A 54955-nucleotide genomic window follows, 5' to 3' on the forward strand; every position below is an offset into this window, starting at 1 on the left:
TGCAGGTGGCGGCCACCGACCTGGGCACGGGCACCTACACCGTCATTACGCAGGTGGCGGCCGACTGCCTGGGTATCGCGCCCGACAAGGTGCGCTTCGAGCTGGGCGACTCGGCGCTGCCGACCACCAACATTTCGGGCGGCTCGATGGGGGCCGGCACCTTCGCCTCGTCAGTGTACACCGCCGCGCAGGACTTGTGGCAGAAGCTCACCAAAATGGCCGTGACGGACGCCAAGTCGCCGCTGTTCCGCGCTAAGCCGGCGGAGGTGGAAGTGGTGAAAGGCCGTCTGCAGCTGAAAGCCAATCCGGCCAAAGGCGAGGAGTTTGCGGGCGTGATGAAGCGCGCCAGCCTGACCGACCTCGAAGGCTTCGGCCAGGGCAAGTACGGCGCGGGCTACGAAGCGGCCCAGGCCGGCGCTGCCAAGCCGGACGAGGCCGGCAAGGAAAGCGGCCACGCCATGTACTCGTTCGGGGCGCACTTCTGCGAGGTGCGCGTCGACCCGGAGCTGGGCACCGTGCGCATCACCAAGTGGGTGAGTGTGGTGGCCGGCGGCCGCATTCTGAACCCCAAAACCGCCCGCTCGCAGGTGCTGGGCGGGGCCACGATGGGCATTGGGGCGGCCCTGATGGAGCAGACTGTGCGTGACCCCAACCTGGCCCGCTACACCAACGCTACCCTGGCCGACTACCACGTGCCCGTCAACGCCGACATTCCGGACATGACCGTGGAGTTCATTGACGAGCACGACCCCTACATCAACGCCATGGGCGTAAAGGGCATCGGCGAAATTGCCATCGTGGGCACTGCTGCGGCCGTGGGCAACGCCATTTTCCACGCCACCGGCCGCCGCCTCCGCTCCCTACCCATGACGCCCGACAAGGTGCTGGAAGCCATGCGCCAGCCGGTGTAAGCAGGTTTTTTCCGCTGGTGCGTGGCTTACGAGTCCGCCGCATCACTGATTTCCTGGAAGTCATGAAACGTCCATGCCTGCTGGTGCTATTCTTGATTCTGGTTGGGGCCAGCGTGTGCAAAAGCGACGCGCCCGGCCCCAACCCGGCCACCCTACTCACTATGAGCACGAAACTCCATATCCGCATCGGCGCCGATACGTTCACGGCTACGTTGCTGGACAACCCGACGACCACCGCCTTCGTGGCCCTGCTGCCCCTCACCATCTCGATGACTGAGTTGAACAGCAACGAGAAATACCACGACCTGCCGGCCAGCCTGCCCACCAACGCCGTCAGTCCCGGCTCCATTCAGGCGGGTGATTTGCTGCTTTACGGGGCCAATACGCTGGTTTTGTTTTACCAGCCGCTGTCTACGTCCTATCGCTACACCCGTATGGGCCGGGTCGATAGCCCGGCCGGGCTGTCCGCGGCGCTGGGCCGGGGCAGCGCCACGGTCAAGTTTGAGGTGCAGTAAGCCGCGCACAAACGTCTGTTTGATAGGCAAAAAGCCTCCTGCAATAAAGGGTGTTGTTAAACAGATAGGATAAAACCTCCGACTCGGCCCAATGCCGGTTTGCCTAGAGGTTGCCAGGCGGCAATCAGGGCCATGTCAAACGGAGCCTCGGCCGGCAGGGGTTGGTCGGAGAAGTCAGATTTGCCATGCAGGTTCAGGTGGCGGTAAGAAGGCACTGCGAAGGACGTGCACGTGGCCAACGGCAAGCCGGGGGGGGCAGCCGTTGATGTACAATGCCGATTACGTGCGCATTCTGCCCCTGCACGCGCTGAACATGCCGTTGGCCACCATCTTCGATGGGTATAGCTGAAGTACGGCAAGTGCCATTCCTAAAGAACTGTCTGGTCAAGCTATAGCGCCACCCGAGCCGGAACGCTGCCCACTAACCAGATAAGTCGGAGATTTTACCCTATCTGTTTAATAACACCCTACATTGGCCAACCCGTTCACTCGTTTCCCATGCGCCTGCCCCCTTCCGGTTCCTACGTCTACTTTGCCTTGAAAGGGGAGCACTTTGACCCCGCCACGTTACGGCCCAACTGGGTGTTGCCCCCACCCAGACGTGGCAGAAAGGCGACCCCACCCCCAACGGCTACCGTCGGCGGCAATACAGCGCCTGGGAGCTGTCCACGGCCACAGGCACCGAACCGCTAGACATCGACCGCCTAGTGACCGAAATCGTCGACCAACTCCACGACCACGCTGGGGCTATTGCGGCGGTCAAGGAGCGCTTCGACTTGGAATCGGTGCTGGAGATTGTGCTCTACGTCGACGTGAACGAGGAAGCCCCCACCCCGGCACTGGAGCACGACCTGCGGACTATCGACTTTCTGTACCACACCCGCACGATTACCGATGTTGACATCTACCGCTACAATTCGGGCAACCAGGGCTACCTGGGCGATTCTTCGTTTACCCCAGCAGATGATGACTAAGTCGCTATCGTTTTGCTGAACGTTCGCATATTCCTTGCGGGTTCTCACCCAGAACGGGGCGCGCCTCACGTGTTCGCTCCGGCAGGCGCCATGGGATGTGAGCCAACCGCTAGTAGCCCGTGCCCTTGCCGTGTTCCGCGGCGCGTTTGCCCCGCCGCATGCCTGCCCGCAAAAGGGCTAACAGGGCGACGTTGGCCAGAGTCATCACGACCAAGCCACGGTTGGTGGCCGCGGGGATGTTGTGTCCGCTCCCGTAGTAGCTGAGCCAGAGAAACCCTACCCCCAGCAGCTAGAGCCACAGCAACCCTATCAACACATACCTGACCGCTCGCATACTGTTTTGCTGTAAGCTCGTTTTATTGTCTAAATAACGCTCGTTTAACCATTCAGTCTCGTCTTGCTGAATCCACTTGGCAGTTTAGCAACGGCCCTAATCGTAACGGAGGGATATACCACTACTGCCACCTTTTGCGTCATATACAACCTCCACGGTGCCCCATGGGAAATGCCCTTCTTGTCCTAGCTCGTCGCGTACCCATTGCTCATACTCCCCTAGTCGCTGCCGCTCGGCGCTTTCCGACCACGTATCCCAACTGCTGGATAATTCGAGCCGAGTGGGCGAAAACCCCAAAATGACTTGCCTTAAGCGGTTGTTATAAAAAGCAAACCCGATAGAGAAGTACTGACTTCCCCTGCGCACGTTCTGAGTCCTCAACCATGTCCACCCGGTGCCCATCTCCTGCACCTGATGGCCCTCGCCTAGCGCAAGAGAGGCAACCGTTTCTAGCTGATCGCCGACGCAGACACGCACCGACGGGGCAAAAATCAAGTCTCCGGTTGAGCGGTCAATCATGCCAGTAAAGAAACACTCCTCCAACTTAACAGCGCGCGTTCAAGCTAGGACCGTTTTGGTGAACATCCTTGTCCCAGCGTTGCTAGCTTTGAAGCATGGCTATCCGACTGTGCTTGCTTGTCCTGTGCTGCTGCTGGCTTCTACGCCCTAGTTTGGTCGGTGCGCAACCTAGTATAGAGTGGCCACGGCACCCTATCTCGGGTAACATCGTCTTTGACGGCCTACTCCCCTGGCCCGTAGCCGGGGCCACGCCCGCGCAACAACGCGCCTGGGCCCGACGCTGGTACGCCGCGAATCTGACATCAGAAAAGTCTGCGAGCCCGGCCACGTCCGATACCACCTTTGCGAGCCTGTCCGAGTGGGCATACATGGATTCCGTGTCATATCCCTCCGCTGTGCCTAGGGGCGAGGACTCTGTTTACTACCGGGTAATATGGCGACTATTGTACAAAGTCAACCTAACGCCCACCTCGGCCGGATTGACGTACCACCTCTCCGAATTTGAATGTGCGGAAGTTGTGTTTGATGCAAGCGTCAGTGAACCGTTGGAAGTGCTGCTTGGCCGTTACGCCTCACAGATGGCCGTGTTTCACCGGCGCTTGCGCAGGGGCTTAGCCCATTGGTAGGCCAACAGCCACGTGAACATGAATTCACTGATTTTTAAAGAACTTGTGCGGCTTTGCATTACCCACAGTAATCGCCTCAAAAAAATTAAAAGTTCTGGAAAGATTCTGTGTTGCTTGAGTTATGCTCCTATCCGTTTTTTTGCATGAGTTGCTAACTACCGGTTGTACCGTGCTGACCGGCCAGCCGGATTCGTTCGAGCCGGCCGACCTGCACGCCGCCGAGAACCTATTACGCGACTACCATGCCGAAGACGCCACTGAGTTGCCCCATACGGCTCCCTCTTTCAATGTTGAGGCAGCACTGTGGGCTGCGACTTACCTCTACCAAGCCGTGAAACTGGCGCTGGTGCGTGAACTAGACGAAACTGTTGTGCACAAAAAGCTGCGCGACTTCTCCGGCGATAAAACCCCGGCTGCCATCTATTCAGCGGACCTTACTTTTCGCTACCTGCCCGATTTGCTGCTAATAGCAAAAGGGCTAGCCCCCGGCGATGCGCTAGTGGTTCGCTTACAGGCGACGGCCCGGCAATGGCCGTTTTCGTCTGTGGGCACAGATTGCGTTGGAGCCGAAGCTGATACCGCTATGCTGGCGCACTCGGCCCTGCGACAGGCCTACGTCGACCGCATCATCCGGGCGCAGGACAGGGTGCGGGCTAGCCAGAAGCACTGGGCTCCGCTGGTACACGCGGCACTGGGTGGCCACGCCGCCACTTTATGGCCCGATTTTGCGGCCTTTATGCTACCTGTTTAAATGGAAAAATTACTAACCGAAGAATGGCTTCTGGTTGAGCAGCTCAACCGCGTGGCAGGTCACCTCAAGGCTACGTTTGTGGGCAAGGACGATATCATCGATTTGATGTGCCTTTGCCTGGTAGGCCGCGAAAACCTGTTTTTGCTGGGCCCGCCCGGCACGGCTAAAAGCGCGTTGGTGCGTGCCCTGGCCCAGCGGCTGCAAGGCAAAACCTTCGAGTACCTGCTTACCCGCTTCACGGAGCCGAACGAACTGTTCGGGCCCTTCGACATTCGTCAGCTGCGGGAGGGCAACCTAGTGACCAATACCGATGGCATGCTACCCGAAGCCCACCTCGTGTTCCTCGACGAGCTGCTGAACGCCAACAGCGCCATCCTCAATAGCTTGCTGATGGTGCTGAACGAGCGAGTGTTCCGGCGTGGCCGTGAAACCCGTGCCCTGCCCGCCCTGCTCATGGTGGGAGCCAGCAACCACCTGCCTGAGGACGACGCCCTGCAAGCCTTATTCGACCGGTTCCTGGTGCGCGTGCATTGCGACTACGTGGCCCCCGATGCCTTGGCCGAGGTACTGGAAGCCGGCTGGAACCTGGAACGCCCTGGTGCGGAGGAAGCCCCCACGATTGCTGCCGAAGACATTCTGCGCCTGCAGGCTGCCCTGCCGCTGGTCGACTTGCGCCCCGTGCGTGCGCTCTACACCGACCTTATTCGCAAGCTGCGGCTGGCTGGCGTGGCCGTGTCCGACCGTCGCGCCGTGAAATTGCAGCGGCTGCTGGCCGCCAGTGCCCTGCTCTGCCGCCGCACCACAGTCATTGCCTCCGACATGTGGGTGCTGCGTTACATCTGGGATACCGACGAGCAGCGCGAAGTGGTGGGCAGCATCGTTGATGCCGTGGTGCATGCCGACGACCAGCCCGCCCAGCATCCCCGCGCTGCCGGCCACGACGCCCCGGATGCCGATGCCCTCCTGCGTGAAATCGGCACCCTCACTGCCCAGTGGGACCTGCCCGAAACCTCACCCGCCGAGCGCACCGCCATCAAGGACCAGTTGCGCTACCTGCACGGCCGCGCCCAGTGGCTGGGCAACGACGAGCAGCGTGCCTTCGTGCAGGAGCCGTTGGACGCGCTCTGGCAAAAAGTGTTACAGGCGTGATAACCGGGCGCGTCTTCATGCTGGCCGCTACTGACCGCGAAACCCTCGGCAGCGTGCGTCATCTGCCCGGCTTGCAAGCGGCCGAAATCGCCGGCCAGCTTTGGCTGGGTGGACTGCCCGCCGTCGGCGAGTTGCCGCTGCCCGTGCGCGGCCTGCCGGCCGAGGCCATCTACGGGCTCGATGCCGAGGGCCGGCTGTTTCCAAACGGGCAGCGCACGCCTACTGCCCGGCTGCCCGTTGGGTTGGCTTGGCAGCCCCTCCGTGTTTTCGTGCCGCTGGAGTTGCCCACGGCGGCGCTGCCCGCCCAGGGTATCCCGTCTTACCGCGTGCGTTTGCGTCCTTCGGCCAGTGCCGTGGCCGCTGCCGGATTACTCACCACCCTGGCTGCCTGGCATGCCTACGCTGAAACGGCTCCGGAAGTCCGCCTCCATTGTCTGCGTTTCGCCGTGGCGGCCGACGCGCGGGTGCTACTGCTGGGCACGCCCCTGCCGCCCCTGCCCGGCCAGGAACTGTGGCTGCGTGAGGGCCTGCTGCTGCCCGCCGGCTTCGATTTCGAAGCGCCGCTGCTGGCGCCCTTACTGCGGCAGAAACTGCAGTCGTCCCCCGATGATGTGCTGCTCTTCGCCGCCGATGGCAGTTGGGAGCGGATGCCGAATGCGGCTATTCTACCCGTTACGCGCAGTGCGGTGCGGCTCACGGTTGAGGACTTTGGGCGATGAGTGAACAGGACATCAAGGTGAAACCGGCACGGGAGTTGGCACCAGGCTATTTCCGTAATCCCAGGGACTCATTCTGGCGGTGGGTAGAAAAAGGCAAAATAGTGGAATGGCGCAGTGGGGATACCCTGTGCTACCGCGAGGAATTGGCCCGAGTGCTGCGGGGCTTGACCGAATCCGGCCTGCCCCCGCTTGCTTCGGTGCTCCTGTTGCTGGCGGCCTGTGCGGATAGCTGGTCAGAGCCTAATGACAATATCTCGGTCATAAAACACTCTTGGCAACAATTGCCGGTTGAGTCCGACGACCCGAGCGAAGCGGCATTGGAATGGCAAACCCAGCATGTGCTGCAGTTCTTGGGGGTGGTCAGCGCGCTGCCTGCAAACTTGCGAACGGGGGAGCCCAAGCTGCATCTGTTCCGCGAAGTTTTTAGCGCGCAAGCGCCGCAGATTAGCGCGGAAATGGCATCAGCCCTGCTGGACGAATGGAATAGCGGCCTTTCAGATTCGGTGCTGCATTTCAGCCGTAGCGCGGTTACCCGTCGGGTGTTCTCGAACGAGCTGACTTGTCTGGCCCAATCGCTCAACCGCTTTCCTACCACCGAAGCCCTGGCGCTGCACCTGCGCACCGGCCTCGACAAGCTGCCCGAGCCGCTGCCCGCGCCCGTCCTGCCCGAGCCCACGTCGGTTGCGCCGGAATCTGCCGACCTGCTCGACCAGTTGGCCCGGGACCCGCGCACGGCCGGCTTGGCCCGCCTCACTCAGCAGCTGGTAGCGGCGCTGCGCATTCCGCTGCACGCCCGGGGCGCCAGCGACCAGCCCATCGGTGGCGTTTCTGACGTGACTAACCGCGGTAACCTGGACCGCTTGCTGCTCAGCGAGCTGGCCCACGACGACGACGTCCTGTTAGCCCGCCTCGTGAACAACGAGGCCCTGTATATGCGCCGCGAAGCCCCACCCCGGCCCGACGTGAAGCCCCGCACCGTGTTGCTCGATACGACCCTGCGCATGTGGGGCGTGCCGCGGGTGTTTGGCCTGGCTGCCGCGCTGGCCTGGGCCCGCAACTCGCGGCAGTCGCAGCAGCCGGTCCCGGTGGCAGCTTTTGCCCTCGGTGGCCAGTTCGCCACGCCCCTCAACTTGGATACCTTCGATGGCGTGGTGGCGGCCCTGGGTCAGCTCGACCCGGCCCCGCACGCGGGCCCGGCCCTGCTGGAATTCGGGCGTACCCTGCCGGCTGCCGGCGACTGCCTGCTCATCACCGATGCGCAGTTGCTGCATCAAGCGGCATTTGCCCGGCAATTGGCCGAAGCGGCCCCGGCGCTGCGCTTTCTGCTCACGGTGGAGCGCAGCGGCGAATTGCAGCTCTACGAGTACCAGAACGGCCACCGCACGCTGGCCAGTACCGCCCGCTACGATTTGGAGGCACTGCTATTCACAGCCGCGCCGCGCCAACCACTGCTGTTTCGGACGCCCACCGATGGGCCCGCCTTCCTGCAGCAGGTGCCGGCTCCACTATACTACCCCGTGACGGGTCTGCGAGTCTCCATTAATAATACGTTCTACGCGGCAAAAGTCGGCGTGCTGAGCATCACGGATCGGCAGCGCGTATTGTTCTGGCCCAGCAAGGACACCGGGGCGCGGGAATTGCTGCCGGAGATTGAATCCGGCGCTTATCATTTCGGGAGCGATGGATTCGGCACCGTGTACGTCCTCGTCAGCGCGCGCCAGCTGCTGCGGATTTATGCCTTTATAACGGCTACGGGTGAGGTTGAAATGGTGGATTTGACGGCGGAGGTCGCGCCGCTTAAAGATGCCCTGCCAGTGGTGTTTAAAGACGGGTGTTACCATGTGCAGTGCGCCGAGGGTACGTTGGTGTTTGATTGCCGGCGCTGGGAAATCCGGGACCGCCGCAGTTCTATTTTTCCTGCGCAGACTGCTTCTGCTTTTCGCCCCAATTTCAGCCACGTCAAACGCCACATTAACTCAGGTTTCAACGTGCTGCACCGGGTGAACTATCTGGGGGTGCTCAACCGAAATGCGCTGGTAATTGAGGGGCACGCACTGTTGCTGGTCAGCAATCCGAGCACGCTGACGCACGAGCTACAGCTGATGAGCAAGAATATCAGCACCGTCAGCGACGAGGTGTTGCGCCATGTAATTCAGGTTGACCCGAAGGGCTTCCCGCTCCTGGCGAACGAGCAGTTGCTTTTCCGGCGCTTCGCCTGGCCCGACGGGAGCGGGGGATTGTTGGACCCCCGCGGCCTGTTGCACCTGCGCAGTGCCGACGCCACCGTGCCGGAAATCACGCTGGTGCTCGTGCTGGGCCAGCCCACCGCCGCCTGGGCCGCCGATGGCGCCGTGTGCGGTTCCCCGTACTTCACCGGTCCGAATCCGGCGCGGCACCTTTCCGTGCTGGAATTTGACCGGCAGTATCTTCAACGCTTCATCGCTCACCTTGGCTAGTTTATGCTCCTCACGCTCAGTTATCACGAAACGGCGCAGCGCCCAGCCAGCGCGGCCTTCCTGCGGGGCTCCGACCCAGCGGCGTGGCTGCGCGAGCTAAGCCGCTGGAACCTGCCCATCCACCAATTGGCCTGCTACCTCGTGCCCGAGTCCATCCGCTCGGTGCAGGTGGCCGGCTTGTTCGTGGTAGCCGCGGCCCCACTGCCCGCCGATGTGCTGGAACCCTACGGCGCCGAAGCAGACGGGCGGCTTTTCGTGCCCGTGCAAGCTACTCTCTGGCCCGCCACCGCCCCCGACGAATTGGCTGCCGCCCTACTCTGGCCCCGGCAGCTGCTACACCCGAGCATCGGCCTGGTTGGCTTCGACACGGAGGACGAGCTGAGCCTGGTTACGCTGCTCGATTGTACCGCGCCGCGCGCCACCGACTGGAGCCGCGCCCGGCCGGGTATTGTGCCCAAGCCCCGGTTGCAGCAGGTGCGGGTACTGGCTCCCACTGTGGCCGAAGTGCTGGAATCGTTTCAGTCAGACGTGGGCACCGTGCCGCTGGCGCAGCTGCCAGGACTAGCCAAGAACCAGCCCGGTTCCGTGCGGAAAGCCTTTAACAGTCTGCGTCACCGCCTGCTGACAGCGGTACTGGCCATGATCCGGTGGCTACCGGGCTTGCCGGCAGCGCCCGTCGTGGGAGTGCTGGGCATGGTGCTGCTGGTGGTCATGGCGTTTGCCCTTCTGGCTAGCGTAGTCTCGCAACTTGGTCAGGGTAGTCTTGGTGGTCTGATTGTGCCACTGACACTGCTAATCGTACGGATTTGGCGCAGCTTTTCAAATAAAGACGCGAACCAAACTATCCCCACCCGGCCCGTCACGTCGGCCCGGCCGGGCATATTTCAACGCCTGGAGAACTGGTTGGGAGGCCGCATTGACAACCTGGAGCAAAAGCGACAGAACGAGATTGAGCGGCTGCTGCGCCTGTTCAGCGAGAATACGGAGGAAGCCCTGAAATATGCCATTCCACTGGGTGGCCCCTACCAGGACCGTGGCACCGCGCCGCAATCGGCCCGGCTGGGCCTCCGGTCTACCAATTTCAACCTCGGCGGCCTGGGCGGGGGCGGCCGGGTGGATACCTGGAACCTCGATGCCTACCGCCACAACCTGGGACTGCAGTATGGCGCCGCCGCCACCCGGGAAATCGCGGCCGGCCGGTTCAAAAAAGCAGCCTACATCTATGCCCACCTGCTCGGCGACTACCAGAACGCGGCCAATGCCTTGGAACAGGGCGGGTTCTATCGCGAAGCCGCCGCCCTCCACAAAGACCACCTTCGAAACCTTCCGGCTGCCGCTAAGTGCCTGGAGCACGGCGGCCTGCTGCTCGAAGCCGCCGAAATCTACACTGAGCTCAGGGAGCACGAAAAAGCCGGCGACCTGTACCAGCTACTCGGCCAAACCGAACTGGCCGCCCGCCATTACGAGCGTGGGGTGAGCCTGTTTCTCGGTAACCAGGACCACCCCGCGGCTGCTCGCCTGCTGGCCGATAAGCTGGCCGATGCCTGCCGGGCGCAGACTGTTTTGCTTGATGGCTGGGCCAGTTCTAAGCAGCCCGAAGTGTGCCTGCGGCAGTATTTCGACGTGCTGGCCGCCCAGTCAGCAGCGAACCTGAGTGCGCACGTTCAACAGGTTTTTCAGCAGCATACTTCCGCTGCTCAGCGGATACCGCTATTGCAGGTGCTGGCCACCGTCAACGAAAAGCATCCGGCCCCGGAGCTGCTCACCGCCTCCCGCGACATTGCCTATGAGGTGGTGGGCACTGAAGCCACTGCTGGCAACATGGCGTATCTGCCCCTGCTGCGCCATTTCCTGCCCGATGACCGGCTGATTTCGGCCGATTGCAGCCGCTTCGCCAGCCGCCAGCCGCCACGCCCACTGGCTACTTCTAAGCTGTTATCCTCCTCATCGGCTCCGCAGTTGGATGCCACCATTGAGTGGATAAGTGCGGTGACGCACGGCCACCAGTGGGTCGCTATAGGCACGCGCGACAACCGGCTGCACTTAGCGCGCGGCAACTGGTACGGCCATGTGGAATACCATTCCTGGCTGGCGGACATGAGCGGGGTATACGTGTTGCTCATAGCCGATGAACAGCACGGCAACACCATTCTGCTGCGCACATCGGAGGCGGTTGTTTTGGAAACCAAGCGGTTACCTAGAAATAAGTATTTCTCCGTTGCTCTCACCGTGGAGTGCCCGAGTTGGCTTCCCCCCTGGCCTGCTCGGGTTTGTTTGCTGCCCGGTGGCATGACAGCCACGGCGCACCTGCAGGCAGCTACCATTACCGTGCAACGGTACCTGGCAGGGGGCCAAGGACTGCCTCCCTTTTATGCCCAACTAGCAGTTTCCATTGATGCTGGTGAGCAGGAATGGCCCGACGAGTTGCTCTATCGGGACGGATACTACTACAGTTGCTGGGGTAACTACGCAGTGCGGTGGGCTGAAAAAGGCATCAGCCAAGTGCATGAAGTAGCCGAGGATTCCCAGGCTTTTCAGATGGCGTGGTCTTCTTACACGCCGAAGCTGCAACTAGCGGTGTTTACACCATTCAACCTGCTGCTTTGGGAACCTCACCAACGAATTAGCAAGGAACCGCTACCCGTTTACTCCCCCAACTTCATGGTCACTGGTGACATGCAGTTCGTGAGCGCAGAACACTTGGTTATGCTTGATGATTCGACCGCCGTGCTGCTTCGGATGCAGGAACAGCGATACGAGCAGATCCGGCTTATTGAATTGGAACACATACCCGTCGCCGTGCTGCGCACCATCAACCGCCAGCAGTTTGCGCTGCTGGAAACCACGGGCCGCATCACACTGCATCAGATAGGAGATGAATAGGCTGTTTATTCCACCACCGCTTCTCTGCTGGTCGAGTGCAGCCTTTGGAGGGATTCATTTGTAAACTTTAGCTTGAACTACTTCTCTCATTTAGTTTGCGTGTAGATGAGTGTGTTGGCTAGGTCAAGTCTGACTACTTAGTCGACGAGTGAGCCGGTTTGATCAGCGCCGAATGAGCAGAAGATGATGAAACGTGCCGGATGAGACGACAATGCGGACGGTGTACGTAGCAGATGCCCATGTAGCCACCGGTACAGTGAGTTGGCTAGCCGAAGATGCACCTTGCCATACATTCCGGCTCACTGCGTCAAAAACAGTCACGATAAGCCCGGATGTGGCTGCACTACCGGCTCGTACCGTCACCACGCCGGTGGCTGGCACCGGGAAAATGCTCGGCTCTATCGTAGCTGGTATTCCTGGGTTTAGGAGCGTGCCAGGCAAACCTGCCGGGGCTGCTCCCGTCAGGCCGGGCACCAGTAGGCAAGACACGCCCTCGGTAAGCGGGACGCCGGTTAGCGGATCCAGGGCGGCGGAGCCGACTAGCAAGCGCCCGGTAGGGTGAATAGAGATGAACGACACTTCCGGGTGAACCCGCACAGCGTCAGTAAATGTGTTGCCTAGGGCCCGTGCCCCCTTAGCGTCCAGCCACACTTTCAGAACCACGACCGCGCCACGCTTAGCATCGAGCTACCCCATATGGTTTCCCTCGACGTGTGGAAAGACTTTGCCAGCCAGGGACTTTATATATTCGATTTGCAGCCCCACGCGGGACCTTATCGAAAGATGAAACAGTCAGAAGGCGAAATACCATCAGCCCTGCAACACGACATTTTAGAGATTGAGCGCCTGCCTTTTTTTAATGGGATTTTCCGGCAAGTAGAAAGCATTGCCGTGGAGGACAGTAGCGAATTGACAACGACCTTGCGTCCATATATGGGCTCGTTTTGGAGATCCCGACCCTTTGGTTGAACTTCTGTGGCGTAGGTTATTCTTCCCGCACCGTGATGTAGCCTTCCGTCCACTCGCGCCTATCTAGCTCATAAGTAGAAATCTCTAACCCTGCTGGCTGGTCTCTGAAGCCTGGCTGTGTTAAGCTGGCGTCTAAGGCTTCTTCAGCCTTTAGGTAGCTGGAGTAGACTCCCAAGAGTTTGACATCCTCGCCGCTTGGTAAATCCTCGTCTTCGTGAGTATGCCATAAGAAGAACACATGTGTCATGACAGAGCGCTGTTTGTTTTAGGGTAATGTAAGGCTCTTTACGCTAAAGCACTTTCTAAAGAAATAAGGCCTGGAAATTTGCGACGTTAGTAGGTTTGCGCATGGCGCGGGCAATAGAACACACCACCCTGAATGAACAGACTGCTGAGTTATTAGCAAGGGAAGCCATTCCCCAGTTAGTGTTCATGTTTGGAAACGCGAGGGCATCAGACTCAACGCTGTTGCAAGTGCTCGCCGGTGGCCTCGATACTCTTCTCTACCATCAACCTGTGAAGGCAGCATATTCTTTCCGCATCTGGCTCGATAACCCTGTCTGGAGTAGCACCGACACAACACACTTGGCAACCTTTATGGAGCAAATTGCCGACCGACTAAACACAGACAAGGGGCTACAGCAGCAGTTCATTGCGGAGATACTACGTGCTCCTGCTTATCAATCTGATTCTCTGCGGCCGCGGGGTGATGAAGAAGGCCGATTGTTTCCTCTTTTCAATCTTGCCATAGAGCTTTGGTAATCGCCCGTTTTTGTAAACTAGCTCCAAAGAATGGAGGTTGCAGCTAATTCCCCTTATTCAAACTTGTCCGATGCGGCCTCTCCTGTTTTTCCTGTACTTGTTGCGCATGTGCTGCCCAGCATTCGTACAAACTGGCCGTCCCATACCAACTGTCTCCGTGCGCGGAGGAGTATACAGCCAGCAGGATAGCATCATAGGCATGCGCGGGGCGGAGGTAATCTGCCGCCCCGCAAACGACTCAGTCGCCGCTCCGTACCGCGTCTGTACAGAACAGGATGGCTCCTATCTACTGCTTGTCTCTGGCTGTCGCTCCTACCGGATGGGCGTGCAGTATAGCGGGCAGCGGGTGGCACACCGGGACGTGTCAGTGCCCGTCGCAGGTGTGGTGCGGGCGAGCTTTTTCATGGACTACACCCAAGACCCCAGTGGGTTCGGTGCCATCATAGAGCCAGCTACGGTTCCGCCATTATTTTTTTCAGTTCGCCAGCGCACCTTGCGGTCAGAGGGGCGGGCCTTGCTCATGAAACTGGGCCGTATGCTGCGGGACCAGCCGGCGCTGCGGGTTCGGGTGGAAGGTCACGCCGACGCCAGAGAAGCGCCTGTCCACCACCCTGCCCCGGCCAGGTACTTGCAGCAGTTAAGCGCGCAGCGGACAGCTACCGTGGCCAGTTACCTGCGTGACCTGGGTGTGTCAGCGGCAAGAGTGATGGAAGTGGCTTATGGCACCAGCCAACCAGCAGCCTCCAGCGACGACTCGGAGAATCGGCAATTGAACCGACGCGTGGAGTTGGAGTTGGAAGGTTTGCGCCCATAGGAGCGCAAAGGAAACAGCAGCAGTTTTCATCAGGGCAAACATATTCTCGTTTTGCCTTTCGGGCCCTTTTCGCTGGGCTTCCGCAACCTCACACCTCTGCCCATCAGCCAACGAGCTGCACTGCTCATCATCGCAGCGTGGTCATCCGTGCGAAAGGAAACGCATAAAGAGCAGGTCTGACTTTGATCTATCCTTTAAAAGCACCCCGTTTCATTCTACAACCCCTACTTACAAAAACGGGGCGTTGGGGTTCGGAAAACCGGCATCTGGTAAACTTTCGGGCAGTTGGGCGGGCGGCGGCTTAGTTTCCGTCCATGTCTACGCCGCCGCTCGTTTCCATCGTCTCCATCAGCTACAACAACGCCCGCGTGACCTGCGAGATGCTGGCCTCGCTGCGCCGCCTTACCTACCCGCGGGTGGAGGTGATTGTGGTGGACAACGCCTCGCCCACGGAAGACCCCGCCCCGATTGCCGAGCAGTATCCGGAGGTACGGCTGCTGCGCTCAGCGCAGAATCTGGGCTTTGCGGGCGGCAACAACCTGGGTTTGCGCGCCGCCCGCGGGGCCTACGTGCTCTTCCTCAACAACGACACCGAGGTGGAGCCCGGCCTGCTGGAGCCGCTGCTGGCCGCGTTCCGGGCCCACCCGCGCGCCGGCATCGTCTCGCCCAAAATCGTGTTCCACCACTCGCCCGGCCGCCTCATCCAGTACGCCGGCTGCGCGGGCATCAGCCCCTGGACCGGGCGCGGGCGCACCATCGGCAGCCAGGAGCCCGACCGGGGCCAGCACAACGGCAGCTACCGCACGGGCTTGGCGCACGGGGCCTGCATGCTGCTGCCCATGGCCGTTATCCGGCAGGTGGGCCTGATGCCGGAGCAGTACTTTCTCTACTACGAGGAGCACGACTGGTGCCAGATGGTGCAGCGCGCCGGCTACGAGTGCCACTACGTGGGCAGCACCACGGTGTATCACAAGGAATCGGTATCGGTGGGGCGGGCCTCGGCGCTCAAAACCCACTACCAGTACCGCAACCGGCTGCTGTACATGCGCCGCAACCTGCGCGGGCTGCAGTTCTGGGTGGGGGCGCTGTACTTCCTGCTGCTGGCCGTGCCCCGGCACGCGCTGCGCTTCGGGCTGAGCCGGCAGACCGACCACCTGCGGGCCCTCTGGCGCGGCCTGCGCTGGCACCTGCGGCCCCGCAACGTGCACCACAACCAGTTTCTGGCGGCCTGATGCCGCCGCCGCGTTTTCTTACCCCTAACCTCTCGCGACCATGATTTCCGCTTCCCTCACCGGCTTTACGCCCCTGCTGCAGCGCCGTCTCGCCCGACTGCAGCAGCAGCAGCCCACGCTGGCCGGCCCCGGCCTGTGGCTGGGCCTGCTGCAGGATCTGTGCGCGGGCCTGGGCCGCCTGGTGGCCGCCCGCTACTACCTGCGCGGGGTGGAGCGGGGCCGGCTGGTATCGGTGAAGGGGCGGCCCCGGCTGCGCAACGCCGGGCGCATCGTGCTCGGCCACGAGGTGCGGGTGTGGTCGGAGGTGAGCCCGGTGAAGCTGTTCGTGGGCCGTGGTGCGACGCTACGTGTGGGTGACAACACCCGCCTGAACGGCGTGCACATCTCGGTGAGCGTGGGCGTGGACATCGGCCGCAACGTGCGCATCGGGCCCAACGTGGTGATTCTGGACGACGACTTTCACGATGCCGCCGACCACAATGCCCCCGGCCGCGCCGCCGCCATCCGCATCGACGACGACGTGTGGCTGGCCACGGGGGCCACGGTGCTCAAGGGCGTGCACATCGGCCGGGGCGCGGCGGTGGCCGCCGGGGCGGTGGTCACCAAGGATGTACCGCCCTACACGCTGGTTGCCGGCGTGCCCGCCAAATCCATTCGCATCCTCCGCCATGACTAACACCCTGCTGCTGCTGGCCAGCCTGCCGCTGTACGTGGCCGCCGCCTACGCCGTGTTCAACGTGCTCTACCTGCTGATTTTCGCCCTGGCCGGCCACCTGCCTGCCCGCCGCAGGGCAGTGGCCGCCCCGGCCCCGGAGCCCGCTTCCCCGCGCCGGTTCTGCGTGCTGATGCCGGCCTACCGCGCCGATGCCGTGATTCGGGAAACGGCCCCGGCGGCCCTGGCCTGCGCCCGCGCCTACGCCGGGCTGGCCGAGGTGTGCGTGGTGGCCGACGGCCTGCGCCCCGGCACCGTGGCCGCCCTGCGCGCCGAAGGCGTCATGGTGGTGGAAGTGGCCTTTGCCCGCAGCACCAAGGGCAAGGCCCTGCGCGCCGCCCTGGCCGCGTTGCCCCCCACGGCCTTCGACGCGGCCGTGGTACTGGACGTGGACAACGAAATGGCCCCCGATTTCCTGCCGCAGATTGATGCCGCGCTGGCCGTCGGCTACCGGGTGGTGCAGGGCCACCGCATGGCAAAAAACCTGGATTCGCCCTTTGCCGTGCTCGACGCCTGCAACGAGGAAATCAACAACCATATCTTCCGGCTGGGCCACGCCCGGCTCGGGCTGTCGGCCTCGCTCATCGGCTCGGGCATGGCCTTCGACTACGGCTACCTGCGCCACCTGCTCCACGACATCGGCGAAACCACCGGCGAGGACAAGGAAATCGACTTCCGCATCCTACGCGCCGGGACGCCCATTGCCTACCTGCCCACGGCCCACGTGCTCGATGAGAAGACCGGCAGCGCGGCCGCCTTCGGCACCCAGCGTACCCGCTGGATGGCCGCGCAGTGGGAGTTTCTGTGCAAGTACGGCCGCGAGGGGCTGGGCCAGCTCGGGCGCGGCAACCACGCCTTCGGCGACAAGATTCTCCAGTCGGCGCTGCTGCCGCGGGTACTGCTGCTGGGGCTGCTGGGCGCGCTGCTGCTGCTGACGGGCGGATTGCAGGCGGCCGGGCTGGCGCTGGGGCCGCCGCCGCTGCTCTGGGCCGGGCTGCTGGCCGGCACCGGGCTGGCGCTGCTGCTGGCGCTGCCGGCACGGCTGTACTGCTGGCCGGTGCTGCGGGCGCTAACTCACCTGCCGCTGGCGCTGGGCGCGATGGTGCTGGCCCTGCTGCGGCTGAAGCGCGCCCGCCTCTCGTTTCTGCCCACCCCGCACGCCGTCCGCGCCGGGCAGGCCGCGCCCGTTCGCTAATAGCCATGCCCTGGGAAATCGTGGCCCTGCCCGCACTGCTCTGTTTCGTTTTTGGCTGCTGGATGGGCCTGCGCGCCCACGCCCGCCGCTGATGTATCCTCTTTTTCTCCCCGCATCATGTCCCTCTCCGCTACTCTGGATTCTGCTGCTGCCCCGGCTGCCGGCCGCCTGGCCGCGCTGGCCGGGCGCATCAAGCGCAGCCCGCACTTGAAGAAGCTGGCCGCCTGGCTGCTGTTTCAGCCCCGCCGCTCCCGGCCCCGGGTTTGGATGAAGTGGCTGGCTAACCCCTTCGTGCACCATTATGCCCCCGGCTCGCTGGTGCGCCGCGCCCGCCGCGACCTGGTGCCCTTCCACGCCTTCAGCCTGGGCCGGGACTCCATCCTGGAAGACCAGGTAACGGTGGCCAACGGCATGGGTGGCATTCACATCGGCAACCGCACGCTCATCGGCATCGGTGACGTGCTCATCGGGCCCGTGCGCATCGGTCACCACGTGATTCTGGCCCAGCACGTGGTGCTCTCCGGACTGAACCACGGCTACCAGGACCCGGCCCGGCCCATCCGCGACCAGCCCTGCACGGCGGCCGAAATCGTGGTGGAGGATGAGGTCTGGATCGGGGCCAACGTGGTGGTGACGGCCGGCGTGCGCATTGGCCGGCACGCGGTGGTGGCCGGCGGCAGCGTGGTGACCAGGGACGTGCCAGCCTACTCGGTGGTGGCCGGCAACCCCGCCCGGGTGCTGCGCCAGCTCAACCCCGCCACCGGCCAGTGGGAACGGGTGGAGTAGTTGGTAGTTGCTGGTTGTCAGTTGTCAGTTAATGCCGCATTGGTTTCGTCTGCATTGACAATCAGCAACTACCAACTGACAACCAATAACGATAACTGACAACTAAAAACCATGCTGACGACTTTGTTCTGGCTGTTTCTGGCCGTGGTGCTGTACACCTACGTGGGCTACGCCGGCGTGGTGTGGGCCTGGGCCTGGCTACTGCGCCCGGCCCCCGCAGTGGCGGGCGGTTCCGAGCCTTTCGAGCCCGAAGTGACGCTGGTAGTGCCGGCTTACAATGAGGCCGATATCCTGGAAGCCAAAATCCGCAACTGTCTGGCCCTGGATTATCCTTGCGCCAAGCTGCGGCTGCTTTTCATCACCGACGGCAGCACCGACCATTCGGCGCGGGTGCTGGCGCGGTTTCCATTGGTGCAGCATCTGCACCAGCCCCAGCGGGCCGGCAAGTCGATGGCTGAAAACCGCGCCATCCGCCACGTCCGCACGCCCTTCGTGGTGTTCACCGACTGCAACACCCTGCTCAACCCCGAGGCGGTGCGCCGGTTAGTGCGCCACTACGCCGATCCGCGGGTCGGGGCCGTGTCGGGTGAGAAGCGTGTGCAGGCCGACGGCAGCACCGCCGGGGCCGGCGAGGGCCTGTACTGGCGCTACGAGTCGCTGCTCAAGCGCTGCGACTCGGCCATCAGCAGCCTGATGGGCGCGGCCGGGGAGCTGGTGTCCTTCCGCACGGCCCTGTTCCGCCCGCTGGAGGCCGACACCATCCTCGACGACTTCGTGCAGTCCATGCGCATTGTAGCCGACGGGTACCGCGTGGTGTACGAGCCCGGCGCCTACGCCACCGAGCCGCCGTCGTTTTCGCTCAGGGAGGAGCTGAAGCGCAAGGTGCGTATCTGTGCCGGGGGCTGGCAGGCCATGACGCGTCTGCCGGGTTTGCTCAACCCCGTGCGGCAGCCGGTGATCACGTTTCTGTACGCCTCGCACCGGGTGCTGCGCTGGAGCCTGACGCCGCTGCTGCTGGCGCTGCTGCTGCCGCTGAGCGCGGTGCTGGCCGCCAACCAGGGCGGGGTGTACGCGCTGGCGCTGGCCGGGCAGCTGGCCTTCTACGCGGCGGCCGGGCTGGGCTGGGCGCTGGCTAGTCGGGGCCGGCCGGCGGGGCGGCTGCTGGTGCCGCTGTACTTCACGCTCATGCACGTGGCCGTGTTCCAGGGTTTCTGGCGTTTCGTGCGCCGCGCCCAGCCCGCCGCCTGGGACAAGGCCCGACGCGCCACCGTCGCCACGGCATAACCTGCAGAATTTCAGTCCTAACCTATGCTTCAGCTCTTTGCCCGCTTTACGCCTTGCCTGCGCTCCAACCAGTTTCTGTCGCTGGCCGGCAACGTGGCGGCTTCGGGGCTCACCGTGGTGTCGGTGTCGGTGCTTTTCCGGCTGCTGCCGGTGGCCGAGGTGGGGGCCTGGGTGTTCTTCCTCTCGATGCTGGGGCTGGGGGAGGCCTTCCGGGCGGGGTTTCTGACCACGGCCTTCATTCGGGCCTACGCCGGCACCGGCGCGGCGCGTGCAAAGGAGGTCATAGGCTCGGCCTGGGTGCTGGCAGCCCTGATTACGGCCGGCCTGGGCGGCCTTTGCCTGCTGGCTGCTCTGGCGATGCCGGCTGCCGCCAACCCTAGCGTGGCGCTGTTCGTGCAGTGGTTTCCGCTCTCGTTCGCCCTCACGTTGCCGGGCTTCGTGGCCAGCTGCGCCCAGCAGGCCCGTCAGCGCTTTGGCCGCCTGCTTGCCCTGCGTCTGCTCACCCAGCTCACGTTTCTGGCGGGCGTGGGCACGCTGGGGCTGCTGCACGAAGCCTCGCTGGCCCGGGTGGTGTACAGCCACCTGGGAGCCACCGCCCTGAGCAGCGTGGCGGCCCTGGCCCTGGGCTGGACCGGGCTGAGCAGCCTGCGCCACCGCTCGGCGGCCACGGTGCGGGAGCTGGCCCACTTCGGCAAGTACAGCGTGGGCAGCTACATCGGCTCCTACCTGCTGCGCAGCTCTGATACCTTACTCATCACCGTGCTGCTGGGCCCGGCTGCGCTGGCCGTGTACAACCTGGCCCAGCGCTTTCTGGAAATCATTGAAATTCCGCTGCGCAGCGTCACGGCCACGGCCATTCCGGCGCTGTCGGCCGCCTTCAACCGCCACGACCGGGCCGGGCTGGCCGCCCTGCTGGAGCGGCAGGCGGGCCTGCTCACCTGGGCGCTGCTGCCCGTGATAGTGGGCACGGTGCTGCTGGCCGAAGTGCCCATTGCCCTCATCGGCGGGCGGCAGTACCTGGGCACCGAGGCCGCCAACGTGCTGCGCCTGAGCATCAGCATGGCCGTGTTGTTTCCCCTCGACCGGTTCACCGGCGTGGCCCTCGATGTGCTGGGCCGGCCCCACCTCAACCTGCTGAAGGTGCTGCTGATGCTGGCCGTAAACGTGGCCGGCGACCTGATCGGCATTCACTTCACCCACAGCATCTACGGCGTGGCCCTGGCCAGCCTGCCCACTATTCTAGTCGGCTTTGGGTTCGGCTTCCAACTGCTGCAGCGTGAACTGCCCGTGCGGGCCAGTGGGATGCTGCGGGCCGGTTGGGTTGCGGGGCGCCGCCTGTTGGGCAGCTGGCGCGGCCGCCTTGTAGTTCAGCCATCTGCTACTCTGCCCGTATCATGAAAATCGCCCACCTCATCATCGCTCACAAGGGCCCGCAGCAGCTGGGCCGCCTGCTCGATGCCCTGGCCCATCCCGACGTGGACTGCTACATCCACCTCGACCGGAAAACGGATGCCGCGCCCTTCAACTTTCTGCGCGACCGGCCCCGCGTATACTTCACCCGTACCCGCAACGCCATTACCTGGGGCGGCTACAGCCAGACCCGGAATACGGTCGACTGCCTACGCGAAATCCTGACCCGCAACCCGGCCTGTGAATTTATTAACGTGCTGAGCGGGCAGGACTACCCGCTGGTGCCGCCCGCGCAGGTGCTGGCTTTCCTGGCCGGGCGGCGGGGCGAGTCGTTTCTGGCCACTGAGCCTTCCGATGGGGCTTGGTGGCAGGCCAACCGCACGCGCGCCACCCGCTACCACCTCACCGAGTTTTCCTTTCCTGGCCGCTACTTGGTGCAGCGCGCCCTCAACACCCTGCTGCCCGAGCGCCGGCTTCCCCTCGATGGTCCGCTCTACGGCGGCCCCACCTGCAGCTGGTTTACCCTGGCCCGCGCGACGGCCCGCTACGTGGTCGATTTTATGGCGGCCAATCCCCGGCTGCACCGCTTTGCCTGCCTCACCTGGGGCTCCGATGAATTTCTGCTGCCCACCGTGCTGCTCAACTCGCCGCTGGCCGCCTCGGTCCGCAACGACAGCCTCCGCTACATCGACTGGCGGGCGGGCGGTGCTACTCCCAAGATGCTGACCAGCGCCGACCTGCCCGCACTGCTTAGCTCGGGCCGATTCTGGGCCCGCAAGTTTGATACCTGCCACGATGCCTCCGTGCTCGATGCGCTGGACTCGCTGGTCCTGGGCAGGCAGCCCATTGAGGTGGGGTAGGCGCACTACCGCACCCGGCGGCCGTGCGGCGGTGGCGTTATTCCCGGCCTGGCTGCTTGGAGCATGACGCAAGGTTGTGAGGGTTTCCTGTTTGCTCACGCAAACGGTCAACAAAGTGGGGCCACGAATCGGGTACTGCAACTGCCTTTGCCTGTTAAGTTATCCCCGAACGGGTATCCTCCTGACCACTGCTTTATCCGCCTTGGTCAAGCAGTGTCGCAAGCTGTTACAGCTGTCCCAGCCTGACCTGGCCGTTAAGGCCGGCGTAGGGTTGCGCTTTGTGCGCGAGCTGGAACAGGGGAAAGGCACCCTGCGGCTGAACAAGGTCAAGCAGGTGCTGCGCCTATTCGGCCACGAGCCGGCGCCCGCTTCCATTGACCTTACCCTGCTCCTGAGTCAGCAGCCTTAAGAAAAGCCGAAGTCTGCCTTGGCGATGGCTGAGCGCGTCCAGCCCGGCCATAAGCCGGCTTCTTTTCGCCTGCTCACCCCTCCTGCCCCACAGGCTTCCGCGGGGTATCGAGCGTGGGGCCGAGGAAGACGAAGGCCCAGCCCAGATAGACGATCATGGCGGTGGGCATCTGGTTCATCACCTCGTTGCCGTAGCTGCCCATGAGCACGCCGAAGTAGCCGGCGGTGAGGGCCAGCAGCATCTGGCGCAGCCGGGGGTTGCGGGTGCGCCAAACGATGCCGCAGCTCTTGCCCAGGATGTAGAGCATCATGCCCAGCCAGATGACGAAGCCCACGATGCCGTACTCGGCCCAGATTTTCACGAAGTAGCTGTCGGGCGCGATGGTGGAGAGGTACTTGCCGGCATTGTACTTCTCGCCCCACATACCGATGCTGCCCACCCCGCCCCCGAAGGGCCGCGGTGCCAGGTACTCGCGCAGCCTAGCTTGGTTGCGCAGGCGCACCTGCAGCGAGGCGTCGTTGGGGTCGAGGGAGGTGCGCATGCGCACGATGCTGGCGTTGCCGTTGCCGATGGTGGTGTACTTGAGCACCCCAAACGCGCCGCCGGCCAGCAGCCCGCCCAGCACCAGCACCTTGAGCTGCTTGCTGAGCACCAGCCACATAAACACGCCCGCCACCAGCACGAACAGGGCCCCGCGGGTGCCCGAAATCAGCATTCCTTCCAGGCACAGCGCGGCGGTAAGCCCAAACAGCATCCGCTTCCACCACCGGAACGGCCCCACGGCCAGCACCAGACTCACCACGGCAATGTGCGCCTGCGAAGCGCCGAACTGGGCTGCCTCGCTGTAGTAGGAAAACACCCGCAACACCCCGAACAGCACGTGCGTCTTGGCTGCCCCCGAGGCCAGCCAGAGCTGCTCGGCGGCATCGGGGCCGATAGTCTTCTGCTTGAGGCCGTACAGCGCCCCGGCCACCGAAAAGCCCAGCACCAGTCCCAGAAACAGCCGTAAATCCTGCAGCCGGTAGAACAGCAGCATGGCCAGCGGCACGCTCAGCACCCAATAGAAAGTGGTGCCGCGCATCTCGTAGTACCAGCCCGCCAGGCTGGCCCCGGCGGGGTTGGCCACTTCGAGCAGGTTGATGACAAACCAGGCCAGCCCCAGGTAGCACAGATCGTTGCGAATCCGGCCCCACTGTACCACCGTGCGCGAGCTGTGAAACAGCACCGCCACCCACGTAAGCACCAGCATCCCATCAATGCCCAGCCCAAACGGCACGCCCCGGAAGTGGCGGTTGATGGTCATCACCAGAAAGCAGTACCCGATAAACGCCAGCACCCCCCGCCGCGGCATCCGAAACAGCGCCACCAGCCCGAATACCGCCAGCGGCAGCCCCACCAGGGCCAGTGGCACCAGCACCCCCACCCGGCTCGTGAGCCAGCCCACCGCCACCGTGGCCGCCGCCACTACCGGCCCCAGCAGCCAGGGGCTGCGGGTCGCGTGCAAAGCAGTTGAAGTGAGGAAGGTCATTGGGTAATTGAATCAGCGTAGAATCCTGAACGTCATGCTGAGCATTCCGCGCATCAGACCAGAATTTCCCGGCCGTCAAACGCATCCACGCCCGTAAGCACCACTTCCACCGGGGCGGCGGTGGCGGAGCGCAGGGCCTGGAGTGCCTGTTGGTCTTTGGGTTCCCAGGTGCGGTCGGCGCGCAGGGTGAGCAGCACCAGCTGGGCCTGGGGCAGCAGCGTCACGGGGTAGTCGTCTTCGAGCAGGGCGGGCAGCTCCAGCAGCACCAGCTCAGCGGTGGCGGCGGCAGGGCTCAGGGCGGCCAGAGCGGGCAGCTGCACGGCGGCCAGGGCAGCATCGTAGAGGGTAGCGCCGGACTCAACGGCTTCCGGGGCGAAGGCTGTACCAGCGGGGTACAGGGCCACGGTGCGCAGGCCCAGGGCAGTACAGCGGGCGGCCAGGGCCTGCGTGAGGCTGGTTTTGCCCTCGTGGCGGCGGGGGCTGGCCACGGCCACCACAAAAGGCTGGCCCGGCGTGGCGCTGCCGCGCTGGCGCAGCAGCTGCCGGGCCAGGTGGTGCAGGCTGGCCTGGTCGTGGGTGTTGGGGGCGGGCACGGGGGCCAGCGGCATGGGCAGCACGCCCAGCACCGGCAGGCCGGTGTGGCGGGCGGCCACCGAGGGCTTGCGCAGGCGGCCATCGAGCAGGCCCGCGCCCAGCACCAGCGCCGCCACGAAGAAGAAGCCCCCGAACGCGCCGCCCGCCAGCAGCAGCTTGCGCTTGCCGCTCTTGGGGTGCAGGGGCCGGAAGGCCGGGGCCACCACTTTCAGCTCGGTGGTCAGCTCGTTGTTTTGCTGCGAGGCCTTGCTATCGTTGAGGTGGTTGAGGAGCACGAGGTAGGTTTTCTGGGCCAGGTCGATTTCCCGCTCGATGATTTTGAGGGTGGCCCCCAGCGGGGCCATCCTGTGGTATTCGGCCATGAACTCGCCCTTGCGCTTCTGCATCACGGCCAGCTTGGCTTCGTTTTCGGTGGCCGCAATCAGGTTCTGCAGCCACTCGTCGAGCAGGCTTTTGCTGGGCATGCCCTCCACCGTGCCCACCTGGGCATAGTGGGTGGTGAGGGTGGTGTGCATGGCAGCGGTGGTGGCCGCCACCTGGGCCTGCAGCGCCGGCACCACGGCCGAGGGACTGCCCTCGCGCTGGCGGGCAAATACCTCTTGGTTGGCCAGCTCGACGTGCAGGGCTTCGAGGCGGCGGCGCTGGCCCAGCAGCTCGCCCGAACTCAGGATGGCGGCGGCCCGGCCGGCCAGCTTGCCGTTCACGGCGCGCAAAGCGGCGCGGGCGGCGGCGTACTGCATCTCAATCTTGTTGATGTCGGAGTTGAGGTACTCCCGCTCGCCGGCAATGTACTTGGTCTGCTCGTAGTAGTTGATGATGTCGTTGTCGCGGTTGAAAGCCAGAAAGCGACGCTCGGCGGCGCTCAGGGCGCGCAGGGCCTTGTCGGTTTCCCGCTCGTAGTAGTGAATCACGGCCTGGGTCTGATCCACGCGCAGGCCGCGGTACTGCTCGCTGAACACCTGCATGGTCAGCTGCAGGGTGTAGCGGCAGATGGCCGCGTCGCCGGCCTCGTATTCGAGCTTTATCAGGTCGCTGGAGTTGATGCGGGCGGCCGCCACCCGGCCCAGCGCTTCCACCGAGTACACGTCGTCGTGGGAGTTGAGCAGGCGGTAGAGTTCGTTGTCGTCGTTGGCGGCGGCGTAGGCGCGCACGCGGCGCAGGGTTTCGGGCAGCGCGGGACCGGTGAGGCGGGCCCGCAGCGGGGCGGGCAGCAGCTCGTGCAGGTGGCTGAGCGAATTCCAGCTCAGCAGCTGGGCATCGAGCGAGTCGCCGAGCTGCAGATGGTGGGCCAGCAGGCGGCAGGCCACCTCCTCCCGCGTCTCGCGCGACTTGATGAGCGAGAGCAGGTTATCGAAGGCGTTGCTGGTCGAGAAAAAGTCACTCTCCGCGTTGCCGCTCAGCGTGTAGCCCGAGGCAATGCCGGTGTAGATGGTCATCTCCGAGGCGTACACCTTCTTCTCGTGGCGGGTGAAGAAGAAGATGGCTCCCGCCAGCAGCAGAGGCACGCCCAACAGGGCGTAGCGGTAGCGCCAGAGCTGGCGCAGGGCATCGGTCAGGCTCATGGCTGGGCAAGTAAATCGGCGACTCTGGCCCCGGCGGCCTCCTCCAGCTGCAACAGCGCGGTGGTGTAGGAGCTGGCCGCGCTTTCCCGGTCAATGCTGGCGTTGATGAACCGGTCCTGCAGCAGGGCCAGGTCGGCCAGGGTGGCTTCGCCGGTTCGGAACTGCTTTTCCACCAGCTGGGCATTCAACTGGGCATTCACGTAGCTCTGCTGGCGCAGCATCAGCACGCGGTGGGCCAGTAGCACGGCCTGGTAGAGGTCGATGACGTGCTGGCGGATGGCGTCGCGCTGGGCCTGCTCGAGGTGCTCGAAGCGCTGGCCCTGCAGCTTCTGGCGCGCAATCTGGTGGGGGCGATTCAGGAGGCGGTCGAGGGGCAGGTTGAAGTTGAGGCCGGTGGCGTAGTGGCGGGCCGAGTTGGCGGTGCGCACGGCGGCCACGCTCTGGTCGGCCAGGGCCACGTTGGCGATGTTGCCGTAGCCGATGCTGTTGGTGAGCAGCACGCTGCCCAGAATGGCCTTGCGGGCCATCTGCAAATCCTCGCGCACCATGGCCCGCTCGGCCCCCAGGGCCTTGAGCTCGGCCGAGCGGCGCACGGCCGCCTCCACCAGCACAGGCAGCGTGAGCTCCGGAGCGTCGAAAAACCGGGCTTCCCAGGCAGCGCGCGGGGCCAGCGGCGCTGCCGAGGCGGATTGCGCAGCCGAAGCAGGCTGGCCAGCGCCGCGCCCGCCCGACGGCACCGCCGCCGATACCTGGGCTGCCGCCGGCCGGCTGGCCGCCAGCAGCAGCGGGAGCAGCAAGAGTAGCAAGGCCTTGTTCATGGCAATCAGACGTTTTCCTGTTGAAATAAAGCCGGGATGGTGCGCAGCAGAATCCCGAAATCGGTGCGCAGGCTGTGGCAGCGGGCGTACTCGTTGTCGAGCTCCTTGCGCTCCTGCTCCGACAGGCCGCCCGCCTTGCCGCGCCGGCTGACCTGCCAGAGCCCGGTGAGGCCGGCCGGCGCGATGAAGCGGGCGGCGGCCTGGTCGGTGGTCAGCTTTTCGGCCTCGTAGAGCGGCAGCGGGCGGTTGCCCACCAGGCTCATGTCGCCGCAGAGCACGTTCCAGAGCTGGGGCAGCTCGTCGATGCTGGTGTTGCGGATGAAGCGCCCCACCCGGGTGATGCGCGGGTCGTTGGCAATCTTCACGAAGGTGGCCGCGCCCCGGGCCTGCCGCTGCCGGCGGTGCAGTGCCTCGCACACCGGCTGGCCCTGCCCATCAATCAGCACGCTGGCGCAGGCCCCCGCCGCGGCCCCGCAGCCCGGACAGCCGGCCCCGGCCGCCGCTGGGGCCGCAGAGCCAGTCGTAGCGGCGGCGTACTGGTTGCGGCCCTGCATGCTGGTTAGCAGCTGGTCGGCATCCACGCGCATCGAGCGGAATTTCCAGAACCGGAACACCCGGTACCCCTGCCCTACCCGGGGCGAATGGTACAGCACCGGCCCCCGCGACTCAAGCCGGATGAGCAGGGCCACCAGCAGCAGCAGCGGCGCGAGCAGCAGCAGCGCCGTAGCGGCCACCGTCACGTCCAGCACGCGCTTGAGCACGGAGGCGCGGAAAGTGTATCTGCCGGCGTCAAGTATGACGTTGGCTTTGGTTTCGATGGCGGAGGTGGGTAAGAGTATCTGCATAGCTTTTCTGGTTTAGCGAAGGGTGGCGCGGGGGTGCGGCGTTAGTCGCGGGGCATGCGGCGCAGCATTACCCGCAGGCGCAGCTCCAGCTCCTCGGGGTTGAAGGGTTTTACCAGGTAGTCGTCGGCGCCGTGGCGCAGGCACTGGATTTTGCTGCTGGTTTCCTCTTTGCCCGAGAGCACCAGCAGCGGCACGTGGCGGTGCAGGGGGTGGCGGCGCACCTGCTCGATGAAGGCGGGGCCGTCCATCACGGGCATCTGGTAGTCGGCCACGATGGCGTCCACGGCGTGGCCGGCATTGAGCCACTGCAGGGCCAGCGCCCCGTTGGCCTGCGTCACCACGGTGTAGTCGGCGCTGAAGTAGCGGGTGAGAATGAGCTGCATAGCGGGCTCATCATCAACGATAAGTAGATTCTTCTTCATGAAAAATGAGTTGCAAAAGGTGAGGTAGTAGCGGTAGCGGGGCGGCAATCAGGCAGGGCGAAAAACGCGGGGTCAGGCGGCGTGGCGGCGGTAGAGCTGCTCCACCTGCCGGGTCATGCCCTGCACGCTGAAGCCGGTCTGCACGGTGTGGGCGGCCTGCGCGCCCAGGGCCGCCCGCAGCACGGGCCGGGCGGCCAAGTGGGCCAGGGCGGCGGCCAGCGCGGCCGGGTCGGCGGGCGGAATCAGCCAGCCATTGTGGCCGTGGGTTAGCAGCTCCCGGGTGCCGTCCACGGCCGTGGCCACTACGGGGCGGCCGCAGGCCATGGCCTCCAGCACCCCGATGGGCAGGCCCTCCCAGAGCGAGGGTAGGCAGTAGATGTCAAGGGCGCGCAGCACGGCCGGCACGTCCTGGCGGAAGCCCACGAAGCGCACCCGCTTGGCCATGCCCAGCTGCCGGGCCAGGGCTTCGGCCGGGGCGCGCAGCTCGCCGTCGCCCACCAGCACAACCACCACGTCGAGGTCGGCGGGCAGGGCGGCTACGGCCCGAATCAGGGTCAGCGGGTCTTTCTGGGCCGTGAGGCGGGCCACGCAGCCCACCAGCACGGTGTCGGGTCCCACGCCCAGCTCGGCCCGGAAGCCGGCCTCGGCCGCCGGCTGGAACCGGCTGGGGTCGATGCCGTTTTTGATGACCGTGGCCCGTTCCATGCGGCTGAAGGCGCGGCCGTCCTGGAAGTTGCTATCCGACACGCAGATGGTACCGGCGGCCTGCGCCATCAGCAGCTGCTCGCTGAGCTGACGGTAGCGGCGGTGCAGCGGGCTCTGGTCGGGATGAAACGACCAGCCGTGCACCGTGTACAGCAGCGGCAGCCCCAGCCGCCGCGCTGCCCAAAACGTGTTCGACTGGGCCCGGGTGCCGTGGGCATGCACCAGGTCGATGCGCTCCTCTCGCAGCAGCCGCTGCACCCGGCCCCAGCAGCGCACGTCGAACGGCACCTCGGTTTCGATGACGTGCACCGGAATGTTTAGCTCGGTGAGCCGGTCCACGAGTGGGCCGGGGGTGAAGGCCAGCACCACGGGCGCAAACTGGCTTTTGTCGAGGGCCTGCACGAGGTCGAACACGTGGGTTTCGCCCCCGCCGATGCGGCCCTGGCGGATGGTCTGGAGTACTCGGATTTTAGCAGGCATGGTGCGTAGCAGGAACAGGCGTGGCAGAAACGGACAGGGAGCTGGTCAGATGCAAAGCGGCGTAGAGGCGGGCCACGCTGGCGGCCCAGGTGTGGCTGCGGGCGAAGGCCATGCCCCGCGCGGCGCGTTCGGGCTGCGGGTTTTGCAGCGCTTCTTCGAGGGCGGCCAGCCAGCCGGCCTCGTTGCGGGGCAGGGCCACGTGGTCGGCAAACAGCTCCATGGTGCGGGTGTGGGTGGCCACCACGGGCTTGCCCATGGCCAGGTACTCATCAATCTTGAGCGGGTAGTTGCCCTGGGTCACCTCGTTCACCACCTGGGGGTTGAGGCACACCTCGAGGTGCTGCACGTAGGCCGGCAGCAGCTCCGGCCGCTTGTTGCCCAGAAAGTGCACGTTGGGCAGCTGGTGCAGGGCGCTGCGGCGGAAGTCCTCGTCCTCGGGCCCCACCAGTACCAGGTGCCAGTCGGGGCGCTGGCGGGCCAGCTGCTCCAGCAAAGGCAGGTCCAGCCGCACGGTGGTGAGGTAGCCGGTGTAGCCCAGGCGCGGGTGGGGCACGGCGGCCAGGTCGGCGGGCTCGGCGTAATCGAGGGCGGGCTGGTAGCTAGCCAGCTGGCAGCCCTGCCCAATGTCGTAGCTCCAGGGGTTGTGCCGGCGGGCGTAGTCGGCCAGGTAGGCCGAGTTGGTAGCCACCACGTCGGCCTGGGTTAGCAGGCAGGCTTCGGCGGCGGGGCCGTGGCGCCGGAAGTAGGGCACGGTGAGCATGTAGTCGCGCAGGTAGTACACGAAGCGGGCGGGCCGCAGCCGACGCTTGAGCTCGGTGGCTGGGAAGATGATGCCATCCACCAACAGCGTGGCGTCGTGAAAGCCCAGGGCTTGGGTGGCACGCCCGATGCTGCGGGCCAGCAGCCAGGCATTGAGGCCGTTGAGCAGGGCAAACAGCCAGGCCCAGGGCACCCAATTGATGGACAGAGCCAGGCAGGCGGGCGTGAGTACCCAGATGCCGGGGCTCACCTGCTCGAGGCTGGGCGTACGGCCCAGCAAGCGGCGGCAGTGCTGCCTGGTCTGGCCGCGCCGCAGGCCACGCACCACGGTGTGCAGGTCCAGCGGCAGGTTCACGTAGAGCACCCGGTTTTGGGCCGACAGTTCCCAGGCCAGGCTGCGGGCGTTGGTGCCCAGCGGCAGGCTCCAGTCCTGCTGGCAGAGCATGATGATGTTTTGCTGGTTCATGGGGCGGAGGTTGAAATAAACCGTACTGCTGACGGCGGCTATCGGCTACGAACCTACCCCGGCCTCCCTGCGGAAGCCGGACTATTCACTGAATCAGGTGAAAACGAAGCTGAATGGCCGCTTTCCGTGCCTCAGGCCGGTTCTAGCTGACTCGCTGCGCAGCTGCCGGCGCGTAGCTCATTGTGGAGAGCCAGCAGCACCGGGGCCACCGACAGGCGCAAACTCCGCAGCCAAATGGGCATGTGCTGCTGGGCGGGGCGCGAGTCGGCGGCCTGCTCCATCTGCCGCAGCAGGTGCATGGACTGCCGCAAACCCAGCAGGCCCATCATCGACTTGAGGCTGTGGGCCTCCCGGGCCACCAGGCCCCAGTTGGCCGCGGCAATAGCCGCTTCCAGGCCCGCCAGCCGGGCCGGCGTGTCCTGCAGAAACACCTGTTTGATTTCGCGCACGAAGGCGGGGGCGTTGGCCAGCCGGCCCAGGGCGGCGAAATGGTACAGCGGCGCGTTGTCTTCGCACGCAGGGGCGGCGGGGGTAGAATGGTACATGAGTAGGGCAGGCTAGGTGTGGGAAACGGGACTCGGCGCGGGCAGGACAGGCAGCGGACTGATGTGCTGCACTGCCTGTCTGAAGTTGCCTGCCTTGCGGCTTGCCTGCCGGAGTATTTACTGAAACCGCCGCCCACGTATCCGAATGGGGCGCAACGGTAGCCGAAGCGCCTGGCCCAGGGGATGCCGGCGGGCCGATTGCCGACTTATCCGTATCATGGGGCATAATTATCAGCGTCACGCCTGCCTGTCGCCCAACCTATGCCCGCTCCTACCCCACTTACCTGCGTTATTGTCGATGACAACACCATGAACCGGCTCACGCTGGAGCAGTTCGTGCGCATCACGGAGGGGCTGGAGGTGCAGGCCTCCCTGGCCGACCCCGTGGCGTTGCTGCCGCTGCTGGAGCAGGAGCCCCTGCCCCACCTGCTGCTGCTCGATATCGAGATGCCCCAGCTCACGGGCCTGGAGCTGGTGAAGCTGCTGCCCACGCCCGGCCCGGAAGTAGTGCTGGTGACCTCGCACGCCCAGTTTGCCGTTGATGCCTTCGCGCTGCGCGTAACCGATTACCTGCTCAAACCCCTCGAATACGCCCGCTTCCTGCAGGCCGTGGCCCGGGTGCGGGAGCGGCTGGCCAGCCACGCCGCCGTTGCTCCTGCCACCACCGACCTGCACGCCGACGACCATTCCCTCTTCATCCGCACTAACAACAAGCTGCTGCGCCTGGACTTCGACCAGGTGCTCTACATCGAGGCCATGTCGGCCTACTGCACGCTGGTCACGGCCACCCGCAAGCATATCGTGCACGCAACCCTCAAGGCCCTCGACGAGCAGCTGCCCTTCGCCCACTTCCTGCGGGTACACCGCTCCTACATGGTCAATACCCGACTCATCGACAGCGTAGCCGATGGCCACCTGCAGCTCGGCAGCTTCGAGGTGCCCATCGGCAAAAGCTACGAGCAGACCCTGATGGCCCGGCTGCGCAGTTTGTAGCGCGAACTACCAAGTCCGCGCTGCAGCCTCGCCCCTACCCTACCCCGGCAGCTCCCGGGCCAGTGGCTCCAGCACCATGCCCACGGCGGCCGTCAGCTGCCCGACTACCTCCAGCATGGGGCCAGGGTTTTCGAGGGTTACCGGACTGATGGTATCCAGCTCGGCGAGCAGCGGGGCAGTGCCGGCCACGGCCAGGGCCTCCAGGTTGGGCTTGATGAAGTGCACCAGCCGGCGGGCCTCGGTCCAGCGGCCACTGGCTACGGCCTCGCGCAGCTGGTTTAGGCTGGGCGGGATATCGTGCAGAAATGAGCGGATGATGTCGGGCACGAAGTCGGCGTTGCCGTGGGCCAGGGCCCGGAACTTGCTCAGGTCGTAGAGCATGGCGGCGGCCGGGCGCAAAGCCTGCAGCTTGTGGCACAGCTCGGCCTCATCGAAGGGCTTGGCCAGGCAGTCGTTCATGCCGGCGGCCAGGTACTGCTGCATATCCGACTGGTAGGCGTTGGCCGTGAGGGCCAGGATGGCCACCCCGGCGCGGGAAGCATCGGCGTGCTGCCGGATGTGCCGGGTAATGTCGAGCCCGCTCATGCCCGGCAGCTGAATGTCCATCAGCACCACATCGTAGCGGTTTTTCTCTAACAGCTCCAGAGCCACCAGGCCGTCGGGCGCCTCATCGACGTGGCCGCCCCAGCTCTGCACCATCTGGCGGGCCACCAGCCGGTTGATGGTGTTGTCTTCCACCAGCAGCACCCGCAGGCCCTCCAGGGCGCCGTCCTGGGGCATGGGAGCCGTCACGCTCAGCGGCGCGGCCGCTTTGGGCAGGGTGAGGCTGAAGCAGAAGGTGCTGCCCTGCCCGGGTGTGGATTCCACTACCAGCCGGCTGCCAAACTGCTCTACCAAGGCCCGGCTGATGTTCAGGCCCAGACCCGTGCCCCCGAACTGCCGGGCGGTGTCGGCCTTGGCCTGGGTGAAGCTTTCAAAGATGTAGTCCAGCTTGTCGGCCGGGATGCCGATGCCGGTGTCCGACACCCGGAACTCCACCGTGACCTTATCGGCGCTGTCGGCCAGCAGCCGGCTGCTGAGCGTGACGGCCCCGTAGTGCGTGAACTTGATGGCGTTGCTGAGCAGGTTAAGTAGAATCTGATTGAGGCGGAACGGGTCGCCGAGCACCCAGGGACAGTCGGCACCGGGCAGCTCGGCCCGAAACTCCAGCCCCCGCTGCCGGGCCTGCTGGGCCAGCGGCGCCACCGCCTGCCCCACCGAGTCGCAGAGGTTGAAGGCGGTCTGCTCCAGCTCGAGCTTGCCGGAGGTAATCTTGGCCACATCGAGCACGTCGTTGATGACGGCCAGCAGGTGCTGCCCCGAGGAGTGGATGATGGCCACCTGCTCGTGCTGCTCGGCGGTGAGCTTGGTTTTGGCCAGCAGCGCGGCCATGCCCAGCACCCCGTTCAGCGGCGTCCTGATCTCGTGGCTCATGTTGGCCAGGAAGGTGGTGCGGGCCTGGGCGGCGGTTTCGGCCACCTTCTTGGCGCGCTTCAGCTCCTGCTCGGCCAGCACCCGGTCGGTAATATCCTGGCCGTAACCGATGACGTAGGGCTCCTGCCCGGCTTCCTGCACCCGGTGGCTGTGGTAAAGCACGAAGTGCGTCTGGCCGGCGGCGGTGCTCACGCGCACCACCCCGCGCACCTCGCCCTCGGTATTGAGCGTGCGCAGGTAGTTTTCGACGCGGGGCCGCAGCGGCGGGGCCAGGGCGTGGGCCAGGCGGCCGGCGGCCAGCACCTCGGCCGGCACGCCCATGAGCTGGGCGCAGGCGGGGTTCACGGTCAGCATCTGCCCGTCGAGGGTGTGGGTGTAGATGAGGGCCAAGGCGTAGTGCTGCAGGTCGCGGTAGCGCTTTTCGCTGCGCTCCACCCGCAGGCGGGCTTCCTTGCTGGCCGTAATGTCGGTGCTGGCGCCCAGCACCAGCACCGTGCCGTCGGGACGCGGGAAGGGGCATTTTACGGTCTGGAACCAGCGCACTTCGCCGTTGGCCAGCGTGAGGGAGTCTTCGCTGCGCACGGCCTGGCCGCTGGCCAGCACCTGGGCGTCCACCTGGGCGTAGTGGGCCACCTCGCGGGCCTCCTGCCCCTTGGGGTTCTGCCGTACGCGCTTGGTCTGGCCGCGGGCCAGCTCGTTGAGCTCCTGCATGGCGCGGTTGGCGAAGGTGGTGCGGCCCTGGTCGCGCACGTACACGGCGGCCGGAATCACATCGAGCACCAGCTGCTGGAAGGCCTGCTGCTCGCGCAGCATCTCGTCGCTCTCGCGCAGCAGCTCCTCGGTGCGGCGGCGGTCGGTGATGTCGAGGCCGTAGCCGAGCATGAAGTTCAGGGTGCCGTCGGGCCGGTAGATGGGCAGGAAGCGGCGCAGGAAATACTTGGTGCCTTCGGGCAGGCGCAGCTCCTCTTCCCAGGCTGCTTCGGTGCGCGAGGTGAGGGCCTGGGTGAAGTACTGCCGCCGACCCATGGCGCGCTCGGGCGAGAAGCCGCGGTATTCGCAGTACTCGAAGTCGTCCTTGCCCACAATCCAGGTCCGGATTTCAGGGTTCTTGATGGCGGCCGGATTCAGGAAGATGTAGCGGTGCTCGGCGCTGAACACGGCCACGTCGCCGGGCAGCTCGTTGAGCACGCTCTGGAAGAAGTCGCGCTGCTGGGTGACTAGCTGCTCGGCCTGATAGTGCTCAGTGATGTCGGTGAAGTAGAGCGTGGCAGAGTTGGTGGTGGGCTCGGGGCAGGCCGTGAGCGTGAAGTAGCGGCCGCCGCTGCCCAGCTCCGTGCGTAGCGCGTGGCCCGCCGCCAGACAGGCCGCGGCCTGCTCGCGCAGACGGGCCTGCAACTCGGCTGCCGCCGCGGCGGGCAGCTGCTGCTCGAAGGCGCAGGCCGCCGCGTTGGCGTACGCACGCGTGCCGGCGGCATCGAGGCGGATCAGCAGGTTGGGGCTGTGCTCGGTGACGGCGGCCACAGCGCGCAGCGTGGCCAGCTCCGCCTCAAGCTCGGCAAGACGCCGATCGGCAGCGGAGGGGGATTCGGAAGGCGGGACGGGTATTTTCATAGCGGGCGGGTGCGCCGTAAATTGCCGGTAGTTTTTCAGAAATGCTGCTGAAAAAACCGAACGGCACATTTGGGCACCTGAACGCCCCCCTGGCGTGAGCGAACTTGCCCCAATCCGTAGTGAACGGTGCGGCCCGGGCGGCCTTTGGTATGTCGGGGCCCAGCAAGGCAGGGTGTGTAAAGCCCTGTAAAAGAACGTTTATAGCATGTTATACCTGCTTTTCCACCCGATCTTGTCACATCTGTACACCACCGTTCAGAAAACGTTATACGGCTTCAAAGACGAGACACATCCATGAGCTGGTGCAGGAACTCAATCAGCAACTGGAGCAGGAGGCGTAGCGCCAGATAGCTCAGCAGTGCCTCCACTAGGCTGAGCAGCAGTACAGCCGAGGAGGTGGAATAGGTATGTAAGCAACTTTAACCTGTTGTGAACCGTGATTTTCAGCACATAAGGCAAACCTATTCTACCTTAGCTTCTCGAATATTCTACACCTTGCTGTCCTTATAATGGATAATGGTGAATTCTCTAACTCTGATAATGCTGTTCGCGCAGGCTGTTGAGGCCTTGGGTTCCGCAAGTGCCAACCAGAACGACGACCCGAAGCCCGTGGGCCGCGAGGTGGCCAGGCCTGCAAAATGCCAAGTGTATCAGTACTTGGGAGTGGATAGTACGGCCCGGCAACTGGTTCTTACCCGCACCTATCACCAAAATGGTCGGGTATTGGAGGAACAATACAGCAAGTACCGGCTATCGCATGAATACATGGCGAGCACGGGCACGGAACAGTCCCGTTACCGGGATACGATGCTGGTTGAGCGCCTTGAGACTGATGAACGAGGCGACCAGATCAAGACACGCTATTTCCACGACCATCTTAACCGACTAACGCGGGAGGAGCGTCTTACTTCTGAGCGTCGCCAGAAGAAAAACATGGATAAGGGCAATGGAAGGCCCGGCGGCTGCATTCTGGTCGATTCTGATTTTCGAAAACGTCGCACCTGGGAGAAGACCAGCGTCATCAACTACGCCTATGATGCGCAGGGCAGGCTGGTAAGCTATTATGCCCCCAAGTTGCACTACTCGTCCCAAAACCGCTACACCTGGGTCTACGATAGCCTGGGGCGCGTCAGTCAGCATTTCTCCTATGACCGGCAGCGCTTGATTTGGGTAGAGGAAATTGCCTACTTCCCGGGTGGTCATCGCCGCACTCGTACTTGGTACAACGAAGCGGATGGCAGCCCAAGCCATCTTAAGCCCGAGAATAAAGGCTACTGGCCCCAGTACACCACCACGTACCACTACGACGATAACGGCCAGGTTAAATCGAAGGAAACGTCCTCAGAAAAAGGCGTTCTGGTCAGCCGCACCCAGTGGTATTACAATGCCCAGCATCAGCTTACAAAAACCGTCTACCAGGATGGAAAAGGTGAGGTTAAACTAACGCACTTGTTCAGCTATCAATAGGGCCTATTTCTGGCCCGCTAAGCAAAATCAAGAATAGGGTGGAAGCTTCACAATATTAGCGAAGTACCACGCCGGTACCAAGCCGCGCAAGGAGGCTAAAACCGCCACTTTTTCAAGGTATCACTTATCTAGTCTTATGTAAAGCAACATTTTCGAGGTATGGGTGAAATAAAGTAAGTTGGTGGCTCTTGGTATTTTCTCAAAAAGATGCTGCTACAAGGTGCCCTTTCTTATGTGTCGCCTCCTCCTGTCCGACTGCAACCTTTGCCTCGGTTAGAGGAGGACTTTGGTTGCTGCTGTTGGCGAGTAGGAGCCTCGGTTCTGGCGACGCTAACGGTAAATAGCTTACCTGATGGCCCGCTAGTCTTGGGGGAAACGAAAGCAGCCAAACTAAAAATAGCCGATGAAGTGAGGAAAAGGCTTCAGGTGGGAGACTTACTGCTACTTGGGACCGCGCAGCAAGAAGCGATTGGGCAGTTTGTTATTCAATCCCTGGAGCCAGATCCAATCCTAGCTCGTGCTTTGCGTCCACGGCCAGGGCTACCGGTTGCGCGTGAGCCCTTAACGGCGTCGGAGCAGCAGCTCTTCACCTATGTAGAAGAGTGGGTAAAACAAGCGGACCGGCTCTGCCGCTTCTTACGGGAGGAGTTTCAGCTCGATTTTACCCGCGTCTCGCGTGCGGAGCGTACGGCCCGCATGGGCATGAGTGGTAAGACAAAGGGGATTAGCTTTGGTTTTCACGGCATTGGCTGCCACTTCAAAACCAAAGTTCTTGAACTAGATGTCGATTTTGACTCGCAGGGTGACTGTAGAGGCGTTGATTTATGGCGCATCGAAATGTTCATCAAGTGGAACTACCCCAAAGCGGACCTCTCCTACACGCACATTAAACAAGGCATTTCTGCACTGCTGCAGAAGAGGTGGTTGTATCAAGTTGATAGGCCCAATGATCAGCACTTCTTCTATGTAACGCCAACATCATAAAAGCTGTCCGAGAAGTCGAGTCACGTTAACCAAAATACGTATTTACTAGGCGTCCAAAAAAGGATGACAAAAACGGCCCTGAAAAACCGTGTTTCTGGGGCCGTGGAGGCGGGTACTGCAAGCGTCCAGAAATCGACCGTTTTTTGGAGGGTAGTTGTAGGGTCAATTACATTATCTGATAATGCGGCAACTTTGACCACCGTTGAGATGAACGCTGTTCAGTAACTTCCGAGATGAAAATTTTTCTATCAGGGGCCGAGATGACGAGCGAGCCGGTATTACACGCCCACCTCAAACAGAAGCTCTCGTTCCCCGATTATTACGGGGAAAATCTGGATGCACTGTGGGACTGTATCAGGTGTGTTGATGTTCCGTTAACCGTGGTGTGGCAGGACTTTGCCCAAAGCCAAGAACACCTGGGTCAGTACGCGGAACGAGTGCTCCAAACGTTTCGGGACGCCGAGCAAGACGTACCCGGTTTTATTCTCGAAGTCGAGTAGGGCCTCGTCTACCTTCGGACCGTTTTCTTGAACTGGCATTATGGACCGCCAACAGTCTACCGAAGAGATTCTCAAAGCCCCAACCTTTACGGCCTACTACCAAGCCGCGGTGGCCTTTTGTGCCTTCATCGAGCAACCGGAGCCCGGTCTGCCGCAGGACTTTCTGCTGGCAACTCGTCGGTACTTGGTCAGCTTGTATGATGCTGCATCTGCCTTGCCGTGGGTTGACCTGCAATCGGAACAGGACTATGACGACCCCTTGGCCGCCACTACCTTTCAGGCGACCCTTTCCAGCATCGCGGAGCGGTTGGGAGAAGCCCGCTATTACTGGCTAGTGTTTGACCCCCTCGACGACATGGAGCACACCCCGGTTTGCGGTGACTTGCTGGACGATGTAGGGGATATCTACAAAGACGTTCGCAATGCTCTCTTGGTCTTCCAGTTAGGCCAACCTGACTGTCAGGAAAATGCGTTGTGGCAATTCAAGTTTGATTTTGACGCGCACTGGGACCGCCATTGTGTGGGCGCCTTGTCCGCTATTCACTTTTACTTGAAAAGGCTCCAACAATAAGCCTCGTTTTGGCGAATCCGACCGTTTTCCTAAGCCCAGTGAGGTAGCTTGCGCCATGCGCTTTCTAAACAGCTTTTCCGCTGGCCACCGCTGGGTGGCGACCCGATATGCCGTAGTATGGCTGCTGCTCTTCGTGCTCGGTAGCAGCTTGTCGGCTTGCATGGACTTCTTCACCCGAGAAACGCCCATTTACGGCCCGTATTACGTCGCCCATGACCCGTCAGGGGCCGGCTACAGCCTCTTTTACCGGGGCCCTAACGGTGTAGACTATGACCGTTTTCAAGACGTTTCCCGGGTCGGCCACAAAGCCGGGTACGTGTTTATCCAATCCGGGCCCCGTTACTATTGGTTTGCCGTCCGCAATGACCGGAATACCGACCCTGGGGACCCCGCCATTCAGGCCTTAATCAGCAAACCCCTCACGCCCGCGCAGTTCCAGCGGTTGACCGACAGCTTGGGCACCGGTCCCATTGCGTTTCAATTTCAAGACTGAAGCGCACGTTACCGCGACCTAGTACCAATCTAAATGCTCCCTTGCTTGAACCACCGTTTTCTTGAATGAAATACTTAGCGCTATCGACTCTAAAGCCCGACGATTTGCGGTTATCATTGCCGCATGAGAATATATGAACTTGTCAGGGGAGCATTGTGGAGCGTTTCGCTACTACTGTCGGCTTGCAAAAGCGCGAGCCCAGCCGATCAGGTTGGGTTGGAGCATACGCTAGCCACCCCCAGGGAGAAGCCCTCGATTCTTGGCGTGTGGTATTTGCAAACTGTTTATATCGAAGGCCAGCTCAGCAATGACAGCACGCCCTTTAGCAACGTCGTAGAGGTAAAGCCAGGGGCCAACGGCCACATGTACACGAAGGACCATAAAGCGCTCCATCTCGTCTATGGGAACATACTCGACGAGAATTCTTACCGAGCATTCGGAGATAGTTTGATCGTCTTCGATAGCGCCAATGTCTACCGCGAACGCATACTGGATCTCACGCCGACACGCTTAGTCAAGGTCCTCGTCACGGATAAACCCGAAGGCTACTTCAAAACCACCACCACGTTTAAACGAACTTCCTTAAAAGAGTTAAAAAACTTAAGGCAGCGATTTCTAAGCAGCGAGTAGTAATTGCGTCCAGACTTTGAGTTTGAAAAAGTAGCTCTACTACTCGAATCACCGTTTAATTAAACCCGTCCTGTCGCAAGGTTATGGGACGGCTGGTCCACGCCGGTAAATGCCGTGGGCTTGGGCAAGTCGCTACGACGTCTCTTCCTGCTGTTGCATTTCTGTACGTTTGCCTCTGCGTATCCACGCCACGACGAGCCATAGCAATCCAACATTAGCCAGTATTGCTGCAGCAAAGAAATAGTCTGTTTCGACGGGAATATTGTGGCCACTAGCATACGCCATAGCCCATAGCAAGCACCAACCCAGCAGCGATAGGCTCAATAGACACGCTAACACCAACAAAAAATATCTCATCCCTTTTTGCGCTTATAGTTTAGGTAAAGAAACCCCTCATTTAAGCGATTCTGACCGTTTGATTGAATTGGAATGCTACGCAACGCTCATCGGGCTTCCTCTTCGCTGGTCCAATAGTTGGGGTTTCGTTCTCGGTCTGGAAACTCCTCCGCGTCATTCACATGGGTGGTTCGGGCGAAGGCGTCTTTTATTAGCCAGCCCTGAAGCGTATCCGTCCAGAGCGAGCCGTAAACATCGGGTTGCGGATTGCGTCGCGTCGGGGAAACCGGCGTCAGGAAATACACCGGATTTGTCTTCCGGTCGATAATTAGAAAATAAAAGTCGTTGATTGGGAAGATAAAGGGGATGGCCTTTTCTTTCATCCGGTCAAGGGTGAGGCCCTTGATGGCCAAGAGTTCCGCAATGCGCTGCTGGATGTAGGGCAGGTGTTCGGGGTAAGAAAAATAGATGGGCGCAAAGTCATAGGGGGTGCCGCATTCCCCGTACACGTTGACCCCCGGCACAGTCGTACCATTCATGACCCGGTAAAAGGCTCGCAATTCTTCCGGAAAATCGAATCCCAAGGCCGCTTGAAACGCCTCGAGTGCGGGCTCGGTCAACCCCGGCCGCCAGTGCGTTCCTGGTTGGTGCTGTAGCCCGTAGGCCTCGACGTCCAGCTGTAGTTCGGCAAAATGTCGCTCGCTGTGGTATTTGAACCAACGCATGAATTCACCGGGAACGGCGGGGTACTCCATAACACCTTACCAAGAGAGATTATCTTCCAAGAATACGCTCGTTTACTTTCCGACCGTTTCACTAAACCTTTAGGGGTTCTGGTTTCAACTTCTGGCCAGGGGTGTTAGTCCATGCGCGGCTTGCGGTCCAGCCATATGGGTTGTAGCGGCAGGCCCAGCACCTGTTGCACCGCCCGGTGGGCGTGCAAGCCATTGGAGCGGTCGTCGACCACCGACCAGCGGGCGCCCCACTCCAGCGCGTACAGGTCCGCGGGAAAGTGCGTACCAACGGCCGTGTGGTGGTAAATGCGCCGTAGCACGTTATCAAGTTGGGCCAGTTGGCGGACCCGCGGCCGGTGGCTCTGGGCCAGCACCCGAGCCTGCGGGCGGTAACGGCGGTAGAACGCCGCCGCGCCGGCAGAGCCTTCCCACACAGCCGTTTCGGCGGTGGGGTAGACCAGTTGCGCGGCGTGCACGGAATCGCCGCGCGCCACGACGCGGACGCCGTAGTGCACGGCCGCCGCGTGGGCGTAGTACATCGGATAGCTGAAGTAGAGCGTGTCCCCGGCGGTGAAGGCCCCGAGCCGGAGCGTGTCGCCGTACACGGCCAACGGCGTGGCCGGGGAAGGCAATCGGGCCGGACGCCCCCCGGCGCACGCCCAGAGCAGGGTTACCCCTGCAGCTGCGGCCAACAAACGGGCCCACGCGAATTGAGAATACCACACGTGCATAGAAGCGAGGGCGCAAAAAGAGAGACGAGAAAATTACGCTCGTTTCCCTTAACATACTACTTATTCCGTTTTCTAAGCACGCCCTTATTTCAGGGGCTGGAGCTGGTAGCGCAGCATCTTGCGGCTGATTTCGTAGCGGTACACCAACACCTGGCCGCGGGGACCAACCACGAAATTGGCCAATTGGTCAGGCTGATAGTTCACCACGGGCGGACCCTGCGGACCGTTCACGGCTTTGTTCACGGCTTCGACGCCGGTGTTCAGCTTCTGCTGCAGCGAACCAAGCCGGCCGGTCAGCCGGTCCAGGGCCGGGCTGCTGGCCATGGGCGGTGTGGCCGAGTAGGCCGGCAGCTCGGGCAACTTTTCGGCTTCGGTCAGCGCGCGCGTGGCGGAGCGCGTGGGCGTGTTGGCGAGCACCGTGGCGTAGGCATAAGCCTGGTTGCCCTCTACCCCGGTGTAGACCAGGGTGGGCTCGCCCTGCCGGCCAATGACGCCACGGTAGCTGCTCAGGCGCTGCTCAGCGGGCGTGCCAAGGGTTTTGAAGGTGCGCGCCACCGGGTAGACGGTGGCCGCCCCCCCGGCCGCCGCGGGGTAGGTCAGCACCACAAACGGGCCCGGCTGCGCAGCACCGTATTCGGCCACCAGCGTGGCGTCGGCGCCGGTGGTGGTCAGCAGCTCCAGGAGGCGGAAGCTGCCCTTGCCCTCGTACAGGCGGCGGCCCAGCGCCGGCTCTCCGGTCGCTGCGGCTAGTTCCGCCCAGGGCGTCAGGGTAGGGGCAACGGCCTGCCCGTCGGCGCGGTACGCCGTCATGAATACGCCCAGCACGCTGTCCCGGCGCGTGGCCTGGGGCTGGGTATACACGCCGGCGGCCACCACGCGGCCGTCGGCCAGGGGCAGCAGCTGCGTGGGCAGGAGCGTGAACTTGTCCTGGCGAACTGGCGTGCGGAACAGCATCTTGCCGGTGCCGCGGTCCAGGCCCAGCACGGCCAGGTCCGTGACGCCCCGTTGCTTGGGCGTGTTGGGGTTCACGGTGTAGGAATCAGACAACACCAAGGTGATGAGGTCCTTGCTCACGGCCACTTGCAGGGGCACGTGCTGGCGCAAGTCGGCGGGGAAATACATCCGCGACCACTGGGTTTTGAGGTCTTTGTCGAGCACCGTCACCGTGTAGCCCGCCGTGTCCCGGCGGAAGGGTTGCACGAGACAGAACCCCTCCGTGGGCGTCATGGCGATCAGGGGACGGCCGGTGGGCACACGGCGACGGTCCGGCTCGGCCACCAGATCACGGCGGAGCTGGGCCCCGGTTTGCGGATTAAAGGTGTAGAGCGACAGCCGGGCCGCGCTCTGGTCATGGAAGGGCAGCGCAAACGTCGTCTTGCCGTCCAGGCGGGGTAGCATCGCGGCGCCCACGGGCACGGGCAACGCATACTGGTGCCGCACGTTCAGGGCGGGGTCGAGCAGGCGCAGGGCATAGATGTCCTGCCCCTCTTCTCCCGCTTCACTGCGGTAGAACAACGCGTAGCCCTGATCGTCGAGTGGCAGCACCTGGGGCGGCTGGGGCACGCCGCGAATTTCCTGCATCTGTTGGGCTTGGCTGGCCAAGGGCAGCAGTACGGCTAGGAAAGCCAGAAAGAAGAGGCGGATAGGAGGTTTCATGATAGAGAAGCAGGCAATAAACCGGAATAGATCAAGCAGGTAGTCCTTCGCTAGTTGCCGGGTACGTCCAGCACTTGCAGGTGCAGGCGGGACGTGGCCGGATCGTAGTGGCTGTAGAGAAACTTGCCGGGCGCGTGCGGCAGTACTTCGTCAAAGAAGAGCGCGGCGGGGGCGTAGTCGATGGCGCCGGCGATGTCGTTGGAGTAGGTGCGCACGGTGAGCTCGCCCAGGTCGGGTCCCCCGGGCACGGCGGGTTGGTCGAGGTAGCGGCGGGTGAAAAGGTTGTCGCGCGCGTCGGTGGCCGGCTTCAGGCTGTTGACGTAGAGCAAGCCCTGGTGCCAGTTGAAGAATACCACTTCGGGCAGCTTCGCCGGGTCGCGTTGGTAGAGAAAGCGGTAGGCGTACACGGTTTTGTTGTTGAACTCGGCGTTGCCGCCCCCGCCTACTGCCTGGTCGCTGTAAATTTTGTACGGCTTGGGAATGCGCCGCAGCGATTCCAGCTGTCCTTGGGCCGTAAACTGGAACACGACGAAGTCAAGGATGTCGCGGCGCAGGGGGCCGGGGCCCGCCGTGCCGTTCAGGCCCGGGGCCCGCACCCCGCCCGCCGCCTCGTACTGCGGGTCGGTGAAGCTGAAGGTTTTAAAGGTTTCGCCCAGCAGCGCGTAGCCGCCACCCGGCCGGGGCAGGAAGGCGTGCACCTTCACGCCGGGTGTCTCGCCCACGGTAAACTGCGGCAACGTGGAGCGGGTGTTGAGCTTGCCGGCCAAGTCCTGGGCGTAGCTCAGGCGGGTCAGAAAATCCGGCTTGCCATCGGGGCCCAGGGCCAGCGTGAACAAGCCGCCACGCGGGGGCATGTTGGCCGAAGAAACAGAGACCAGGGGCGTTTTCTGCGCGGTCTCCGCGTAGGTGCCGGTCAACAGCAGGTGGCCGTTCGAGCCGAGACCGGCGAAGGTGGGTGTGAGCGACGTGGCCTCGGCCGGCAGATCCTGGTGCAGTTGCTCGGCGCCGGTGGGCCCGTCCAGGCACACCACTTCGAAGGTGCCCTTGGTGTGGTCGGCGACGACGTACACGTGGGCGGCATCGGCCTGGGCAAAGCGCACGCGGTACTTGCCTTTCTCGGGGGCGTAGTCCTTTTTCCACTTCACGCTCAAATCCGGGCCGTAGCGGGCCACCGCGTAACCGGTGTTGCCGGAATCGAAGGGGTACGCCAGATAAAAATCACCGTTCCCGGCCGGCATAATCACGGCCTGGCTCATCCATACGTCGTTGGCCGGGAAGCGCACTTCCTTGAACTTCTGCCCCGTGGCGTCGACGGTCAGTAACAACCCTTCTTTGCCGGTGAAAAAGTAAAACACGGCCTGGTCGCCCACCATGCGGGCATCGCCTTGGTACCAGTTGCGGCCCAGGCGCACGTCGGTGGTGCCTTTCTTTTGCAGGTTACGGCCGTATACCTCGAGGTGAAACAGGTCGTAGACGTTGCGCTCCTGCCGCAGCATGAAGTACACCTGCCCCTCCACGGTTCGAAAGCCCCGGTAATAACTCGCTCCCAAGTCGGAGATGGTCGCTTCCTGGGCGGCAGCGGGCAGCGCCGCGAGAGAGAAGGCGCCAAGGACGATAAAGCCGCTGCGTAGCACCAGCCGCTGGAGATAAGAACCAATCATAAAAGCGCGGTAGAAAAGGAGGATAAAAAGCGGTTTAAAAAGAATAAAGCGGCCTAGCTATACAGGCAGTTGCCAAAGATAGCTAACAACTTGGGATGCCGTTGACTGCGTGAAATAGCTCGGGTGCCCCTCACTTCTCCGTTGCTGGAGCGCCATTACGGCGGCGGTACCCAGGCAGGGCCCTTTTCCAATGGTTCTTTCTGGGCTGCCTGGCTATGGCCGCGAGTTCATCCGGTACGAGGCCGAGGCCTCGACCGAGTGGAAGCAACGCGGTATGACATAGAAGAGCAAAGAATTCACTCCTTATTTCGAACAGCGCGCGTTTAAGCCAGGACCGTTTCGCTGAACCTACTCGGCAGTTTGGCAACGCTCCTATTCGTAACGGAGGGATATACCACTGCTGCCACCTTTTGCGTCATATACAACCTCCACGGTGCCCCATGGGAAACGCCCTTCATGTCCCAGCTCGTCGCGTACCCACTGCTTGTACTCCCCCAGTCGCTGCCGTTCGGCGCTTTCCGACCACGTATCCCAGCTGCTGGATAATTCAAGTCGGGTGGGCGAAAAAACCAAATGGACTTGCCTTAAGCGGTTGTTATAAAAGGCAAACCCAACAGAGAAGTACTGACTTTCCTTGTGTACGTTCTGAGCCCTCAACCATGTCCACCCGGTGCCCATCTCCTGCACCTGATGGCCCTCGCCTAGCGCAAGAGAGGCAACCGTCTCTAGCTGATCGCCGACGCAGACACGCACCGACAGGGCAAAAATCAAGTCTCCGGTTGAGCGGTCAATCATGCCAGTAAAGAAACGCTCGTTTACTTACATTTCACACCTTCCCATACTTAACCTTTGCCATCGACTCGACACGTCGATGTATCTATTTCGCCTGCCTTAAATGAGAAAAATGGCCGTATTTGCACTCATATCGATAATCCTTGTCCCTTTAGTGTACATGCGGTTTTCACAAAGCAAAAGCTTCTCGTGGGGGTGGTTCTGGGGTGCTGCCGGCCTCTTCTTAATTTCGCTTCTGTTGGAACAATACAAGGGTAGGATCCGAGAAAAGTAGATTGTCGAGAGGATAATAACAGCCTCAGGACAGCAATAGCGGCCGTCAGAACGGGCAGAATATAGGTTCACGAAACTCATTTGCTAGTGCGGTTTTCTGTACTTAGCTAATTGAACCAGTTTACTGAACTCAATCTGGACATTGTAGTGGGTTTAGAGGGCAAGCTAGCTCCCACAAGTAGCGGTTCACTGAAAGGAGCATTTTAACTTTCAATCATGCGCAAACTTCTGCTTTACTCCGCTTGCCTGCTGCTCACCCAGTGCTCGAAGTGCAAAGACAACGACCCCACGCCTGAAGAGCAGCTGCCCCCCGCCACCCAAACCGGCGCCAACACATTCGGCTGCCTCGTCAACGGGCAACCATGGACACCGCAGGGTAGTGATGGTACAGCTAATTACACGGTATCGTACGATCTATTTCCAAGCGGGGGAATACTAAATATTAGTACATACAGAATCTCTGGTCAGGGGGGCAATGATTTCCAGACCATTGCTCTCTGGGCAAAAGAAATACAGAGCCCAAATACTTTTTCTATTCAAAACTCATCAACTGCTGCCGCAAGTTTTCTAGACCGGAAGACTAACTGTTACTGGAGTAGCACTGATGCTACCCTTACTTACCGCCGCGGCACACTCACTATCACGCGGCTGGACCTGCAAGCTGGCATCGTTTCCGGCACTTTCGCCTTTACACTTTACAAGCCGGGCTGCGATTCCATCCGCGTCACCAATGGTCGCTTCGATTACAAGCTGTGACTAATTATTGATAGACGTGTTCACGAAAACGGTGGGTCGGTGAACACGGCCCGTTAAAAGATAGGAGGAGTTAATTTGCCGCAGGGAGCGCCACAAGGTTGTACACGGTAAAGTGGACACAAGAAGAATCGACTCGCCCCGCTTGGTTAAGCTGCCATAACGATTTACCGGTATGCAACGCATCGTGCTTGGGTGAGTACCTGACCAGCAACGAGAGGCTCTTGAGAAGCCCCGTTTTCGGCAATTGGTCTAATCGAATCAGGCTGTCGGTTCGCGTGTAGTGGCCGGTCACTACGTCCGAGGAGAGAAACGCCGCGCTCTCGTAACGAAACGTCCCGTTGGCTCGAAATTCCAGCATTGTGCCGCTCACCCCGGATTTGTAGGAAGCAAACAACACGACGGAGCTGGGCGGGGCTTCTGGCACGAGGTAGCGTAAGAGTGCGTAGCCAACAAATGCCAGCGATGAGAGCCCGATAAACCAGATAAAGACTGAGAAAAATTTATTCACGTGGCAAAGTAGTGCTGCATGAGGCGCAGAATAGGGCAGGGAGCATCCTGTTCCGGAAAACGGTCCGAGTAGCAAAACGAGGGGTGAGTCATCCGCCGTTGGCTATTGCCATAGCTTGTGCTCGGTGACCTTTACGCGTAGCTTGCCCAGCCTGTATCGACCATGGACGCCGCTAAAACAATCGAGTAAAATCACATGACCATGGGGTACCAAAGCGACTGCTCGTAGTTTCTCCTCCCGTGGCCACTGTCTAAACTCCTCCTCATACTGACAGAAGACGACCTCGCGTAGGCTGTGCATGTCTCTAATACTATTGGGTAGCGATGTAAGGTGATTGTTGGAGAGGTTCAGCACCGCCACGTGTTGCAATAGCCCTACTTGTACGGGCAGTGAATCTAGCTGGCAGGCGGACAGATCTAACCTTTTAAGCTTCCGCAGGTCCTTAATTTTGTAAATGAGGTCTGCCACGTTTAGGTGGGGGTTGCCGGAAACGATCAACGTTTCCAGATTGGTTAACTGCTGAATGCTGGTGGGGAGTGTAGCAATCCCTTACGGGAAAGGAACAACGTTTTCACACTGCGGGGATGAGCAGCTGCGCTATCTAGATTTTCAAAGAAGTGCTTATCAACCACCATCCCGCCTTTCCTGGCGGGGCGTTGACAAGCCCCGAGTAACCACAGGACTACGAGGGCTTGCATGACAGATGCTCCTGGGCTAGGTCGGACTTTGCTATGCTTCACGTGACGGTTAGAAATTTGTGTCAGCTGCGTCTAGTGTTGTAGCGCAAAGTAGTTCGCGGAAACGGTCGGATTCGCCAAAACGAGAGGAATAGTCAACCCGTGCTATCGTGCTACCGAACGTTAAATTCCTTGTCAGTGGCCTGTTGAAGCAGGGCCAACTGGTGCTCCAAGTGGGTAGCCTCGGGCCCAGGGTTGGCAGCAAGCACGTGGTGCAGCGAAAACGAAAAATCTCGGGTTTGAACGTACCATTCGGTGGTGATGAAGGGCACGAGGAAAGCAATCAAGGAAACAGCGGCTGGGTTCGGGTAATTGCCCAAAAATTCGAGCAGGTTGTTTAGGCCCATGTCCTCTTCTGGGGAGTTGCCCATCACGAAGTAGCACGCTTGGATTAGCGCCGCGGAAATGTCTTTCTCCGGCTCCTGGATTTGAAGGCAATTGATGAGAAAGGTGTATTTGTGGCGCTCATTCGCATAGAGCGGCAGAAAGGCATCCGTGAAGGGCAACGCCAGCGGATTGCCCGTGCTGGCAGGTGTTGACCAAGCCAGCAGTTCCTGCTCGATGAAATCATCATAGTTAACGCCCGTTGCGGTCAGCAATTCAAGCAGCGCGTTCCAAACGGCATGATTGCTTGCACGGTATTGGGCATAGTCGTATTTCCACTTGTTGTTCACAAACACGTTCCCGTATCCCACTTCAATGAAAGTGGCAAAGGATTCTTCGAAGCGTTGGATTGCCAGCATAGCGTAATTACTTGAGCATTTGCGGCTGTGAGTACGAAGTAGAAAGGCGGCAAGCTAATTCTCCCCATTCCAGTTCAAGAAAAGGGTTCGAAGGTAAACGCAGCAGCTCAAAAGGAAGGAGTGATAGATTTACTGCCCATTCCTAGTCCAATGTGCCTCACTCCCCACCGCCCCCACTACGTTTGCACCGCAACCGGCATCCACCTGCCCGATAGCCGATGCGTGGCCACTTGGTCGGACATTACCCGCGTCGAGGCAGCCAAACTAGAGGGCGGGGACGAAATTAACGACAACACCTACTATTTGTTTGTCCACGCCCGCGGCCGCGTCCTGAAAACCGATACCACGTGGGAGAACGTCTCAGGATACGCGGCTATTCAGCAGGGACTGGTCGCCTATTTGCCCGGCTTCTCTCCGGATTGGCAACAAGTAGTCGATCGCCGCTTTGCCCAAACAACCCGCTGGAATCTGGTATTTGCCACCTTTTATTACAAGGATAAAGTCGTGGTTTATCCGCTCCCCTAGACTAGGAAAACGGTCGGAATCTCTAAAACGAGGGTTCAGGTTATGCCGGTAGTTTAAGGGGAAGGCATACCCTCAAGTAGTGTCCGGCCGACTCCCACGGTAAGCCAGCGGCGGTTAAGCCGGCTTCGAGCGCTGCCCGATGGTCAGTCCGCCGCTCGGGCACCAACCGGCCCACGTAGGTGGTCGCCACGGGGTTGATTTCGAGCCATTCCACTTCTTCGGTTCGCCATGGCCCCGTGGTGAACATCTCAATGTAGCCCATGACGGGCTCTGACACCCACGCGGACCAGTCTGACGGGGCCGTTGCTTGCCGTAGCAGCAGGCGTACCTGGCAGCCATGCGCGGCGAGCAGGTTGTGAATCGTGTCGATGGTCATCAGGGAACCCCGCGGTTTAGGAGCAGAAAAGGTACGCCTCAGTTCTGACGCACGTTCAGGAAAACGGTCCTGCCCTAAACTTAGGCCCGTTCAAAATTAGGAGGGGTTAACCAGCTAGAATAGAATCGCGGTACGCTTCAAAGCGTCGGAGGGCGACGGGGTCCTCATCGAGTAGCTGTTCGTAAAACGCATCTTCCGCCTGGGCCCAAGGCTCGAAACTGCATATTTGCCGCTCGCCGAGGTTAAGTTCGGCTACCGCCGCCACGCGGGTTTCGGCTCTGTCCCAGCTGTCTGGAAGCCGCCCGTCGACTAGGTCAAACAAAGCGGCCGGAAAGGCGAGCGGGTAACGGTTGGATTCATCTCCTAGCACGAACACAAAATACTGCCCCTCGTACCGAGACACTGCGAGCACTGGGTATAAGGTTCCCTGCGTTAATTCCAGGGCACTGCCGTTAGCCCAGCGGCTGAGCCACTCGTCGTGCAGGATCGGGTCGGGGTGGTCAATAGTACAGCGTACGAGCATAAGAAATGATTAGCACGTTCAAGTAAAGGGTGGTTGAGGCAAATCAGCGTTGCTTTTTTTGTCCCTTCCTGCCGCCTGTATTACAGTACTTCGCGAGGTAGGCCTTCGCTCGTTGATGGTTATAGCGTGCAGCAGCAGCCCAACAAGTACAATAGCTTGTATCCTGTCGGTTAAACTTTAACAAGCCCATGTAAAAGAAGTCGTCTGCATAGTCTGGAAACTGCGTGTCATACGGCCCCAATCCTCCCACTTCATAATCCGCCAGTGCTTGGTCATAGTCCCCGCGTATTACAGCCAAACGGGCACGTTGAAAACGGGCTCTTGGGAACTTGTGGTAGTAGTATATGGCGCTGTCGGTATCAACGAGCGCGGCGATTGTGTCCCCAGCCTTCAACCGTGCCCGTCCCCGATAAAAGTAAAAGTTCTCCATGGGGGTAGAGGGCAAATCGGGTGAGCGGGTTGGGAGGCAGACCGCCAGGGCGGTGGTGTAGTCACGGATGGCTTCGGGCAGGTGGTTTGTTGCCTCTAATACTTCGCCCCGGTCACCAAAAAGATACCCGCTGTTGTAGGTTGGCTCCAAAGCAATGGCTTGGGTAAAGTCCGCAATAGCCTTTTCCGGTTGGTTAGTTTTGGCGTATTCGTTGCCACGCCGCCAAAGTGCCAGCACGTTGCTGGGCTCATTAGCAAGAGCGTGAGTGTATAGCCGAATAGCTTTCCTTTCGGTAGTTTCTTCGCCTTCCTCGACCAGTTGAGTAACCGATTTATAGGCGCAGCCCCCAGCGATAAGTAGCAGAACACAGCAGAGCGGCCGAATCATCGAGAACATAAGAAAACGGTCGGAATAGCGAAACGAGGGTATTAAACAACGTGCTGCTGGGCAATCTGGAGCACGTTATTTACCCATGCGTAGCCGTCTACCCGAGCAAGCTTTTGGAGCAGTTCCGGGGGGAGATGGTGCGGGCCAAGCAAGGCGCCGGCGATTTGGCCCGCCAGTGAAGCATTAGTGTCGGTATCGCCCCCCGCTGCGATGATGGCTGCGAACGTCTGGCTGAGCCCCAAACGCGGCACCTGCGCCGCGCAGAACAAGGCAAATGGCACTGAATCCACCACGTACCCGCTCGTACCCAGCCGAGCCACGTCGGCAATGGCAGGAGAGCCCGGCAAGGCTTGTATTTCCAGGAGCCGGTCCCGCAACCGCGTGTCCGGGAGTTGCGGCACCAGTAGGTCAAGCAGCGATTCCGGGCCCGTCCACTGTTTGGAAAGCACCGCCCGCAGGGCTAACACTACGGCCAAGGCGCCCACGTACGCGTCGACGTGGCGGTGGGTAATGTGGCAGAAGTCGTGGAGCTCAGCGCGGTCGTACTCTGGCCAGAAGGCAAACGGGGCGATACGCATCGCCGCGCCGTTGCCCGCCCCGTATTCGCCTTCGCGCCCTACGCGGCTCCAGTGCCCGCCGGCCTGCAACTCCCGCAGGGCTTTTAAGGTGCTTGCGCCCAACCCAGTTAGCCTGCCTTGGGCATAGGCCGCCACCAAGTGGTTGGCGAGCGTTGCCGGCGCCAGACGCGGCCCCTGGCACAGGGCTTCCAACGTAACCAGAGTCAACTGGGTATCGTCCGTCAACTGCCACACGGGTCGCCGGGTAGGCGGGGGCTGCAGATAAAAGGTCGTCGGGTCCGGCCCTTTGGGCAGGTTTTCGAAACCACTGCCCCAAGCGTCCCCAATGGCGCCGGCCAAGACACAGCCTGCTAATCGTTCCGGTGTGGTCATACCCAAAGGTGGTGAGGAATCCACCCACATTTACGGGCGCAGGTAGCTACGAACGGAGTTCATTCAAACGGTCGGATTCGCCAAAACGAGCGAATCTTTACGCGGGCACTTATGCAAAAAGGCCGGCTCCAGCATCAGTTAGGTATGTTAACCTTTAAACACCCATCTCTCCTATACCTGCTACTTGGGCTGATGGTGTTGGGAGGACCTCACCCCAACTTAGCACTGAGCGGTCTGCCCCTAAGCGACTCGTCCTGGCAGCCAGGTTTCGAGATGCCGCAGGGTACTAACGGGGAAGTTTTGGCGATGGTCTGGGCCCGGGGCAACCTCTACATCGGTGGCCGCTTTACGGCTGTCGGGGGGGTAGCCGCCCGCAACGTAGCCCGCTGGGACGGCCGTCGCTGGCATAGTCTGGGAAGCGGCAGTGACAATGGTATTAGTGAACCCTACCGCTATGATTACTACAACGGCCGCAAGCACGAGCACGAGTCCATCGTACGAGCGCTCGCCGTCGCGCCCAACGGCGACGTGTACGTGGGCGGTGAATTTAGCCGGGCCGGCCAGGTAGCCGCCACCTGCCTCGCCCGCTGGGACGGCCGCCGCTGGAACCCCGTCGGCAACTTTCTACATTTAGAGGAGGCCATTTCTTTCCAGCTCGATGAGCAGGCAGAGCGGCGCTGGGACACGTATCAGCGCCGCATCTATACGCGTACTTTCCAAAAGCCCTACGTAAGCGAGTCGCCCCGACACCGCGTCGTATTCGCCCTGACGCTCGCGTCCGACGGCACGCTGTATGCTGGGGGAACTTTTCAGTATGCTGCTACTGCCTACCCTGCCGATACCACGGCCAGTAGTGTGGCCCGCTGGGACGGCCGTACCTGGACCGTACCTGGCCACGGTGTGCCGGGCACGGTTCACGCGCTAGCTGCCGCGGCGGATGGCCGGGTGTACGCGGGCGGCGACCTCTGGAGCGGGCAGCGCGCCAATCCGGATGTGCGCGGGCGCGTGGCCTGCTGGGACGGCCGTGCCTGGGTGACGATTGGCACGGCCCATAACTACCTCGGCACTGAAATGGGGTCCGGCATACCCGGTGTCGTACACGCGCTGGCTGTGTTGCCTGATGGCACGCTCTGTGCCGCCGGCAGGGGCGAGAGCTACGAATCGGTCCCCGGTGATACCGCCAGCACGGTGGCGCGCTGGGATGGCCGCGCTTGGCACTATTTCGGGCCGGGCGGGCTCTACCCCTACTCTGCTATCTACGTCTTAGCTTCAACTGCTGATGGCCGCTTGTATGCGGCCGGTCAGTTGGAGGACTCCATGGGCGCCCACCCTCGCCTGCTACGCTGGGACGGCCACAGGTGGCAGCGATTAGGGCTTGCTGCGCCGGCTCCCGCCATTAACACGGTGCAGGCACTGGCCGTGACACCAGCTGGGAAAGTGTTTGCCGGGGGCCACTTTCAGGATAGCAGCGCACACCCGGTAATACATTACTTAGCCCGCTGGGCCCGTCGGCGCTGGAACTACCAGTGGTAGGGTGGAAAGATGGGTTTAGGAAAACGGTCGGAATCGCTAAAACGAGGGTTACTCCATGCCTACTCTTTCCGCCGTTTTTGCTTGAATAGCTCCAATTGCTTGGGAGTAGGCATTTTCCAATATTGAAGGTCTGCTAGGAGTTGCTCTATTTCATCCTGGTCTTGCCCTTTCTCCAACTCTTGCTTGTATTTGCTGTGAATCATGCTGCGCACATGAGCCGCTTCTTTGAATACGCCCCGCGAGAACACATAAGCCATCGTCCATGCTTGGTCCTCAGGGCTTAGATGGTAACGGCTCCCGAGACGGTCTAAGCCCACGACCAGTTTATTCATAAAGGCTAGGAGTTGTAAGGCTTCTGGTTCGGTAAATTCTCTCATAGACTCAATATTGCCCACGTTCACGAAAAGAGTGCCCAGGTAAACGTACTGTGGTTAGTTGCAGGAGGGTATCTGCAAGTTGACGGTAGGAGAAAAGTCGACTTTCCAGACATCCAATTCGTGGAGCTGGCCGTGTTGGTCCACGAGTAAAGTGACCAACACGGACATGCCGTCTTCATCTTTCAGCCACACCTCGGCCACGGCGTCGCCAAAACGGCGTTCTGCGTTTACGCTGGGCGGGTAGAACTGCACGCTTCCCATGCTCCCGTCGCCCATCTCCGTCACCCGCTGCTCGGATAAACAGGGCAATAATTGATCAGCATAAGCCGTGCCCGTGAGGAGCAACGTGACTAAAAAATGCTCTTTTGCAGTAAGGGGACGTGACATGTTCACTCAAACGTTCCGACGGGAAACATGCTCCATTTAGGGTATTATTAAATACCTCAGACTAGAAGGTATTTTCTTATTCGTTTCATAACACCCAACCATGAAAAGCATCAACGTAGTTCTAACACAGGCACGACAGTCAGAAGGCGTGGCAGTGGAGGAAAACTACCTGCATCGCAACAAGCGCGAGGGTACCATTGGCATGATTGAGCGGGAACGTGAGCCGCAGGAGCAGAACATGTTTATGTAAAGGCGTTAGTGCGAGCCCCCTAGCCGCGGCCGCCGTTTACGCACTGTTGTTGAACTTTCACGTGCGGTGGCTGGCACTGGTGGCGATGCCGGCAAAGGCGCTTTCAAAGGGGCTGTGTCTTGCTCGTCTTCGTGCAAGGGGCTGCTCATCAGCTGCGTCAACTGGTCTGACTCAGACGAACTGCCCATACGGGCCGTAAGTCTTGGGCCAAGGTGCTGGTTTGCCTGCCAGCGTAAAAGGCTATCGGCCAGATTCTCTACTGCCTGTGCAATCCTTGGCGGAATGTTTCCAGACGCAGTAGTTGGCAACAGGGGAGATAAGGCGGCCGTGAGTTCGGCTAGAAGTGCCTGTTTCGATGGTTTCACTTGCGTAGGTACTGATTAACAAGCAAGAGGTTACAGCAATTGATGTCCACCACCTGCCAGCAGTTGTGCTCTGCACGACTACCTAGGTAGGTCCACTTAAATTCTCTGGCTTCTGGTTTTATCATGCTACGTACACTTTCTACCGTGTTTTTCGCAGTATGGGGTTCTTCTTCCAACGGGGCGGATTTACACGCTAAGAATTATATTTT

The 54955-nt window shown here is 61.8% G+C and carries 54 protein-coding genes and 1 pseudogene (1 of these 55 only partly in view); 30 read left to right on the forward strand and 25 right to left on the reverse strand.

Annotation, left to right across the window (positions count from 1 at the left end):
• From O9Z63_RS20510 to O9Z63_RS20520, 3 genes and pseudogenes are all read left to right on the forward strand, one after another.
• Positions 1-911 carry the end of a xanthine dehydrogenase family protein molybdopterin-binding subunit gene (locus O9Z63_RS20510; RefSeq protein WP_270129578.1) on the forward strand. It extends 1432 nt beyond the left edge of the window, so the window shows 911 of its 2343 coding nt (coding positions 1433-2343); its start codon lies beyond the left edge, outside the window; its stop codon occupies positions 909-911.
• A 62-nt stretch (positions 912-973) separates the two neighbouring features.
• Positions 974-1426: a cyclophilin-like fold protein gene (locus O9Z63_RS20515; RefSeq protein WP_270129579.1), complete on the forward strand. Its 453-nt coding sequence runs from the start codon at positions 974-976 to the stop codon at positions 1424-1426.
• Between the two features lie 569 nt (positions 1427-1995).
• A pseudogene (locus tag O9Z63_RS20520) lies at positions 1996-2400 on the forward strand (DUF4279 domain-containing protein); the annotation flags it as partial.
• A 430-nt stretch (positions 2401-2830) separates the two neighbouring features.
• Here the strand turns inward: O9Z63_RS20520 and O9Z63_RS20525 are convergent.
• Positions 2831-3253 (reverse strand): hypothetical protein, encoded by a 423-nt coding sequence (locus O9Z63_RS20525; protein WP_270129581.1) that lies wholly within the window; start codon positions 3251-3253, stop codon positions 2831-2833.
• 747 nt (positions 3254-4000) lie between these two features.
• Between O9Z63_RS20525 and O9Z63_RS20530 the strand changes: the two genes are divergently transcribed.
• The 6 genes from O9Z63_RS20530 (at position 4001) to O9Z63_RS20555 (ending at position 12806) form a co-directional block, all read left to right on the forward strand.
• Positions 4001-4630: a hypothetical protein gene (locus O9Z63_RS20530; protein ID WP_270129582.1), complete on the forward strand. Its 630-nt coding sequence runs from the start codon at positions 4001-4003 to the stop codon at positions 4628-4630.
• Positions 4631-5779 (forward strand): AAA family ATPase, encoded by a 1149-nt coding sequence (locus O9Z63_RS20535; protein ID WP_270129583.1) that lies wholly within the window; start codon positions 4631-4633, stop codon positions 5777-5779.
• Positions 5780-5796: 17 nt separating this feature from the next.
• Complete coding sequence (locus tag O9Z63_RS20540) at positions 5797-6498, forward strand: hypothetical protein (protein WP_270129585.1); 702 nt, start codon at positions 5797-5799, stop codon at positions 6496-6498.
• Positions 6495-8954 carry a hypothetical protein gene (locus tag O9Z63_RS20545; protein WP_270129587.1) on the forward strand — a complete coding sequence of 820 codons (2460 nt, stop codon included), beginning with the start codon at positions 6495-6497 and terminating at the stop codon, positions 8952-8954. The genes O9Z63_RS20540 and O9Z63_RS20545 overlap by 4 nt, the downstream gene beginning before the upstream one ends.
• 3 nt (positions 8955-8957) lie before the next feature.
• The gene (locus tag O9Z63_RS20550) at positions 8958-11837 is read left to right on the forward strand and encodes a hypothetical protein (protein WP_270129588.1); all 2880 of its coding nucleotides are present in this window, start codon (positions 8958-8960) and stop codon (positions 11835-11837) included.
• 696 nt (positions 11838-12533) lie between these two features.
• On the forward strand, positions 12534-12806 hold the full coding sequence (locus O9Z63_RS20555) for a hypothetical protein (RefSeq protein WP_270129317.1): 273 nt from the start codon (positions 12534-12536) through the stop codon (positions 12804-12806).
• Between the two features lie 16 nt (positions 12807-12822).
• On the opposite strand, the gene O9Z63_RS21255 is transcribed toward O9Z63_RS20555, so the two are convergent.
• Entirely contained in the window at positions 12823-13053 is a 231-nt protein-coding gene (locus tag O9Z63_RS21255; RefSeq protein WP_456298823.1) for a DUF7336 domain-containing protein, read from the reverse strand.
• A 101-nt stretch (positions 13054-13154) separates the two neighbouring features.
• On the opposite strand from O9Z63_RS21255, the gene O9Z63_RS20560 reads away from it, so the two are divergent.
• The 10 genes from O9Z63_RS20560 (at position 13155) to O9Z63_RS20600 (ending at position 22270) form a co-directional block, all read left to right on the forward strand.
• Positions 13155-13568, forward strand: coding sequence for a hypothetical protein (locus O9Z63_RS20560; RefSeq protein WP_270129319.1), 414 nt, complete (start codon positions 13155-13157; stop codon positions 13566-13568).
• Positions 13569-13971: 403 nt separating this feature from the next.
• Complete coding sequence (locus tag O9Z63_RS21220; RefSeq protein ID WP_408613931.1) at positions 13972-14382, forward strand: OmpA family protein; 411 nt, start codon at positions 13972-13974, stop codon at positions 14380-14382.
• A 314-nt stretch (positions 14383-14696) separates the two neighbouring features.
• Positions 14697-15614 (forward strand): glycosyltransferase family 2 protein, encoded by a 918-nt coding sequence (locus O9Z63_RS20565; protein WP_270129321.1) that lies wholly within the window; start codon positions 14697-14699, stop codon positions 15612-15614.
• A gap of 40 nt (positions 15615-15654) precedes the next feature.
• Entirely contained in the window at positions 15655-16290 is a 636-nt protein-coding gene (locus tag O9Z63_RS20570; protein ID WP_270129323.1) for an acyltransferase, read from the forward strand.
• Positions 16283-17521: a glycosyltransferase gene (locus O9Z63_RS20575; protein ID WP_270129325.1), complete on the forward strand. Its 1239-nt coding sequence runs from the start codon at positions 16283-16285 to the stop codon at positions 17519-17521. The genes O9Z63_RS20570 and O9Z63_RS20575 overlap by 8 nt, the downstream gene beginning before the upstream one ends.
• Before the next feature lie 117 nt (positions 17522-17638).
• Entirely contained in the window at positions 17639-18307 is a 669-nt protein-coding gene (locus tag O9Z63_RS20580; protein WP_270129326.1) for an acyltransferase, read from the forward strand.
• Between the two features lie 111 nt (positions 18308-18418).
• Positions 18419-19591 carry a glycosyltransferase family 2 protein gene (locus tag O9Z63_RS20585; protein ID WP_270129327.1) on the forward strand — a complete coding sequence of 391 codons (1173 nt, stop codon included), beginning with the start codon at positions 18419-18421 and terminating at the stop codon, positions 19589-19591.
• Positions 19592-19615: 24 nt separating this feature from the next.
• Entirely contained in the window at positions 19616-20989 is a 1374-nt protein-coding gene (locus O9Z63_RS20590) for a lipopolysaccharide biosynthesis protein (RefSeq protein ID WP_270129328.1), read from the forward strand.
• Positions 20986-21861, forward strand: coding sequence for a beta-1,6-N-acetylglucosaminyltransferase (locus tag O9Z63_RS20595; protein ID WP_270129329.1), 876 nt, complete (start codon positions 20986-20988; stop codon positions 21859-21861). Before O9Z63_RS20590 ends, O9Z63_RS20595 begins: the two co-directional genes overlap by 4 nt.
• A gap of 181 nt (positions 21862-22042) precedes the next feature.
• Positions 22043-22270, forward strand: a complete 228-nt coding sequence (locus O9Z63_RS20600) for a type II toxin-antitoxin system Y4mF family antitoxin (protein ID WP_270129592.1) — start codon at positions 22043-22045, stop codon at positions 22268-22270.
• Between the two features lie 73 nt (positions 22271-22343).
• Here the strand turns inward: O9Z63_RS20600 and O9Z63_RS20605 are convergent, their stop codons facing one another.
• The 8 genes from O9Z63_RS20605 to O9Z63_RS20640 all read right to left on the reverse strand — a co-directional run bounded on the left by O9Z63_RS20605 (position 22344) and on the right by O9Z63_RS20640 (position 30994).
• Positions 22344-23798 (reverse strand): O-antigen ligase family protein, encoded by a 1455-nt coding sequence (locus O9Z63_RS20605; RefSeq protein WP_270129330.1) that lies wholly within the window; start codon positions 23796-23798, stop codon positions 22344-22346.
• Positions 23799-23851: 53 nt separating this feature from the next.
• On the reverse strand, positions 23852-25954 hold the full coding sequence (locus tag O9Z63_RS20610) for a GumC domain-containing protein (RefSeq protein ID WP_270129331.1): 2103 nt from the start codon (positions 25952-25954) through the stop codon (positions 23852-23854).
• Entirely contained in the window at positions 25951-26772 is an 822-nt protein-coding gene (locus O9Z63_RS20615) for a TolC family protein (RefSeq protein WP_270129332.1), read from the reverse strand. The genes O9Z63_RS20610 and O9Z63_RS20615 overlap by 4 nt, the downstream gene beginning before the upstream one ends.
• Positions 26773-26777: 5 nt before the next feature.
• Positions 26778-27617, reverse strand: a complete 840-nt coding sequence (locus O9Z63_RS20620) for a sugar transferase (RefSeq protein WP_270129333.1) — start codon at positions 27615-27617, stop codon at positions 26778-26780.
• A 41-nt stretch (positions 27618-27658) separates the two neighbouring features.
• Positions 27659-28039 (reverse strand): response regulator transcription factor, encoded by a 381-nt coding sequence (locus tag O9Z63_RS20625; RefSeq protein ID WP_270129334.1) that lies wholly within the window; start codon positions 28037-28039, stop codon positions 27659-27661.
• Positions 28040-28111: 72 nt separating this feature from the next.
• Positions 28112-29224, reverse strand: coding sequence for a glycosyltransferase family 4 protein (locus O9Z63_RS20630; protein ID WP_270129335.1), 1113 nt, complete (start codon positions 29222-29224; stop codon positions 28112-28114).
• The gene (locus tag O9Z63_RS20635; RefSeq protein WP_270129336.1) at positions 29214-30449 is read right to left on the reverse strand and encodes a glycosyltransferase; all 1236 of its coding nucleotides are present in this window, start codon (positions 30447-30449) and stop codon (positions 29214-29216) included. Before O9Z63_RS20635 ends, O9Z63_RS20630 begins: the two co-directional genes overlap by 11 nt.
• 131 nt (positions 30450-30580) lie before the next feature.
• Positions 30581-30994 (reverse strand): Hpt domain-containing protein, encoded by a 414-nt coding sequence (locus O9Z63_RS20640; protein WP_270129337.1) that lies wholly within the window; start codon positions 30992-30994, stop codon positions 30581-30583.
• Between the two features lie 261 nt (positions 30995-31255).
• Between O9Z63_RS20640 and O9Z63_RS20645 the strand changes: the two genes are divergently transcribed.
• Entirely contained in the window at positions 31256-31987 is a 732-nt protein-coding gene (locus O9Z63_RS20645; protein WP_270129338.1) for a LytR/AlgR family response regulator transcription factor, read from the forward strand.
• A 39-nt stretch (positions 31988-32026) separates the two neighbouring features.
• Here O9Z63_RS20645 and O9Z63_RS20650 read toward each other — a convergent pair whose 3' ends face one another.
• A complete protein-coding gene (locus O9Z63_RS20650) occupies positions 32027-35071 on the reverse strand; it encodes a PAS domain-containing hybrid sensor histidine kinase/response regulator (RefSeq protein WP_270129339.1) in 3045 nt (1014 codons plus the stop codon).
• Positions 35072-35611: 540 nt separating this feature from the next.
• Between O9Z63_RS20650 and O9Z63_RS20655 the strand changes: the two genes are divergently transcribed.
• The 6 genes from O9Z63_RS20655 (at position 35612) to O9Z63_RS20680 (ending at position 39716) form a co-directional block, all read left to right on the forward strand.
• Positions 35612-36538, forward strand: a complete 927-nt coding sequence (locus tag O9Z63_RS20655) for an RHS repeat domain-containing protein (protein ID WP_270129340.1) — start codon at positions 35612-35614, stop codon at positions 36536-36538.
• A 207-nt stretch (positions 36539-36745) separates the two neighbouring features.
• Positions 36746-37522, forward strand: coding sequence for a DUF6896 domain-containing protein (locus tag O9Z63_RS20660; RefSeq protein ID WP_270129341.1), 777 nt, complete (start codon positions 36746-36748; stop codon positions 37520-37522).
• Positions 37523-37755: 233 nt separating this feature from the next.
• A complete protein-coding gene (locus O9Z63_RS20665; RefSeq protein WP_270129342.1) occupies positions 37756-38022 on the forward strand; it encodes a barstar family protein in 267 nt (88 codons plus the stop codon).
• A 40-nt stretch (positions 38023-38062) separates the two neighbouring features.
• Complete coding sequence (locus tag O9Z63_RS20670; RefSeq protein WP_270129343.1) at positions 38063-38593, forward strand: DUF5063 domain-containing protein; 531 nt, start codon at positions 38063-38065, stop codon at positions 38591-38593.
• A 55-nt stretch (positions 38594-38648) separates the two neighbouring features.
• The gene (locus O9Z63_RS20675) at positions 38649-39086 is read left to right on the forward strand and encodes a hypothetical protein (RefSeq protein ID WP_270129344.1); all 438 of its coding nucleotides are present in this window, start codon (positions 38649-38651) and stop codon (positions 39084-39086) included.
• A gap of 216 nt (positions 39087-39302) precedes the next feature.
• Positions 39303-39716, forward strand: coding sequence for a hypothetical protein (locus tag O9Z63_RS20680; RefSeq protein WP_270129346.1), 414 nt, complete (start codon positions 39303-39305; stop codon positions 39714-39716).
• A 443-nt stretch (positions 39717-40159) separates the two neighbouring features.
• On the opposite strand, the gene O9Z63_RS20685 is transcribed toward O9Z63_RS20680, so the two are convergent.
• From O9Z63_RS20685 to O9Z63_RS20705, 5 genes are all read right to left on the reverse strand, one after another.
• Positions 40160-40807, reverse strand: coding sequence for an SMI1/KNR4 family protein (locus tag O9Z63_RS20685; protein ID WP_270129348.1), 648 nt, complete (start codon positions 40805-40807; stop codon positions 40160-40162).
• Positions 40808-40911: 104 nt separating this feature from the next.
• Positions 40912-41418, reverse strand: a complete 507-nt coding sequence (locus O9Z63_RS20690; protein ID WP_270129350.1) for a hypothetical protein — start codon at positions 41416-41418, stop codon at positions 40912-40914.
• A gap of 183 nt (positions 41419-41601) precedes the next feature.
• Positions 41602-43173: a hypothetical protein gene (locus O9Z63_RS20695; protein WP_270129351.1), complete on the reverse strand. Its 1572-nt coding sequence runs from the start codon at positions 43171-43173 to the stop codon at positions 41602-41604.
• Positions 43174-43223: 50 nt separating this feature from the next.
• Positions 43224-44834: a hypothetical protein gene (locus O9Z63_RS20700; RefSeq protein WP_270129353.1), complete on the reverse strand. Its 1611-nt coding sequence runs from the start codon at positions 44832-44834 to the stop codon at positions 43224-43226.
• Positions 44835-45206: 372 nt separating this feature from the next.
• Positions 45207-45629 carry a hypothetical protein gene (locus tag O9Z63_RS20705; protein WP_270129354.1) on the reverse strand — a complete coding sequence of 141 codons (423 nt, stop codon included), beginning with the start codon at positions 45627-45629 and terminating at the stop codon, positions 45207-45209.
• A 486-nt stretch (positions 45630-46115) separates the two neighbouring features.
• Here O9Z63_RS20705 and O9Z63_RS20710 point away from each other — a divergent pair, with 486 nt between their 5' ends.
• On the forward strand, positions 46116-46655 hold the full coding sequence (locus tag O9Z63_RS20710; protein ID WP_270129355.1) for a DUF6252 family protein: 540 nt from the start codon (positions 46116-46118) through the stop codon (positions 46653-46655).
• A gap of 70 nt (positions 46656-46725) precedes the next feature.
• Here O9Z63_RS20710 and O9Z63_RS20715 read toward each other — a convergent pair whose 3' ends face one another.
• From O9Z63_RS20715 to O9Z63_RS20720, 3 genes are all read right to left on the reverse strand, one after another.
• Complete coding sequence (locus O9Z63_RS20715) at positions 46726-47163, reverse strand: hypothetical protein (protein ID WP_270129357.1); 438 nt, start codon at positions 47161-47163, stop codon at positions 46726-46728.
• 102 nt (positions 47164-47265) lie between these two features.
• Positions 47266-47631, reverse strand: coding sequence for a hypothetical protein (locus tag O9Z63_RS21225; RefSeq protein WP_408613944.1), 366 nt, complete (start codon positions 47629-47631; stop codon positions 47266-47268).
• 382 nt (positions 47632-48013) lie between these two features.
• On the reverse strand, positions 48014-48643 hold the full coding sequence (locus tag O9Z63_RS20720; protein WP_270129359.1) for a hypothetical protein: 630 nt from the start codon (positions 48641-48643) through the stop codon (positions 48014-48016).
• 150 nt (positions 48644-48793) lie between these two features.
• Between O9Z63_RS20720 and O9Z63_RS20725 the strand changes: the two genes are divergently transcribed.
• On the forward strand, positions 48794-49168 hold the full coding sequence (locus tag O9Z63_RS20725) for a hypothetical protein (RefSeq protein ID WP_270129361.1): 375 nt from the start codon (positions 48794-48796) through the stop codon (positions 49166-49168).
• A 40-nt stretch (positions 49169-49208) separates the two neighbouring features.
• Here O9Z63_RS20725 and O9Z63_RS20730 read toward each other — a convergent pair whose 3' ends face one another.
• From O9Z63_RS20730 to O9Z63_RS20745, 4 genes are all read right to left on the reverse strand, one after another.
• Positions 49209-49544: a DUF6678 family protein gene (locus O9Z63_RS20730; protein ID WP_270129362.1), complete on the reverse strand. Its 336-nt coding sequence runs from the start codon at positions 49542-49544 to the stop codon at positions 49209-49211.
• A gap of 106 nt (positions 49545-49650) precedes the next feature.
• Positions 49651-50067, reverse strand: a complete 417-nt coding sequence (locus O9Z63_RS20735; protein ID WP_270129363.1) for a hypothetical protein — start codon at positions 50065-50067, stop codon at positions 49651-49653.
• Positions 50068-50110: 43 nt separating this feature from the next.
• Positions 50111-50884, reverse strand: coding sequence for a tetratricopeptide repeat protein (locus tag O9Z63_RS20740; protein ID WP_270129364.1), 774 nt, complete (start codon positions 50882-50884; stop codon positions 50111-50113).
• Positions 50885-50925: 41 nt separating this feature from the next.
• A complete protein-coding gene (locus tag O9Z63_RS20745; RefSeq protein ID WP_270129366.1) occupies positions 50926-51834 on the reverse strand; it encodes an ADP-ribosylglycohydrolase family protein in 909 nt (302 codons plus the stop codon).
• Positions 51835-52134: 300 nt separating this feature from the next.
• On the opposite strand from O9Z63_RS20745, the gene O9Z63_RS20750 reads away from it, so the two are divergent.
• On the forward strand, positions 52135-53367 hold the full coding sequence (locus O9Z63_RS20750; protein WP_270129368.1) for a ligand-binding sensor domain-containing protein: 1233 nt from the start codon (positions 52135-52137) through the stop codon (positions 53365-53367).
• 59 nt (positions 53368-53426) lie between these two features.
• On the opposite strand, the gene O9Z63_RS20755 is transcribed toward O9Z63_RS20750, so the two are convergent.
• Positions 53427-53744 (reverse strand): hypothetical protein, encoded by a 318-nt coding sequence (locus O9Z63_RS20755; RefSeq protein ID WP_270129370.1) that lies wholly within the window; start codon positions 53742-53744, stop codon positions 53427-53429.
• 54 nt (positions 53745-53798) lie between these two features.
• On the reverse strand, positions 53799-54131 hold the full coding sequence (locus O9Z63_RS20760; protein ID WP_270129371.1) for a DUF6984 family protein: 333 nt from the start codon (positions 54129-54131) through the stop codon (positions 53799-53801).
• Positions 54132-54231: 100 nt separating this feature from the next.
• Between O9Z63_RS20760 and O9Z63_RS20765 the strand changes: the two genes are divergently transcribed.
• Positions 54232-54381 (forward strand): hypothetical protein, encoded by a 150-nt coding sequence (locus O9Z63_RS20765; protein ID WP_270129373.1) that lies wholly within the window; start codon positions 54232-54234, stop codon positions 54379-54381.
• The last annotated feature ends 574 nt before the right edge of the window (positions 54382-54955 follow it).

The organism is Hymenobacter yonginensis, from assembly GCF_027625995.1.
Taxonomy (GTDB): Bacteria; Bacteroidota; Bacteroidia; order Cytophagales; family Hymenobacteraceae; genus Hymenobacter; species Hymenobacter yonginensis.

What these genes read in the sequence shown, in the direction of transcription:
- O9Z63_RS20515 (WP_270129579.1), top strand. Translation starts at nt 974, where the DNA reads ATGAAACGTCCATGCCTGCTGGTGCTATTCTTGATTCTGGTTGGGGCC.
- O9Z63_RS20525 (WP_270129581.1), bottom strand. Translation starts at nt 3,253, where the DNA reads ATGATTGACCGCTCAACCGGAGACTTGATTTTTGCCCCGTCGGTGCGT.
- O9Z63_RS20530 (WP_270129582.1), top strand. Translation starts at nt 4,001, where the DNA reads ATGCTCCTATCCGTTTTTTTGCATGAGTTGCTAACTACCGGTTGTACC.
- O9Z63_RS20535 (WP_270129583.1), top strand. Translation starts at nt 4,631, where the DNA reads ATGGAAAAATTACTAACCGAAGAATGGCTTCTGGTTGAGCAGCTCAAC.
- O9Z63_RS20540 (WP_270129585.1), top strand. Translation starts at nt 5,797, where the DNA reads ATGCTGGCCGCTACTGACCGCGAAACCCTCGGCAGCGTGCGTCATCTG.
- O9Z63_RS20545 (WP_270129587.1), top strand. Translation starts at nt 6,495, where the DNA reads ATGAGTGAACAGGACATCAAGGTGAAACCGGCACGGGAGTTGGCACCA.
- O9Z63_RS20550 (WP_270129588.1), top strand. Translation starts at nt 8,958, where the DNA reads ATGCTCCTCACGCTCAGTTATCACGAAACGGCGCAGCGCCCAGCCAGC.
- O9Z63_RS20555 (WP_270129317.1), top strand. Translation starts at nt 12,534, where the DNA reads ATGGTTTCCCTCGACGTGTGGAAAGACTTTGCCAGCCAGGGACTTTAT.
- O9Z63_RS21255 (WP_456298823.1), bottom strand. Translation starts at nt 13,053, where the DNA reads ATGACACATGTGTTCTTCTTATGGCATACTCACGAAGACGAGGATTTA.
- O9Z63_RS20560 (WP_270129319.1), top strand. Translation starts at nt 13,155, where the DNA reads ATGGCGCGGGCAATAGAACACACCACCCTGAATGAACAGACTGCTGAG.
- O9Z63_RS21220 (WP_408613931.1), top strand. Translation starts at nt 13,972, where the DNA reads ATGGACTACACCCAAGACCCCAGTGGGTTCGGTGCCATCATAGAGCCA.
- O9Z63_RS20565 (WP_270129321.1), top strand. Translation starts at nt 14,697, where the DNA reads ATGTCTACGCCGCCGCTCGTTTCCATCGTCTCCATCAGCTACAACAAC.
- O9Z63_RS20570 (WP_270129323.1), top strand. Translation starts at nt 15,655, where the DNA reads ATGATTTCCGCTTCCCTCACCGGCTTTACGCCCCTGCTGCAGCGCCGT.
- O9Z63_RS20575 (WP_270129325.1), top strand. Translation starts at nt 16,283, where the DNA reads ATGACTAACACCCTGCTGCTGCTGGCCAGCCTGCCGCTGTACGTGGCC.
- O9Z63_RS20580 (WP_270129326.1), top strand. Translation starts at nt 17,639, where the DNA reads ATGTCCCTCTCCGCTACTCTGGATTCTGCTGCTGCCCCGGCTGCCGGC.
- O9Z63_RS20585 (WP_270129327.1), top strand. Translation starts at nt 18,419, where the DNA reads ATGCTGACGACTTTGTTCTGGCTGTTTCTGGCCGTGGTGCTGTACACC.
- O9Z63_RS20590 (WP_270129328.1), top strand. Translation starts at nt 19,616, where the DNA reads ATGCTTCAGCTCTTTGCCCGCTTTACGCCTTGCCTGCGCTCCAACCAG.
- O9Z63_RS20595 (WP_270129329.1), top strand. Translation starts at nt 20,986, where the DNA reads ATGAAAATCGCCCACCTCATCATCGCTCACAAGGGCCCGCAGCAGCTG.
- O9Z63_RS20605 (WP_270129330.1), bottom strand. Translation starts at nt 23,798, where the DNA reads ATGACCTTCCTCACTTCAACTGCTTTGCACGCGACCCGCAGCCCCTGG.
- O9Z63_RS20610 (WP_270129331.1), bottom strand. Translation starts at nt 25,954, where the DNA reads ATGAGCCTGACCGATGCCCTGCGCCAGCTCTGGCGCTACCGCTACGCC.
- O9Z63_RS20615 (WP_270129332.1), bottom strand. Translation starts at nt 26,772, where the DNA reads ATGAACAAGGCCTTGCTACTCTTGCTGCTCCCGCTGCTGCTGGCGGCC.
- O9Z63_RS20620 (WP_270129333.1), bottom strand. Translation starts at nt 27,617, where the DNA reads ATGCAGATACTCTTACCCACCTCCGCCATCGAAACCAAAGCCAACGTC.
- O9Z63_RS20625 (WP_270129334.1), bottom strand. Translation starts at nt 28,039, where the DNA reads ATGAAGAAGAATCTACTTATCGTTGATGATGAGCCCGCTATGCAGCTC.
- O9Z63_RS20630 (WP_270129335.1), bottom strand. Translation starts at nt 29,224, where the DNA reads ATGCCTGCTAAAATCCGAGTACTCCAGACCATCCGCCAGGGCCGCATC.
- O9Z63_RS20635 (WP_270129336.1), bottom strand. Translation starts at nt 30,449, where the DNA reads ATGAACCAGCAAAACATCATCATGCTCTGCCAGCAGGACTGGAGCCTG.
- O9Z63_RS20640 (WP_270129337.1), bottom strand. Translation starts at nt 30,994, where the DNA reads ATGTACCATTCTACCCCCGCCGCCCCTGCGTGCGAAGACAACGCGCCG.
- O9Z63_RS20645 (WP_270129338.1), top strand. Translation starts at nt 31,256, where the DNA reads ATGCCCGCTCCTACCCCACTTACCTGCGTTATTGTCGATGACAACACC.
- O9Z63_RS20650 (WP_270129339.1), bottom strand. Translation starts at nt 35,071, where the DNA reads ATGAAAATACCCGTCCCGCCTTCCGAATCCCCCTCCGCTGCCGATCGG.
- O9Z63_RS20655 (WP_270129340.1), top strand. Translation starts at nt 35,612, where the DNA reads ATGCTGTTCGCGCAGGCTGTTGAGGCCTTGGGTTCCGCAAGTGCCAAC.
- O9Z63_RS20660 (WP_270129341.1), top strand. Translation starts at nt 36,746, where the DNA reads ATGCTGCTACAAGGTGCCCTTTCTTATGTGTCGCCTCCTCCTGTCCGA.
- O9Z63_RS20665 (WP_270129342.1), top strand. Translation starts at nt 37,756, where the DNA reads ATGAAAATTTTTCTATCAGGGGCCGAGATGACGAGCGAGCCGGTATTA.
- O9Z63_RS20670 (WP_270129343.1), top strand. Translation starts at nt 38,063, where the DNA reads ATGGACCGCCAACAGTCTACCGAAGAGATTCTCAAAGCCCCAACCTTT.
- O9Z63_RS20675 (WP_270129344.1), top strand. Translation starts at nt 38,649, where the DNA reads ATGCGCTTTCTAAACAGCTTTTCCGCTGGCCACCGCTGGGTGGCGACC.
- O9Z63_RS20685 (WP_270129348.1), bottom strand. Translation starts at nt 40,807, where the DNA reads ATGGAGTACCCCGCCGTTCCCGGTGAATTCATGCGTTGGTTCAAATAC.
- O9Z63_RS20695 (WP_270129351.1), bottom strand. Translation starts at nt 43,173, where the DNA reads ATGAAACCTCCTATCCGCCTCTTCTTTCTGGCTTTCCTAGCCGTACTG.
- O9Z63_RS20700 (WP_270129353.1), bottom strand. Translation starts at nt 44,834, where the DNA reads ATGATTGGTTCTTATCTCCAGCGGCTGGTGCTACGCAGCGGCTTTATC.
- O9Z63_RS20705 (WP_270129354.1), bottom strand. Translation starts at nt 45,629, where the DNA reads ATGATTGACCGCTCAACCGGAGACTTGATTTTTGCCCTGTCGGTGCGT.
- O9Z63_RS20710 (WP_270129355.1), top strand. Translation starts at nt 46,116, where the DNA reads ATGCGCAAACTTCTGCTTTACTCCGCTTGCCTGCTGCTCACCCAGTGC.
- O9Z63_RS20720 (WP_270129359.1), bottom strand. Translation starts at nt 48,643, where the DNA reads ATGCTGGCAATCCAACGCTTCGAAGAATCCTTTGCCACTTTCATTGAA.
- O9Z63_RS20725 (WP_270129361.1), top strand. Translation starts at nt 48,794, where the DNA reads ATGTGCCTCACTCCCCACCGCCCCCACTACGTTTGCACCGCAACCGGC.
- O9Z63_RS20730 (WP_270129362.1), bottom strand. Translation starts at nt 49,544, where the DNA reads ATGACCATCGACACGATTCACAACCTGCTCGCCGCGCATGGCTGCCAG.
- O9Z63_RS20735 (WP_270129363.1), bottom strand. Translation starts at nt 50,067, where the DNA reads ATGCTCGTACGCTGTACTATTGACCACCCCGACCCGATCCTGCACGAC.
- O9Z63_RS20740 (WP_270129364.1), bottom strand. Translation starts at nt 50,884, where the DNA reads ATGATTCGGCCGCTCTGCTGTGTTCTGCTACTTATCGCTGGGGGCTGC.
- O9Z63_RS20745 (WP_270129366.1), bottom strand. Translation starts at nt 51,834, where the DNA reads ATGACCACACCGGAACGATTAGCAGGCTGTGTCTTGGCCGGCGCCATT.
- O9Z63_RS20755 (WP_270129370.1), bottom strand. Translation starts at nt 53,744, where the DNA reads ATGAGAGAATTTACCGAACCAGAAGCCTTACAACTCCTAGCCTTTATG.
- O9Z63_RS20760 (WP_270129371.1), bottom strand. Translation starts at nt 54,131, where the DNA reads ATGTCACGTCCCCTTACTGCAAAAGAGCATTTTTTAGTCACGTTGCTC.
- O9Z63_RS20765 (WP_270129373.1), top strand. Translation starts at nt 54,232, where the DNA reads ATGAAAAGCATCAACGTAGTTCTAACACAGGCACGACAGTCAGAAGGC.